Below are 57,183 nucleotides of genomic sequence, written 5' to 3'. Positions count from 1 at the left end.
AATCAGATGGCCAAGTCCATTGCTACCGCATCGATCAACCGCGAAACCGCAGTCGCACTCATTGCGGCGGCGCTCGCCGCGGCACGCTCAATAGGTATCCCAGCTGCCGTTGCCGTCGTCGACGCCACCGGCAACCTGCGCGCGTTCGAGCGCACCGACGACGCACCGTTCCTCACCGTTGATGTTGCCATCGACAAGGCCTGGAGTTCCGCCTCGTTCGGGTACCCGACTCATATCTGGAACGACTACGTGACCAAGGATCCAAAGGTGGCGCCGCTGGCCTATCGCCCCCGGATGGTCGCTGTCGGCGGCGGCTATCCGATTCTGGAAGACGGGAAATTGATCGGCGGGATCGGCATCTCCGGAGGAAACTATCAGCAGGATCAAGATGCTTGCGTCGAGGCACTCAAGAAAATCGGTTTCCAGATACCTGCCTAATGACTGTGAGGCCATCGCCGGTGGCGATGGCCGACAGATCCGACCTTCAAAGTACCGGGGTCATGGCTCGCCATGGCGCTACGACTGCCCTTGAAATTGCTATGTCTCGCTCTTCGCAATCGATCTTCAACGTGGATGATGGTTCGCTGGCGCCCGGGCAACGCCCGGGATCGTCTGTGGGAGCGTAGGTCGTTGCGAAGGCCTCCCGACCGCCCCGTCGACGCGACGCCGCGAGCAAGTCGCTTGCCGTTGGCGGACACGGTTCGTGTTCAAGAGGACGCCCTGCGTGCGGCTGCGTTCGTCGAGGTCTTCGTCAATCCGGTGAGGGGTCAGATTCTCATGTTCGCAGCCCAGCACCCTGGCCTGACGATCTCGGATTTGGCCTCGCTCACCGGGGTAAGTCTGTCGACTGCTTCGCTGTACGTGACCCAGCTTCGCGCAAGTCACTGGCTGACCGTGGATGTGCTTGGTCGCGAAAAGCGCGTTCGCGTTGCCCTGGAGCATCGGCAAAAGTCCATCACGGTCCTACGGCAGATGGCGACTCGGTTCGCGTCTGAGGGTTAGCACGGGTGTCCCGAAGCGCGGTCGTGCAAATGAAGGAGCTGCCTGAAGGCGACGCCACCTATGAGCTGCGCTGGCTAGGCGCGCTGCAACTGGCTGACTCCCGTCAACGGCCCCTTGAGATCCATGCGCTGCTGGCGGCGGAGTCAGGTCAGAGGGTGAGACTTTGGCTGCCGCTGGACCGCATGCCCCTTCTGATGCTCGGTTCGCGGTGGCATCGCAAGGCCGCTGTGGCCGCGGCCGACGCGCCTCGGGATATCGAGCCTCTCTTGTCGATTGGCGCCACCTGGGTCTGCCCTGACTCGGCTGGCGACGTCGTGCCGGAGGACTGGCTTGGCGGGCGATTTCCCCACCCGTCCGGTGGCTGGCAGTTCTGGGCTGCGGACGGAGCGCAATACGTTCTCCCCGTCAGCGAGCTCATTCGCACGCACTACGTCTTCGACCCTCGATTGCTGCCCAGCATTCTGGGTGGGGTGAGCGAGAGCATGGCCCTGACGGGTCGCTCGCGCCAAGCCTGGCATCCCGATCAGTGCCGGTGGATGGATGGGCCGGGCGGCACCGCCCAGTTCCGGATCTCGCGCTTCATGAGCAATGAAGGCGCCTTTCGGCTGGCCAGACTATGGTTCTCAGAGCCGGGACGGCGCGGGCTCTCCTTGCTGTTCCACGCCTTCCGCCGATTGCGCGTCACCGGTTCGTCGCCCGCACCTGGCTCCCAGCGTACCGGCCTACCCCGGGTGGAGATTCCGTACGCCGGGACGGCGAAGTGGAAGGTGATTACCCGCGAGCTGCCGGGTGCGCCGGGAGGGCCACGGCGCTACCTCATCGTCGCGTTGACCCAGCACAGCGCCCAGCCGCCCTGGCGGGAGCTGGTAATTGACGATGGCATTGTGCGCCGCAAGCCGGCAGGCACCGAGGACCCGGGCGCGGCCGTCTCCCCGCCTTCGTCCGGCGTCCCCTTTCGGCTCGAGCCGATTCCCAAGCCGAACGTGACGGTCGCGACCTCAGCCACCGATGGTCGCTACAACCCGCTGCGCGCCAGAGACGTCCAGACCCTCGATCTGGAGGCCGATGCCTTCAGGTCCACCCGCAAGACCGCCAGCGAAGTCGGCCCGGGCGCCGCCGACCCGCGACGGCCTGGGTTTCGGCCGGTCGACAGTGGTGGGACCGATGTTCCCGGCAGCCACGCGGCCAACATTCCCGTGGTCCTGCCCGGAAATCAGATGTCTCCCCTCCCTGGGGACTACGCCGTCCCGTTCGGCCGCGATCTGCGCCCCGTCTTCGAAAAGGTCCTGACACACCTGCAGGACACGGTCGATCCCCGCTGCGTGGGGCGCTTTCTCCCCTCCCGGGAGAAAGCCCATCGTTTTGAACTCAAGGCCACCAGCGCGAAGACACCCCAACGGCCCGCCACCACGCCGGATCGGCGCATCAAACCCAGGCAGCTGCTCATCTTCGAGCTGAGGTGCCGGGACAAATGGCTGTATCTGATCGAGCCTACGCGGCGAAGCCGCAGCGAACGATTCCCCATCGGAATCGTCTATCGCACCGACTGGGTGGGCTTCCTGACTGGGGACATCGTGGACGTCGCGAGCGCCTTCGAATTCGCGATCCGGACCCGGCGCGGCTGGATCAATCATCTCTGTGAATTCCACTCTGTGCTTCGTGCCATTGGCGTTGACCATCCCCCTGCCGACCTCGGATGGGATGCCCGAGAGCCTGGTCTCGTCGACAGGCTGGTGGGAGCCATCGCCGGAGCGATCCAAGAGGACGACTAAACCTGATGACGGGCAACGCCCGCTACGGGCCGGCAGCGGCGTCCTCACGGGCGTGATCTGCCCGCTTGCGGTGCCGCTCTACTCCCCAGGAAATAAACGAGGTCATGCGAAGCAGAAGCCACGAGAGCATCAACAGCCCATTGTTATGGACGGCGTCACCGGTGAGTAAGCGATGGCTATACAGATTACGAAGGCTCAAACCGGCCTCCTCGGTCAGCCGTTGGGATTGAAGGCAGCAACCTCTCGGCGCCGGGAGTAGGGAGCACGCCCCTTGAAACGCGAATTGGGCATCCCCAAGCGATTGGGTGTCACCCCAGGCCAACGCCCCACCCCTTGGGGACGGCTGTCTCAGGCGGTGCGACGTCCGTGGGTTACCGTCATTCTGCAATTCGCCGACTCGGCCCCGGGAGGGCCCCATGAGCAGCAAACATCAGGTCATCTTCTACCCCGTCGGCAACGGCGATACCACCCAGATCGTGCTCGCCCTCGGGCGGCGCATCCTTTTCGACTTCTGCCACCGCTACAAGGCGGAGGACGAGGCAACGCCGGAGATTGATCTCAACAAACGACTCAAGGCCGACCTTGCTGCGGTCGATCGCGACTACTTCGACGTCGTTGCGTTCACCCATGCCGACGCCGACCACATCAGCGGCAGCACCGAGTTCTTCGAGTTGCAGCATGCCGCGCGATACCAAGGCGACGGGCGCATCAAGATCCGGCAGCTCTGGGTGCCGGCGGCGATGCTGTTGGAGGAAGCTACCCGGGAGCAGCAATCCGAAGAGTTCGTGCTCCTGCGACAGGAAGCCCGCCATCGCCTGCTCGAGGGACGCGACATCCTGGTGTTCTCCAAGCCCCAGGCGCTGATGGACTGGCTGGAGCCGCTGCTCAGGGCCCGGGGCGAGTCGCCCTCGGCACGCGACCACCTGTTCGTCGATGCCGGCACGCTGGTCCCGGGTTTCTCGCTCGCCGTGGACGAGGTTGAATTCTTCTGCCACTCGCCCTTCATCAAGCATTGCGACGACGGCGACATCATCCGCAACTCTGCCGCGCTCGTGTTCAACGTGCGCTTTGAGGTGGACGGCGCGTACTACGACTATCTCGAGGTGGGCGACGCCGAGTACGGCGATATGGAAGAGATCATCGAAATCAGCCGATACCACGGCAATGAAGACCGGCTTGAATGGGACCTCTTCAACATCCCCCACCACTGCAGCTACCGGGCCCTGGCGGACGAGAAAGGCGATCAGGAAACCACGCCGACGCCGCTGGTAAAGGACTTGTTGCGCAAGGGACGGGCCGATTCTTACATTGTCAGCTGCAGCAAGCCGGTGCCTGACATCGCCGAGTCGTACCACCAGACGCAGCCCCCTCACATCCAGGCGCGCAAGGCGTACGAGCGCTACCTGCGCGAAGTTGGCGGGCGTTCCTTCCTGGTGACCATGGAAGAGCCGAACGCCTACAAGCCGCAGCCCATCGTTTTTGACATCGAACGCGGCGGCATCACTTGGCAACGCGCTACGACGCTTGGCGCCGCCGCAATCATCGCCTCGCGGCCGCCGCGCGCAGGTCGCGGCTGAAGTGGAGTTCTACACGCTGGACCTAGGTAAGGTACTCGCGGGTCCGGAAGCTCTGACCTTGGCACGCGCCATCGCCCTCCAGGAAGCGATGTTGCGCCACCGCGACTTCGTACCCGTAGGCTGGTTGCGGTTCCCGCCTAAGGACCGCGTGGCCCGCGAGGCCGTGCTTGTCGACGTCCAGACCCACGGCGTGCCAAAGCACAATGCGTACGGCCTGAAGTTCCAGGAGCGACTCGCGATCGTGGTCACCGACGAACCTGGCGCGCTTCCCATGGTGTACGCATTGCGCAAGGGGTTTCCGCGCCTTGCGCACCAGCACCAGGAGCCGCAGGGCTCCCCCGCGCAGCTGTGTCTGTACTTTGAACCCCCGGAGACCGTGCTGCGCACGTGGACGCCGCAGCAGTTCCTCCGCCGCATCCAGTGGTGGATGGAAAAGAACGCACGCGGCGAACTGCACTTGGCGGACCAGCCGCTTGACCGTCTGTTTTTCACCTCGAAGTACGAGCTGGTGTTGCCGTGGAACTTCGATGCACTTGTCAGCCAGGGCACGAAGTTCATGCTGGTTCGTGCCGCCAGCCGGCCCGACGGCGGCGACACCCTGCGCCTGACCCCCAAGACTTCCGAAGCGCGTGCGACCGGCCTGCTGGTGGATCTCACCTTGTCGCCGATCGTCGGCGGCGCCGTCGAGTTGAATCCGGCTACGCTCGGTCAACTTGAGGACTTGGTCGTGATGCGCGGGGCATCGCTGCTTTCGGCGTTGACACCTCAGCTCCAAGCCTTGGTCGATGCGCAGGGGGTCGTCACTCCCACCGAGAACGCATTCACCGTCATCTTGCTCCATGTTCCTTTGTGCCGCGAGGAAGGTGCCGCTCCAGAGCGCATCGATCATCGCGCATTCGTGCTGACGGAGGATGCGCTGGAAATCGGCCTAGCCACCGGAGCGTTGATGCGCCACGAGGGCAAGATCTTCAGCGCCATCGGTGTTCTCGGCCAACAGCCGCCAACGACCTGGCGTGACCTGCTCGTGCAGCCCCTGGAGGTCCTCAACGAGAACACGCCCCACCTTGCCCGCGCCCAGTCTGGCTTGGCCTCCAACGACGATCCCTCGGGCGTACTCGTCGGTGCGGGATCGCTGGGAAGCGCGCTCGCGATGCTGTGGGGCCGCGCGGGATACGGCCTGTGGACGGTCGTAGATAAGGATCACATTCGTCCTCACAACTTGTCGCGTCATACCGCGGAAGCAGATCAAATCGGCCAATCGAAGGCCGCGGCCGTCGCCCTGTTGCAGGCGTGGGCCGACCATGGAGCCGGTCCGATGACTTCGCTGGTGGCGAGCGCCAGCGATCCGCAGCGCAAGGACGTCCTTGGGGCCCTGCGGACGGCCGACTGGGTCGTCGATGCATCGGCGTCGCTGGATTACCCCCGGTACGCGAGCACCCTGGAAGGTGTGGCGCGACATGTGTCTGCCTTCTTCACGCCCAGCGCCGGCAGCGCGATTGCCTTGGTAGAAGATGTGGCGAGATCGATCCGCTTGCGAACCCTTGAGGCGCAGTACTACCGCGCCATCATTCAAAGCGACTGGGGTCGCGAGCATCTGGGAGGCCACCTCGGTGCATTCTGGAGCGGCGCGGGGTGTCGTGATATATCCATGGTGCTGCCCTATTCGCGGGTGATGCTCATGGCAAGCCTACTGGCCGACGATCTGCCCCGCTTCAGGGCGCAAGAGGGCGCGGCGATCCGGGTTTGGAACCGCCGGGCGGATGGCGGCGTGGACGTCCACGACGTCCCGACCTTCCAGGAGCGATCGTTTGAGGTCGGAGACCTGCAGGTTTATCTGGATGCCGGCCTGGAGCAGGAACTTCGCACTTTGCGCATTGGTGCCCTACCGAACGAGACTGGCGGGGTACTGCTGGGCTACTACGACTTCACCGTCCGGGCGCTGGTCCTGGTGGCCGCGCTTCCGGCGCCGGCCGACAGCACCAGTACGGCAGGATCGTTCGAACGTGGTGTCGACGGTCTGAAGGAGGCCGTCGGGGAGGCATCGCGCCGCACAGCCGGGGTCGTCGGGTATGTCGGTGAATGGCACAGCCACCCTCGGGGCCACTCGGCGGCGCCCAGCTCGGACGACGTGTACCAACTGATCCACCTGGCATTGGGCATGGATGCAGATGGCCTGCCCGGGGTGCAGCTGATCGTCGGCGAGAACGACATCCGGGTGCTCTCGGGAGCCGTCGGCTAATGCGGTGGCCTCCGACGAAAGACATCGCCCTCGTGCTCTCTGGCGGAGGGATCCGCGCCATGGCCTTTCACCTCGGCGTGCTGCGTCGCATGGCAGAGCAGGGCCTCCTCGAGCGCGTCTCGCATCTGTCGAGCGTGTCTGGCGGCAGCCTCATCGTCGGCCTGGTGCTGTTGGAGAACGACCTCAAATGGCCGAGCTCGCAGGCGTTTCTCGATGAGATTCTGCCTAGGTTGCGAGTCAGTCTCTCTCGACGAAGCTTGCAGTGGGGCGCCCTCCGGCAATTGGTCCGACCGCGGAACTGGCGCTTCATCGCCTCGCGCGCCAACCTGCTCGCGGCGGCGCTAAAGCACGAGTGGGGCGCCAAGATGCCCCTAGGGGACCTGCCCGCATGCCCGGAATGGTCCATCAACGGCACCAATGCCGAGAATGGTCGTCGATTCCGCTTTAAACGCCATGATCTCGGCGACTATCTCACCGGCTACGCGGATGCGCGGCGCTATCCGTTCGCGGACGCGATGGCGGTTTCCGCGGCGTTCCCGGGCGGCTTCGGCCCGCTGAGTATTGAGACGAGCAAGTTCACCTGGAACAAGCGCGAATGGGATGCCCCGAAGGGGAGCGAAGCCCCGGTGCCACCGCTCTTTCAAACGATCCATCTATACGACGGCGGGGTCTACGACAACCTCGGCCTTGAGCCGTACTTCGATGCCGGACGTAACGCCGCCAAGGTGGAAGACCTTTACATCCTGGTCTCCGATGCCGGGCTTCCCCTTGGTAGCAATGCCCTCGGCCGCGCAATCAATCCTTTCCGTCTCAAGCGCGTGGCCGACATCATGTCTGACCAAGCTCGCGCACTGCGGGTGCGAACGTTCGTAAATTACATACAGCAAGCCCCCGAGCGAGGGGGCTTCGTATTCATTGGCTGCCAAGTACAGGGGATGGACGCGGCCCTGGCGGATCGCGCCAAGGCCTTCCCCACGACGCTTCGTCGCCTCAACTTGACGGAGTTCGACGACTTGGTGCGCCACGGCGCAGAAGCCGCCGAAAACGGCCTGGGGGCTTAGTGGGCTGGGGCGGAATAACCACTGCGTGCCTGCACGGACGAACATCCGACACAGGTGCGCACAGGACTGGAAAGTCTAGTCCCGGGGTCGGACACGTGGGAACCGAGGATCGCAACCATTGCTGCGACCGGCCTACTGCCTAACCCGGGGTGACACTTGAGGGATTCCCCAACTGTTCGTTGGATTGGCCCCGATAGCCTGCTCTAAAGGACAAACCTGGGATTCAGGGAGGAACCGATTTGCTTCCGAATTAGCAGATAGGCGGCAAGTGGAACTCACATGGCCGGAATTGCCGCGGAAGCCGTAACTTGAAAGTGGGAGGTCACAGACCCGAAGCTCCGCAGCAGTTGTGCCTAAAGTCGATGCCTGAGCTGCGCACACAACTGACGCACGGACTGATTGAACCATCGAAGCAGGGGAAAGGGATGGACTTTGAGATTGACTTCTTGCCCGTAGGGGAAGGGTCTGGGGATGCCATCGTAATTAGGTACGGCGAGGCTGGTACCGGATATTGGCTACATGTTGTCGATGGCGGTAGCACAAAAACTGCTCAGACAATCATCAATCACATAGACACGTACTATCCAGGCTATCGCATCAACCACATGGTGCTTTCGCATGCGGACAACGATCACGCAGCTGGCCTGGTGGGGGTGATGGAGAGGTTTGAAGTCGAGCATTTGTGGATGAACCGACCATGGCTCTACGCTGACCAGATTCTTCACCATTTCCACGGAAACTTCACGCTCCAAGGGCTGATTGACGACATCAAAGAGCGGCATCCATACCTGGTTGAAATTGAGACGCTAGCAACTCGCAAGGGCACCGTCATTCACGAAGTGTTTCAGGGGCAAGTGATCGGAGCGTTCACAGTCCTTTCGCCGACCAAGGACCGCTATGTCAACTCGATACCAGATTTCGGGAAGACACCGGACAGATACACAACCGAAGCGACGGCTTCACTCTCCGTGCCACTGCTTAAGTCCTTGCTCGCCCAAGCCAAGAGAGTTCTTGAGACCTGGGACATTGAAACACTTGCGAACAACTCGGTGACAAGTGCATCCAACGAAAGTAGCGTTGTGCAGTACTCCGCGCTCGATGGAGATGCTGTCCTGCTAACGGCCGACGTCGGCCCCTTGGGGTTAACGGAAGCCGCCGATTACGGTCATCAGCTTGGCCTCGCTAGGCCAGTATTCGTGCAGGTCCCACACCATGGAAGCAGGCGCAACGTTACCCCTTCTGTCCTGGATCGGTGGCTCGGACCAAAGCGGACCAAGGGGACAATCATCGGGTCCGCAATTTGCTCAGTGGGGTCAAGCAAGACTGAATATCCCCGAGCTCAAGTCACAAACGCATTCATGCGGCGAGGATTCGCGGTTTTCTCGACTCGAGAAAAATGGCTGTCATGGTCAAAAGGCGGCGGCCATGCTGGTGCAGTTCCGGCAACTGCGGAACCCTTCGCTGATGAAGTGGAAGCGCCTTGATGGAGCCAACTAAGTTCTTTGACGCGTACTCCATCCGTGCACGGCTTTTCCCGGCCGTCATCGCGGCAGCTCCGGCGCTTGCAGCCATTGCATTGCTGGTTTCATGGAGCACACTTGGATTATCTAACGCCATCGCGTCTATTGGCATGCTTGCGCTCATGTTCGCGATCGCGGACCTTTCGCGCGCACGCGGCCGAAAGCTCGAGCGCCGACTATATGCTGACCATGGCGGCCTGCCATCGATCACCATGTTTCGGAGAAGTGACAAAACCATAGATTCTGGTTTGAAGGATCGGTACCGAACATTCTTGGCCGACCAGCTCGGGGTACAAGCGCCCGATGCAGAGGTTGAGCTGCTGGATAAGTCGGCCGCAGATGGCTTCTACGATCAGTGTGGGGCGTGGCTCCGCCAGAACACTCGCGATTCGAAGCGGTTCTCCATCCTATTCGCGGAAAACATTACGTATGGGTTTCGCAGGAATCTTCTTGGCGTCAAAACTATCGCGCTATGGCTAAACGCCATCGTCGTCGGCGTTTGCCTGCTGTTTCTCTGGCGATTGGGATTCGATACAGCTGGCCCTGTAGGTAGCAGGGTGGGCTTGGTTTTGATCGTTGCGGTCGCACACGCTGGCTATATGCTTCTTGCCGTCACACGAGGGGCTGTCTGGGATGCTTCTCAAGCTTATGGCCGGGAACTGATACTTAGCTGCGAGTCCTTTCTTGCTCAACCTAAGGATGCACGTTAGGCGAGTTGATAACGATCTCGTGCAGGCCAAATCATTCGTTACGTCAGCACGCGCACACGCTGTATTGATACTGCGTTTGTGGAGGTCCATTTCATGCCAAAGAACATCTTGATTTTTGCGGATGGTACCGGACAAGCCGGCGGAGTCCGTCCGGACCAGCAACTGAGCAACATCTACAAGCTGTATCGCGCTACTCGTGTGGGGCCGGACAGTCCAATTGACCCCGCCGAACAGGTGGCGTTCTACGACCCGGGGCTCGGTACAGCCATGGCGGGTGGCGATATTCGCCTGAGCCTGTGGCAGAGGCTGAAATCGATTGCAGGTTTGGCCGTAGGACTCGGCTTCAGCAGCAACGTTATCGAATGCTATGAGGCCATCCTGAAGCGATATGAGCCTGGAGACAGGATTTTTCTTTTCGGATTCAGCCGAGGCGGCTACACCGTGCGCTCTCTGGCAAATGTACTCAATCTGTGTGGCGTACCGACGACAGACGGGCAAGGGAGGCCGCTGCCTCGAGCAGGGCGGAAGCTTCGCGCAATAGCCAAGGAGGCCGTCGTACGCGTATATGAGCATGGCGCCGGAAGACCGCGGAATAAGTATGAGGCCCAGCGAGAGGCATTGGCGCATCGCTTCCGCCTGAAGTACCAGGCTGGAGAGAACTCCGCCCGAGGCGACGTGTATCCGGAGTTCATCGGCGTGTTTGATGCGGTTGCGGCACTCGGGTTGCCTTGGCCGGCACGGATTGCCTTGGGATCTGCAGGCATGATCGCGATGGCCGTTGTCACAGCCGCCCTCAGCTGGATCAGCTCTGCGTGGTTGGAGTGGAACTTCGAGGCTGTCTTTGGCGCTCTTCTGGGTGCCGGCTTGCTCGGCGTAGCGTTTACCTACATCCACTCCACAATCCGATGGCTGCCATCAGACGTCCATGGAATGGGCTCTCGTTGGCATTTTGCGTTGTGGAACTCGGATAACTACGATCGATTCCTCGATCCTCGAATACCGCAAGTCCGACACGCCTTGGCGATCGATGAGACGCGGTCGCAGTTCGGGCGCGTGACGTGGGGCGGAACGCTCAATAGGCAACAAGCTGAAGAGAAGAGGTTCAAGCAACGATGGTTTGCCGGCAATCACTCTGACGTCGGCGGAAGCTATCCGGAGGACGAGTCGCGGCTGTCGGATGTTGCGCTGATGTGGATGGCTAGCGAGGCAGTAGCACTGACTCATCCGCTACTGGTCGATTGGAGCAAGCTCCATCTGCACCCAGATCCGCACGGCACCCAGCACTCCGAGATATTTTCCCAGCAGCAAGGTCCTTGGTGGGCGCGAATAGTTCCCTGGCCCAACGAGCCTCGCCAGATCAACCCCGAGGCAGAACTGGATCCGTCGGTATATGAGCGTTTTAATGCCACCTGCATACTAGATTGCGATCGAAAGATCCCCTATCGCCCGGAAGCGTTGCGCCATCATCTCAGCGTGCAGCACTACTACCCATAGCCGGCAGCAGCACAGGCAGAACAGTGCTGGCCATGGACTTGTCTATACATTGCATCTTGACCAAAAAGTGACCCGATGAAGAAGTCGTTGGCGCCAAGGAGATTCGAGTGAGCGTAATAAAGAGCTTTGCCGTGGGTAATGGGGACATGTTCTACATCATCCATGGGTCAGACAACTTTACGGTCATCGACTGTGACCTTAGTGACCAGAACGCTGCGACGATTATTGATGAGATCAAGACTCAGTCTGCAAGCAAAGGTATCTATCGCTTCATCTGTACGCATCCGGATGAGGACCATTTCGGCGGCCTTCATTTACTTGATGACGCCTGGCCGATACGGAACTTCTACGTGGTAAAAAATCAAGCGGTCAAGGACACAGATACGAAATCCTTCAAGCGCTATTGCCAACTGCGCGACGACGCCAAGAAGGCCTTCTATATTTCGAAGGGATGCGTGCGCAAGTGGATGAATCAAGGTGACGATTCAAGGGGGTCGTCAGGGATCAGTGTGCTCTGGCCGGATCTTGACAATGCTTGGTTCAAAGAGGCGCTTGCGGCCTGTGACGCGGGCGAAAGCTACAACAACACCTCGGCAGTGCTTCGATACTCCATCGGCAATACCAGTGTGATGTGGCTGGGCGACCTGGAGACTGAGTTCATGGAGGACATTACCGAGGACATCGATCTAAAGAAGACAACTGTCGTCTTCGCTGCTCATCATGGGCGTGACTCGGGAAAGATTCCGCATTCGTGGCTTGAAAAGCTCGATCCGCAGATAATCATTCTCGGAGAAGCTCCGTCGCGCCACCTCAATTACTACACTGGCTATCAGACCATTACACAGAATTCGGCCGGTGATATCACTATGGAATGCGATGCCGATCAGATCCACTTCTTCGTGAGCAATCCCAACTATGAAGGACCCGAGCTCGACGATCGGAAGGTCGATGGTCCCGATAACTATTTGGGGAGCCTCACGGCTGAGACCAAGTACACGCTGTGAACCCGACGTCCCGCGGCCCGCGGGCAGGTGACGCGGATGCTGGACGTCCGGCCCCACCTAAGGGTGACCATGTGCTTCCCGTCCGAGAGCCGAATTCTAGCCGCTCTATCTCTACTCCCCAGCGCAAATATGTCTGGTCGAAAGGGGGGAGGTAGCGCCGTTCCAGCAGGCTGCGGCGTAACACTCCAGCCGCCGTCCGTGCCAACACCGCGCCCCCCGAGGAGCCACCATGGCCCGCCTTACGCTTCAAGAGAAAATTGACACGGTCACTCGGCTGCACACCGTCCATGAGTCCCTGGGCGAAGTGGATCCGGACGTGATCCAGCTCCAGCATGATGTCGATGAGCTGCTAGCGCGAGGACTCTGGCTGCTGTCTACGGAAGCTAATGGCCCGTGACGACGAACGAGGGCTCTCGTAAGGATCAGCGCCCGCCACACCGGGATTGGCATGGGTCACACCAGGAGTGGGGCTATCGACCCCAGGCATTCCGTTGGGAAGGCCATAAACTGGTCGGCATCAACTTCATTCCGCTGGCGCGGGAGATGCGGGCTTGGCTGAAGCAGGAAGGTCAACTGCCGCTGCTGTCGAATGCGGACGTCACGACCAAAGGCGGGTACACCAACCCCTTCACGTTTAGCGGCGGGTCGATAGCCCTGATCCTAGCCCGGGTTGTGAACGCCTACTATGATTACTGCACGGTGCCCTCGGCGCAGGACGACCCGATCGATGCCGAAATCGAGCGGCTCAGGCTGTACAACGAGGTGGTCCTCTACACCGCACGAATGTGCGAAACCACGATCAAGCAGCTGCTCTACTGCACCCAGTTTCCCGAATCTAGATACATGAAGAAGGCACTGGGACAACTGCTGGAGGCGCCTTGCACCACGTGCAAAAAAGAGAACGGTAAGAAGCCGCACTTGATCTCCCTGGTAGGCTCACTGGCGCACCCCTTCCATCTGTGCCTAGAGTTCGATCATTGCGCCATGGACCACATGGCGCTCGTCAACACGTTGAGGAACTCACAGGCCGCGCATTCGGGTATTCAAACCTTGAACATCCGATCCGCTGATGCGTCCAAGGCGGACCTTCGTGAGGGTTGCGACGAGGTTATGCAGGGATTCATCCACATGCTGTCGCACTTGGAAAAGGTCGAGGAGGCGATGTTGGACGACCTGGCAAAAAAGGGGGCGGCGATAGAACTCCTGCGGCGCAACGGTCTTCCCGCGGAGGAGGCCAACTTTCGCCTGATGCCTGGCGAACCCTTCCACCATGATGCCAGGGCAGAACCACCTCCGCCCTAGGACCGCGTGCTGGCAGCCGGCGATCTGCCGTGGTCAGCTCATTCGTCCCGCCCGGCTCGGCGATTGCTCAATGGGGCAAGGAACAACTGGATCGCTGCGAGTTCGTCTACTGTCTGATGTTTCTCCTTAACTATGCGTTCCAACTCTGCTCGGAGCCAGTTCGTATCGAAGAGGTCGAAGTTGTTGCCGACGTGCGCAACTCCTCATGTGAATGCCTTGCCACCCGGGCCGTTCCCAGATTGACTGGAAAAGTACAGGGTTGCGGCAGCGCCCACCCGTAGGGGCGCGAAGCCGGCAATGGGGTCCTCAAAACTGCTTGAGAACTCTTCAACTAATCTGATCCCGGGCACATGCATTCTGAGCGCTCAGTGAATACGACGGACACCCAGGAGCGCAGCATGGCGGCAACGCTAGTCACCCACGACCTCACCCCCCCCTGGCAGAGGCATGCGGATCTCCTGGAGTTCCTGAAGAAGAACTTTGGCTGGGCCTGACTTTCGGAATCGCCCTATGCCATCTCGACCAACAAGACGCAGGCGCAGGGGTGCGCGCAACTTTGGACTGCGCCACCACCGTCCCGTCGTGCGGTCGCTAATCTTCGAGCGTCCGGGCGGTGCTCGAACTGCCGTTGACCTGGAAAGGCCCTAACCAATTTGCGAGGACGTGGGATGGAAGTAGCAACATCGTCGGTGCGCTCAAGGCTTTCGGCATCCCTTCGCGCGTGGTGGGAAACCGCATCGCGACCGCTGCGCATCTTTACCGTCGGTGGGAGCACGGTGGGGGTCTCAGCACTCCTGATCCAGGTCTCGGGCCCGGACCGGCTGATCTTTGGGCTGATGGCCGCGGGCGGGATTATGTTGACGGCAGCGTTCCTGCTCGACCTCTACCACGCGGCGCTACGTGCCTGGGAGTGGCCGCTGGGCAAGATCGTCGGCACCTTGGGCGCGACCATGGTTGTTGCGGTCTCCATGGCGCTAGCTTCTGTGACGGTGAAAGAAGCGACAGGCATTGATCCCGAGCACCTGAGTTATGCCGTCACTTTCCTGGCGCCATTGATGGCTGGGTTCCTGCTTACCGCGGGAACCATGCTGGTGGTCGTGGGCGTGTTCGTTTGGTTTGTCATCGAGAGCGTTTGGGGCGTACTGCGCTGGCGGTTTGGCTCGGGAACCGACGCCAAACCGGTGAACACGGACAAGGTGCTCATCCGCCTGGTCGGTGTCTTTGCGTTGGCGCTGACCACCGCAGTTATTTTCGACATCGGCCAGCACTCCTACAACGGGGTGTTGACCACGACCGCCCGCCGCTTCACGTACCATTTTGAAATGTATCCCAACGATGCCTGCGCCTTCGGTGGCGAGCGCGTCCGTCGTCTCACGGACGACATGGTTGCGGTCGGCCGGAGCACGGATCAGGGGTTGGTGTTTGAGCAGCGACCCTGTGCGTTGGGAGAGACCGCCCAAGGCACCTTGGGCCGGGAGTCGGCTGGAACCGACCCTGCGCCCGAGGCGGCGACGAACCCGCCCGATGGCCGCGTCGACGGTGATGAGGCGTTGTAACTGAGAAGTGCCCCGGGCCGCCCTCGATGGGTGGGCGGGCCTAGGCTCATTTGGAGGAAGTCGACATGACGGGATCGAGCGGGAGTGGTTACGGGGGCGGATTTCGCGACACGGCCGTGGCCTGCGACGCCTTGGTGATCGAAACACAGATCAGCTCGCCCAAGGCCGACGTGATCAAGGATCTGGTCCGGGGCGCCATCCTCAACGTCGCATTGGCCCAAGTCGGTGGCGTCAGCACGGTGGTGCTCACACACCAGGGCCAGGTGGCCGGCGGCATCGCCGATCCGAGCGTCCAGCGGCTGCGCGAATGCCTGACACAGGGCACCCAGTACACCGCGACCGTGCGCACCGTGAACGGCGGCTTGGTGACGGTGCGCATCGCCCCGGTCCCGGGCACCTGAGCGCGCTTCCGGTGATCGAGGTCGTCGGCGGCGTCTACCGCGAGCTTTGCATGCACCCCCGCTGGGACCGCTACCTGGGTTCCGCGGGCCGAGGCGCCAGCGTCATCGCCGCACTGGGCGGGGAGACACGACTGCATTGCTGCCTGTGTGACCTGTCTGGTCCCATCATCGAAGGCGCCGCAGCCCTCGAGGGGTTCGAGTTGCGGGCCACGGCCGTAGCCGATGTCGCCGGATTCCACTACACCCATTGGCTCTCCAGGCCCGTTATCCACCGGCCTCCCACGCCGCCACCAACACTCCTGGTGGAGGCCGAGCGGGTCCTGCAGTTCGGTATGCTGGAGACGCAGGCCACGGTGCACGCCAAACAGGTTGTCTACGACCCGCAGAACGTCGAGCACCCGGAATCGTTCCGTGCCTCGGGCTCCACCGCCGAGCGTCTTGCCTTGGTGATCAATCGCCACGAGGCAACGGCGCTGCTGGGGCGTGCCGATACCCCGGAGCGAATGGCCGAGGCCTTGGCCCAGCAAGAGAATGCCGAGGTGGTGGTGATCAAGCGCGGCCCCTTGGGGGCCTTGGTGTGGGATCAGGGGCGGGTTCACCATGTTCCGGCCTACGACACGCTGGGCGTGTGGAAGATCGGCAGCGGCGACGTGTTCGCGGCGACGTTCGCTCACGCCTGGATGGCATTGGGGCTGGACCCCGTCGGCGCCGCGGACCAAGCCTCTCGTGCCACGGCCTACTACTGTGAGAACCGCATCTTTGCGACGGCCCCCACGCTGGCCAAGTTCAGCCCGATGGCGCTGACGGCATCCGAACGGTTCCGAGACGGGTGGCGACCGACCGTGTACCTTGCCGGCCCGTTCTTCACCCTCGCCCAGCTCTGGGTGGTGACCCAAGCGCGTGAGGCGCTGCAGCAGATGGGCCTGAAGGTGTTCTCGCCGTACCACGACGTCGGCCACGGCTCGGCGGAAGACGTGGTCGACAAGGATCTTCAGGCGATCAAGGACTGCGACCTGGTGTTGGCCATCGTGGATGGCCTGGATGCGGGCACGCTGTACGAGATCGGTTACGCCCGGGCCCTCGACCGGCCCGTCGTTGTGTACTGCGAGCAGGAGAAGCGCGAGGACCTGAAGATGATGGAAGGTTCGGCGTGTCACCTAGTCGCCGATTTCACGTCCGCCATCTATCGCACGGTCTGGGTGGGAGCGGCGTTGTGACGCAAGCGCTGCTTCTCTCGGGAGGTATGGACTCCATTTCTGTGGCGTGGTGGCTTCGGCCCGCTCTGGCGTTGACGATCGACTACGGCCAACTCGCCGCGGCCGCGGAGATCCAGGCCGCGCGGGCGGTCTGTCTCCAACTGGAGATACCCCACGAGGTCATCACCGTGGATTGCCGTGCCCTGGGTTCGGGCGATATGGCCGGACAGCCCGCCGATGAATTGGCCCCGGCCAGCGACTGGTGGCCCTACCGCAACCAGTTGCTGATCACCCTGGCCGGCATGCGCGCGGTATCGCGCGGCGCCGAAGCGTTGCTCGTGGGCGCCGTGGCCTCTGACGGTACACATCAAGACGGCACTCCCGCTTTTATGGCGGCCATGGATCAGGTCATGCGGGTGCAAGAGGGCGGACTGACCGTGCGCGCACCAGCCATCGGCCTGACCACTGTGGAGCTGGTGCGGCAATCGGGCATTCCACGCTCGCTGCTCGCTTGGGCGCACAGCTGTCATCGCTCGCACGTTGCCTGCGGCCAGTGCCGCGGTTGCAACAAGTACTTCGAGGTATGGCGGGAGCTCGGCGATGACGTGGACTCCACTGCCTGAGCCGCGGCCACGGCCGCAGGTCCAGCCTTACACGCCGTATGTGTGGCCCCATGGCACCTTCGTGGCCCTCCCGCAGCCTGCCGAAGGCGGCGGCCCCCCGATGTTTGAGGCGCTGGCGCAGCGGCGCAGTGTCCGGGAGCTCAAGGCCTTGCCGGTCGAATCACTCGGAGCGCTGCTCTGGCACAGCCAGCGCCGTCTCGCGTGGGCCCCGTCTCCCTTGGGGTTCGAGCTCGAGCGTCGGCCCGCACCGTCGGGAGGAGCAATCCATCCCATCCACGTGCTCGCATTTGATCCGCAGACCGGCGCGTGGGGGCGGTACGACGGTGTCCGTCATGGTCTGCACGATCTCGCGGACCAGATGCCGATGCTAGAAGGCCTCGTCGAGCAGGCGCGATCGATCGTGGCTGACCCGGAGGCGACGCTGCTCTGGTTGGTGGCAGAGCCGGGCAAGACGGAAGCCAAGTACGAGAATGCGCAGAGCGTCGTGTGGCGAGACGCTGGGGTGCTCCAGGGCTATCTGGTGGCGGTCGCCGCCGGCTTGGGCCTGGGCACGTGCCTGCTCGGCATGACCGGCCAGGCCTGGGCAGCGCGCTTAGCGGATCAGGGCCAGCTGGCGGGCGTGGGGGTGCTCTGGGTTGGCCGGCGGCCGTGACGGCGCGTGCCGAGCCTTGAAGGCGCTCTCCGGCATCGCAGAGAGGATCTGCGCAACTGAGTTCCGCGACGCCATCATCTCGTACCACATCAACGCATCGAGCTCAGAGGCGCGGACGCCCAGCCCCGCGCTGAACGCCAGGAACTGATCCTCCAGTTCGCGGTAGTGACGCTCGACCGTCAGCTCGGCATCGAAAAACCCGGCAAGCACGCCGGCGCGCAGGATATGGATGTCCAGGATCGCCACATCATCAGCGTCCAGCCAATTGCGGGCGACCCACGATGCGGTCTTGAAACCGATGCCGGGAATCTTGGTGAGCCAGTCGCGCAGGATGCGCCCAGACTGCTGAGGCGCGGCCTCCGCGGCCAAGGTCTCCAGGGCGGCCGACAGGTACCGGGCCTTCTGGCCGGCGAAGCGGTAGCGGATGGAGCGGTCTTCCATCGGCATGGGCTCGGAGAGCCACGCGAGGAGTGTCTCCGCCGGCGGCGGCTGGTCAGCGAAGGCGCCGCGGCGGCGCAGGTGCTCGAAGGCCACAACACCGACTTTGGCAGGTATGCCGTGCCCGCCTAGCAGGCAGGCGCCGACTTCTTCCTTGAGGCTGGTCCCCAGGCGATAGCGGATGGCATTGCGCTCAATGCGGCGAGCCATGACCTGGTAGGCCCAGTAGGCCGGAGTGGGGAAGGCGGCGACGTCGCCCCAACGGACGCCCGGCATCACTTCAGCCTCCGGCTCCGGAAGCTCGATGTTGACGTTCACCGATCCCAGCATCACGCAAGCGCGCTGCATGGCTTCTCCCCACACCTTCCGGCAATTCCGTTGCCTCTCACCGCCCGGCCATCACAACGCGCGGGCGGCGCCAGGACCATCCTCGCATGCCGAATCGAGTCCGGCAGCGGAGGGCTCTTTCGCTCTTGCACAGTCTATTGCAAGTTTGCACAATGTCAACATGAATCGAGACCGTTACCTGCAGCTCATTGCGCGACTTTTGTCAGCCCGAGTCATCACGCAAACCGCCATTGGCGAGGCTTTGGACATCCATCCGTCCCAGGTCAGCCGCATCTGCGCAGGCGACTTCAAGCGGCTGGACGGCAATGCACTGCGGGTATGCAAATATGCACAGCAAGTTGCAGCCAGGACCCAGGCGGGGCGCGGACCCGGCAGGGTGGCCGGGGAGCTGGAGGGAAAGCTCACCCAACTGCTCGTGGCCAGTCCCGATGCCGCATTGGCGGTCGGCGCCCTCATTGATGCTCTGCTGGCGACCTCCCCTGCGGATACCGCCGCGGCTGGCGCCTGAGGCGCGTCGCGCCCTGCATCGGCGCCGCCAGCGCTAGCTCTCGCTTGGGGTCCGCCGATAGAAGGGCGCAGGGTTCAGCGCCAGCTTCCAGTCGGGAACCGGGTTCTCGGGAAGCAAGGCCATTAGGCTCAACGGGACGGTGGTCAACTGGGGCTGGGACTGCAGTTCAGCCAGGATCGCCCGACAGGCGCGGTCTGCCTGGGCCTTGGACGTTGTGACGGCGACCACCCAGTTGGGGTGATCCAGATGGGGCTCAAGCCGCATGTCGACCAGGTAGGCCTCTTCCACGTAGGGAAGCTTGGCCAGGATCTGCCGAAAGGTAGCGAGCAGCGCGTCGGGAACATCCACGGGATGATCCACGGCAATCTTCGGCCCACCCGCGTAGTCGTCAGTCTCCACGACGGCCATTGTCCCGTTCGCGAGGAGCACGCGAACCTCTTCGGGGTAGAGCTTGCACCAGTGGTTGTTGGGATTGAGGATGAGGGTGGCGCCGAGCGAGAGCTCGAAGAGCTGTCGACCACTCAACTCCACGATCCGGACGCGACCACGGCCTGCGGCCTTGGCCTTTCCCATGTCGGAAAAGAAGGGAAGTAACAGCTCTCCGTCCGGGGCATTGAACTGGATGAGCCGAAGACGACCGGTCGTGTCAGCCAACGGCGCGTGGGCAAACACGCGCGCGTCGAGCAGTGCTCGGAAGAACTCCGGCTCCAATCGCTTGTCTGCGATCGATGCCTCGAGCAAACGATTGAGTTGCGACGAAGGAGTGCGCATACGCCGAGCACGAGCAAGCAACTAGGGGCCCATATTTTCGCGCAACCTGTCCAGCTGCGGGAGTGGTCCGCTGCATTACCCAGTCGCACGCACTTGTGACTTCGCGCCTTGATCTTTTCTTTGTGTTCAGTTTCATTCACGACTACGCCAACGGATTGCTGCGGCAGTACCTGCCGCACGGAACGGACCTGTCGGTCCATTCCCAAGCCGCGCTAAACAAGATTGCATTAAGCTCGTATCAGCGTCCCAGGGAAACCTTGGGCTTCAGAACGCCGGCCTATCGGCTGAGCGAGTGTGTTGCGTCGACCGATTGAGACTGCCGTCTGTTGAAAACAACAAAGTCCGTTGGTGTCTATGAAGCCCGGGGCGATTCAGGGATGGCACGGCTTTGCGTCTTCTTGCTGCTTATGCTGGCCGGCTGCAGCCAGACGACGAGGCCCGATTTTGCGCGGCTCTACGCTGATACAGGCAGCCAACAGCCCCCCGTGGTCGTCATACATGGCGTGCTTGGCGCGCGCCTGGCCGATTCCGAAGGCCGCGAGCGCTGGCCGGGTGGCGTGGGTCGGCTAGCCCTGTCGGACTACGACGATCTCGCCCTGCCGATCGACCCGGTAAGCCTGCGGCCGCGCGACGATGGCCTGCGGCCCACCGACATCTTCGAGGGTGCCGCCGGGCTCGATTTCTACGGAGCCCTGCTGCGCACCCTTGAACAGGGTGGCGGTTACCGCCGCGCCAAGGTTGGCGCGCCGCCGCCGGCCGGCCGGCACTACTACGTCTTCACCTACGATTGGCGGCAGGACAACATCGACAGCGTCCGTGCGCTGGATGCGCTGCTTGCGCGGATTCGCGCCGACCACGGCGATCCTGGCCTGCAGGTCGACCTGATCGCACATTCCAACGGCGGATTGATCGCCCGCTACTACGCCCGCTATGGCGCCGTCGACCTGCTGGACGGCAATCAGTTCGTCGTCACGCAGGCCGGAGCCCTGCGGATTCGCAGGATGGTCCTGCTCGGCACGCCGAACTTCGGTTCGGTCGGTGCGCTGCACGGCATGATCGTAGGCCGGAAAGTGGTCTTCGGGAGCATGATGCCCGAAGTCCTCATGACCATGCCGTCGCTCTACCAGCTGTTCCCGCATGCGCTCAACACTTGGCTGATTGGCCACGACGGCCGGCCACTGGACAGGGATCTTTTCGATGTCACGATCTGGCGCCGGTTCGAATGGGCGGTGTTCGACCCCGAGGTGCGCGCGCGCATCCGCAAGCATCATTCCGGGGACGATCCCGAACGGTACCTTGCCACGCTGGAGCGATATCTGGGCCACCACCTCGAGCGCGCGCGCCGCTTTACCTGGGCGCTTTCGGTTCCCGAGCCGACGCCAGGTATTGAACCCATCGTGTTCGGTGGAGACTGCGAACTGACGCCGGCGCGAATGCTGGCCGAAGAAGTGGCGGGAGAAACCGTGCTGCGGCTCGATCCAGGCGAAATAAGGAGGCCGCTGCCTGGCGTTGATTACGACCGGCTGATGCTGGAGCCCGGTGACGGTACGGTCACCAAGGCCTCGCTGCTGGCGCGCGATGTGCTTGACCCGTCCCGTCAGCGCCATGCGTACAGCCACTTCCCCCATGACTACGCGTTTTTCCTCTGCGTCGCCCACGACCAGCTGACCGGCAACACCAGCTTCCAGGACAACCTGCTGCACGCCCTGCTCAGCATCGACCGGTGATCAAGACCCGTGGGGGTCCGGCTACTTCCTGGCGAGCGCCCGGCCAGCAGGATCGCCACGACGACATGCGGCGCGGCCGCAGGCCACCACAGAATCCCGACGGATCCATGCGTGATGCCGACGAAATCCATGTAAACCGCGGCGAGCGCGCTGTAGAGCGTCATTCCCTGCAGCCCTCGCCCGGTGCTGCCGGGCCGGCACGCCGACACGCCCGACCAGGTCGTGCCCAGCGAGACCTCGGCCAGAGGGGACTGCCGGCGGGAAACCACGGGCATCCCTTGCAAGGCGGGAAGCGACGGGGTGCCGCTGTGCCTTTGGCCTGGCCGGCAGGGTTCCTGGATCGGTTCTGGGGCCGGGGCGTGTACCCGAGCGTCCGCTGGCCGCGGTCAGCCTCGAACCGCTGGGTGGGCGGGCATTCGCAGGGACTTCTGGTTGGTCGCACTCACTTCTGAATCTGTCAGCTGCTTCCAAGTCGCGGAAGTCCGGCTCTACGCCGGTGAAGCTCACATTGAAGGTGTCGTATCCGTTGAACATGGTCTTCAGGTCTTGGAACAGCTGGTCCACCCAAAGCTGCATGCGCAGCCTAGTGCAGCGGTGTAGGCGCGCACCGTCTGTCAGCTCCACCCCATCAATCAGGAAGGTGGTTTCAACAGTGAAAGGATTGTGGATGATGTCTACTTGGGTCATGGCACTCACGGGTGGGCAAGGCAGTGGTGAATGATGTCTTCCATCGCGCTGATACCGCTGGCAATGACCGAAGCGGCAAGCAGGGAACGGGGAAGTTGCCGAAGTGGCGGGCTTTCATGAAAGGCGTTCCAGTGCGGAGCCTGCACCTGCTGCAGCAGACGCGAACGCGCGCGCTCCGGCACGTGGGCAGCGGCCGCCAGGGCCTGTGCACTCGCCGGGAGTAGCGGCACCATAGTCTGGTAGTGCATGGACTGGCGCGCAGACACGGCAGCGCCAGCCATCTTCATCCGTGCCACTAGCCCAACCCGCGCCATGGTGGGTACCACCCAGGGGGCATCAAACCCCAACCGTGACAGCCGCTGTCGGGCATTGTGAACTACGGTTTCCAGCGGCCCATCACTGTTGGGGTCCACTTCATCAACCTTGTTAAGGAGGAACAACAACCTGCCCTGGGGGCGTGAAGCGGAAATGGCGTGGACGTGCTGTAGAAGCGCATGCTCGTCGGTAGTCCCCGGTGCGGTGGCGTCCAGCACGAAGCAGAGCAGTCGCCATGGCACGGTGGCTAGGGCTCCAGTCGCAAGGTGCCAGTGCTCGCTGTCCAGGCTGTTATTGGCCCCGGGAAGGTCGTGCAGATCCAGCTTGCCGCGAGCACCGGCTACATACCCAAGATTGCCGGATACATGGATGCGTGCCACCTGGGCGTGCGCATTCCATCGCCGGTAAAGCGCGGCATTCATGCCACGATGGAAGTCGACCAGTGCGCCATTGCGGCTGTAACTACCGCAGACCACGCGAGGTGCGTGGGGCCGGTGACGAAGAACGGTGTGGCTGGCCGTAGCCGGCTCATTGCTTGAGTGCAGTAGCTCACGCCCAAGTAGTGCATTGAGCACCGTTGTCTTGCCTGCACTGACCGTACCGGCTACCGCTAGCGTGAACACATCACCCGCTGGTACCCCAGCGTTTGCAGCTGTTTTGTTACGCATGCGCACAACACATCCTTGTTGATTGTCCGACCCAGCGGCACAACACGGGCCTTAGCTCGGTTCCCGCTGGTTGTATTATCGGCCAAAAAAGTGGAAACCTTTAGAAGGTCGCCCGGGCATTTGCTACATCCTTGCAACCCTCTGTCTCTCTGGAAGAGATTGCGGAGCGGCTCTGCCTTAGAAGTCGAAGCCGTCAAATGCCTCCAGTCACGTCAATTCGGCCCGGTGCTTCAGCTCTATCAGTCGCAACAACCACCAGCGTGATAACAGTTCTTACGAGTTCGAGGTAGTGCACAACTGTCGCCGAAGGTTGATCAAGGAAGCGCGGGTTTGATCTTCGTGGGCTTTCCGGAGGCATTGCTCCGGATCAGGTCTTGACGTGAAGATGGCGCTGGACCGCTTCACAGCAGAACAGGGGTGCCCTGCGCTGATTGGCGGTCTCAATAGTTCTCTTTGGCAAGGCCTTCGCATAGCGAACCTCTATGCGAAGGGTTGGACGAGCCCCCTTTTGCTGGAGCCCGCCCATAAACCCATTTGATCAGGTTGATTCGCAGCGCTCTTCGATTACCGCGAAAAGTTGAGCAGCCTCTTCTTCTGCGCGCCTATTTTCCGTTCCTGAGATGGGTGCCAATCTGATTCCGTCAAAACCCCCGACATACATTGGCCCGCCGACATCATCGTCATAAGGTGTTCCGTCATCGTTGATTGCTTCATGTCTGTCTTGGCTCAGGTCCTGATCTAGCATCCGTGATAGGTGCATCCAGACCCAAGCACGGAAGGGGGACTCTTCCCGGTGTTCGATAAGCGTGCGCATGGCAGATACATTGCCGTCGCGTGCGAGAACAGTTAACCATTGATAGGCCAGTTCGGGTCGACCGTGCGTATCGGCCAAGTCAACCATGGCGTACGGATCCATTTCATCCGATGGCTCAAGTTCGAGCGCACCAGGATCGCCGTAACGTTCTGCGGTGAGCAGCAACGCATGTCTAACCCCGCCCCTTGCCGCGGCCAGAAGGTGGTACCGATGTTTGGCCACAACCTGAACAAATCTGTCTGTGCCTGCGGCGATTTCGGCGAAGCGCACTGGCTCGACCGACCACTGGCCATGCCTACGCAGTTCGCGACCGAAGCGGCGGTCATCCTCCTCTGGCAGCCGTCCATATGCCTCAAGTATGTAGGCGGTCGCTAGATGTGCAGCACCTATGCCGCGTGAGGTGGCCGCCTCCAATCCCCTTAGCAGCAAGGGAAGCTCGCTTAGCAATGCATCAAAGCCTTGCGACATGCGATGGACCAAGTCGGTCGACACCCATCTGGCGACGACCGCCGAACCTGGCTTGTCAGTATCCAGCCAGTCGTCTTCTTCGCTCGCAAGCGCATCAATCAGCTCCTCGAAGCGAATCGGCGCATAGCCGGATGTATCGAGGAAGCTAGTCAAGCCCTGGGCTGTGCGCTCCGCCTCATCGGGTGACATGCCAAAGTCCAGACATCGCTGGATGATCCGGTCCTTATGCGGCGTGAGACCGGTGTCGCGCCAGTCCACATCGCACCAGACGGCTTGGTGAAGGAAGGCTGCATGGGTAGCAAATCCGGCGGCTGCCGCCAACAGCTCATGGACCTGGCTGCGGGTGAGTGAGGCAAAAGCCTGCGCCCGAAGGTGTCCATGGAGGTGAAACGCATATTGCTTTATGGTCATGACTCGTCCTCGATGGCCAAGCCGATCCGGGTCAGGCGCACACGTTTAAGTCCCCGGCAGCTGGCCAGAAGAAGAATCGATCAGGGGATACGGCCGGTTTTTGCTCGTGTGCAAGCAAGGCGGGCGCCGTGGGTAGTGTATGCCCTCTGCTACCAGGATTCCAAGTGCGCTGAAACTGCGTGCAATCGTTCACAGCGTCATCGTTCCTGTTATGGCGGACCGCGGGACAGTACCGGTCATAAAGACCCGATTCTGAACGAAAGCGAGATTTGCATGAGGCTGCGTCCAGTTGTGACCGATCAACCTCTCTCCGCCGACTAGCCGACAACGCTTTCGGGCGGTTTGGAGTCCCCTCAGAGCTGAGACTCCGCAAGGGCAGGCGGCAAACGAGGGAGTCTTCATCCATCGCGTACCGGAGTGTCTGCAGATATCCGAGGGCGTCGGCAGCGGCGCGGTTGAGGTAGTTGAGTTCTAGCAATTCATTCAAGCCGAAGCCGCTTCGCCGGTCGGCTTAGGACGTCCGTTATTGGCCGTCAACGACTGGGAGCGAACGATCCGAGGCGGACCTCGGATCGTTCGATACGCAGGCGGTGACCAAGAGCCTGACTGGGGTCAACGCGGTCTACTAGGCGCTATTGCCGACTCTCCAACTTCCTGCTTTCTATCGCCGCGCTCCAGTCGACTTGTTTCGGAACCCCTGAAGGACAATAGAGACCCTGCACTGAACTGCCAAAATAGTAGTGACAGAGCTCATTCATTAGTTCGATGAATTCATCCACCTGATAAGTGGCTGAAATTCTGTGCTCTTTTACAGCCTCTTTTGGCCATTTCTTCTTCTGAATTTGAAGGCAGAAGTCCAAAAATTCGGCTGCACTATTGAGCCTGCTGAGCCGGATGAAGTAAGGCGAAAATTCTCCTTCAAAGCACACGACTTGGGAGTCGGGATAGAAAAACCAGTCGCCTTTCATCGCCGTTGGACTGCCAAACTCTTTGGGCAATGGAGTTCCGCCGTCTTGCCGACGTGAAATAACCTTCTCTGACGCCCGTACCGCCTCCTCATAACTGGAGACTCCCAAGAACGCGTGAGAACAGAGGTTCAGAAGTTCCGTGTGTGTGAGGTTGCCGCCGGGCAGGCTTTTTCCTAGACGGCGCGCGGCGATCTTGATCTGTTCGATTGCTCGCGGAGTGACTTCAGTTGCCATTTCCATTTCCTCGAAAAATTGATGAAGCCGTCGCCCGCAAACAGCAACTTTCCGAAGGTATGGAATGCAAACCTCTAACGAAATTCCGTAGTGCACTAGGCTTCGCCGATGCGGGCGGCACGTCTCTACCAACGTTGTAGAGATCGTGCATCAAGTTCGACAGTGGCGTCAAGCCAGTGCTCGTTTTACCTCTTGAGTCGGCGCGCACTCCCTCAGCACCGACGGCACATTAGCCATGCTCATTGGCTTCTCCCGCGACTCCGCCCCCAATGACTGAGTGGACTCCCGCGAGGGGCGCAGTTGCATTGCGACCGCTTCTGGCCGCAGGGCGTCATGCGACTCAAAGCGGACCTCCCTTCGGGGAGGTTAGAGCTATATGGGCTTGGAACCTTTGCACTGGTAGAGAGATTGGAAGCGACCGGGCAGGTAGCACCTAGATAAGCTGAGCTTAGCCATACAGACTACCGGCGCCACCGTGGTCCCTGGTTGAGCTTAGTGGCCGAGCGTAGGTGCAGCCGTTCATCCTGGCGCTCACAGATGGCGAACCGTATGTCGGTACATGTACTGCATCTATTGCAGATGAGTCGCCCGCAAGCGCAGGTCTCCTTCGCGCCAAATACCAGCGGGCGGTTTCCACACTCGATGCCATTCTCGAGGCGGCCGCAGCAGTGCGCCAGCAGCGTCTTACGCTGACCATCCGGGAATGTACCGACCAAGACGCCGTTGTTGGAGAGCGTGATGTCCGACAGCGTCAAGAACTGGCCCTGGGACAAATGCATTTCGAGTACAGCCAGCGACTCTATGAGGTCTGAAAGCGTGTTTGCCGGATCGACAAGTCCACTTCCGGCAATTGCCGATGGAGTGTTCACTGACCCCGCCGAGGTCCGGAAAATTTGTGGGATATCATCGGTGTCGAACTCACGGAAGTAGTATGAGCGGGCTCTGATATCCGCAGCTGCCTGCGCAGCATCACTGATTGAGTGTGCATGCCATTGGAACAGCCGCAGTAGACTCCGACTGTCCGCCAAAGCGCTCCTAGTGCGCCAGCTCGCCCAAAGGTGCAGGATGAAGAGGTGAAGCCACGGGAGGCGTGGAACGCAGGCTTCCGGCCGGGCCGACTGCTCCTCGGATAGGGAGGTGCGCAGTTGTTCCAGAAAGTCGCGCTGTTGTGGATTGAACTGTTCCACGTTGGGCGCCGCAAGGTCCCAGAAGCTAAAGAACACCGGCGGCAGCGCAGCGAGACAGCGCCGGCCGAGCACTGTGGCATTAAGCGAACCAACAGCCTCCTTAAGCACTGTCATGGACTGATTGCGCGTCTGGTATTGAGCGTGTGGGTAGTCCCACGCCCATGCTGGTAGCTCTATCAGCTTCGACACGGGGTTCATCCGTAGCGCAAATATCGAGTTAAATCTTCGTGCCAATGACTTGATCTCGGTGGCCGTGGTTACGCCTAGTACCCGCATGTCCTCGCCCCCCTTGCAGGTCAGACTGCCGAGGTTAAAACGTGTGTGTGGGCTGCTAACGCCGCAAAGCGTGACCTTGTTTCCAGCAGCGTCCGCCTTGAAAGCCTTGACCTTCCAGCGACTTGATTGCATACCACCATGGATGGTCCGCCGGAGGTTCTTGACGTCAATGCCGTGGTGCCCATTGATCCGAAGATCCATTTGCTGCCAATCGCCGCTGTCTGCACTCAATTGCTCACTAGCAATGTCTTCAACCGACAATCCGAGCTGCATAAGGTACGCGCCGGCGCATTTTTCAGCCGCCCGTGCAGTCCACATCTGGGCACGGACCGCATCTATCCTCTCCCTGCTGTTCTCACCTTCCAGTCGCGGAGCCCATAGCTCCGCGAGCCGGCGGTCACGCTCGTTCAATGCCGCCAGCTGTTCACCTGCGCTCATGCGCCCGACGTACACAGAACGAGCTGTTGCTTCCTCAAGCGCTGCTATCGCGTTCAGCACATCGGTCGCACCTTTCGAATCCCAGCGCTTGAGCGCGAGCTTGGCCAGCATCCAGTTGGCCTGTCCCCATCCGCTCCACTCCCGCCAGCTGGTGTCGAGGGTAAGACTGTCATCCATGGCCTTTCCCAAGACGCGCCACCAGCCGGCGACTGTTGCGGAACTAGTGGATTTACCGATCAGAGCGTTGTGGTCTATCGCCATTCGAGCCCATGTTGCTGCCTGCAGGGCGGTGAGCTTGCTGCTCGCGGCGTACGCAACCTCGAGCACATCGCTGCGCTGCGTGGGCAATGCATCCCACAGCTGCTCCAACCATGTCGAGGGACAGTGCCTTTCGGTGGTGCGGTAGACCTCTCGTTGCAATGCACTCAGGGCCCGCGCCGGCTCTGCCGAAATGTGATGCGGGAACGCTCTCAGCCAGGCGGCAGGTGGGCACAGCTCTATGGCGTCGAGTAGGGACGACGAGCACCACGCATCATCCGGCAGCGCTAGGGCAATCGGGACAAGCTGGCGATCGATTGCCGGATCAATTCCCCATAGTAACTGCAGTAAGGGTGCCGACACTGCAGCCGCTTCCGCCGCTCCAAGCTGGCGAGCCAAGTGGCTACGCGCGAGATCTCTGGTTCTGGGGGCGGCAAGATCGAGCCGCATAGCATGGGTCGCATGCCACCTGCCGTCGGCTTGTTGTACTGTGCGCATTTGGATGAGCAGCCCACTAGATTGGGATGATGAGATGCCAAGGTGCGCGATCCGAGTTTCGTTCAGGAACACATCGCGTGTCCTGTCACCTGTGAGGCTCGAGGCAAAGCCAAAGCCTCTGGGGGTAATCACTCGCAGAATACCTATATCGTCCAACTTGGCGTTGCTGCTTCCTTTCGTAGTATCCGCTGAGCTGGTGTGCATGCTTGATTACGCCCTGAGTGCCTAAGCGTAATTCTACGGTGCGTCCGACGGGAATCACGATCTGGAGTTTCCGGTATTTCCTAGACGAGCATGTGCAGATTTTCGTGCAGTCGGATTTTTGAATTGCACTCGTTCTTGTCGGCGGCCAGTGGTCGGGAGCATGGCAGCTCTTGGCCGCTGGGCGTTATGCTGCCCATATTGGCCGTTCGTGTTTCGGTGGGCAATGCCTTCTGCACCGTGATTGCCGTCGTCCGGACTCGAGTATCGAACGCGTGTTATCGGCCAAGAGCGGTTGCTGGCATGTGACCGCTTTGGCATGTGCCAAAGCGCTAACCGGGAGTTTGTGTATCCTGACGTTGTGGACAAATGCACCGGTCAGCAGCTCGCATGGGACTGACAGCGAGGTCGTTCTCTTTCATCTTTCCTGCCCCCAGATTTCAGACTCATCGCTACGCTGGGCACAGCCGCCGGAGCTGGTAAGTGTTTGCGAAGACAACTAGGAATTCGCGCCATGGCTCCAGATTCAGCTGCTGAGGTATGCTAAGCGTCGGAACAAATTCCTATTCGACAAGTTCGGTCTGCATAAGCACTAACAGCACAACACGATGGCTCATCTTACAGATCAAGAGGAATTGCTCGCGACGATTCCTGGTAGCGAAATTCGAGACTACATGCGCGAAGCCATGAATTGCTATATGGCAGGTGCCTACAGAGGTACCGTGGTGCTGAGCTACATTGCCTTGTTCGACGACCTCCTTTTCAAGCTGGGCGAACTGGCAAACGTGAACTCGGCAGCAAAGGCTATCTATACCGAGGCGTTGAAGAAGAAGGGCGACCAAGACGTCTATGAGAGCTATCTAATTGATCAGCTGACGTCAAAGAGCCTTATCACAGGGCTCGACGGATCGTTTCTGAACACATTGCGAACGCTACGCAATAAGTCGGCACATCCGTCCGGACATAAGCCATCGGCGGAGGAGGCGCGTTTCATCTTTTACGAGACCGTCAGTCGCTTTCTTGCTAAATCGCTGCTTTCTACGACGCACCTTGTCGATCAGCTGATCGATAGGCTGAAGAACAGCAACTTTTTCCCAAGCAAGGCGGTCACAGAAATTGCTTCTGTGGTCTCTGATGAGACGACTAGCCTTCACGATGAAGCGATTCCGCAGCTTATAGCGAAGCTTTGCGTAGCGGTCAAATCTGCTGACACGACAATAAAGACCAATGCAAGCTACTTTCTGATCGGTCTTGCCAAACTAGACAAACCGCACATCACAACGGCGCTCCAGTCGAAGCTGATTGCGACGAAGGCTGATGACAATGCTTTTGCTGGTCTGATCACCCAGACGATATCGGCCAATGGAAAGCTTGCGGCGGGATTGAATTCAACCACCTTGATTCGAGTCCGAGCTGTCATCGCGCAGAAAATCGAAGAGACTACTGGCGCGGTTTCAGAGTCAAAGCTTATTCATCCGACTTCAGCATTGAGTTCCATCGCTGCCGCCCTTCCAATTGCTGACTTGTTGCCCACGTATCAGCCAGAGTTCGAGGCCCTATTCGAAAAACGGGCGCATTCAACGTTTGTAGTCAAGCTGGTCAAAGACAATCCGGAATTGCTGCAACTCTACTTTCCACATGCAATAGCCAGGGCGGGCTCTTCAACGTTCGACATCTCCAGGTCATTTGCGAGCGCGATTGAATCCTTGGACGTCCCGCTCGGTGAGCTTCTGACCGACATGCAGGCGTTCCAGATCATAGTGGCCGTGGTCCGTGCTGCCGACAACGGCACTTGGGCAGCCACTGGCGTCGCGAACTCCAAGTTCTCCGACGCGCCCATGCTGCGCTCGAAGGCCCTGAAATACGTCTGCGCATCGAAGAGTGAAGCTGAGACCTATGCAAAAAATGAGCTCTACAAGTCGATTGGCGCTGAGCAGTTTGTCGCCGACTACTTGAGTCCAGATGATTCTGGGTCGTCGTCCTAGGAGACTGGAGTCGGTCGATAACCGCCAGCCGCCCAGTCGCCACCTAAGTCTGCATTCAGTCTGGAACTGCCGGTCGCGGCCACACCTTGGACGACAGCTCGTGGCCGGTAAGCGCCAGTCCGATGGAGCCGGGACAGGCGCACTTGGCTTCTTTGATGGAGGGCGACAAATCTTTGTGAAGAAAGGATTCGAGTGACACAAAGGTCTGCGCGCGCTCCCGTCCCAGTTCGGGGGGAGAAGGGAGCCGAAAGCCTGAGCCTTTCTCACCTTTTTAAAAATGCGTTCCCAAGCGGATCAGCCGTACCTCCGTCCGACTGAGTCCAAGAACATCCGATTAAAGAGGGGGTATAAGCGGGGGTATTTTTTTACTCAATTTCAATATTTAATCAGTAAAAACATATGGTTGTATCGACTATTTGGATCAGATAAGCATCGCCTGATCCCATGGGGTCCAGGCACGTCCGGAATTCATGAAAAAGCCCGCAGAGATGCGGGCTTTTGTGCGTACGGGCCCAGGCATTTCGTCAGCGCCGTTCAGCGCCGAACTGCGGATTTGCAGCGCAGGCGTCCCTGACTACCTCCTGTGCTTTTCAAACCGGACATCACCTTCCGGCAAGTCCGCTACGTGCTGCCAGCCCAGGGCTCTATAGAAACCGCTGGCGCGACTGGCTTCAGCTGTTTCCAGCCAGATCGTCTGGTGGTGCTGGAACAGGAACTCCTCCGCCTTGTTCATCAGGCTACGGCCCAGGCCCAGCCCCTCGAACTCCGGCAGGACGAAGGCGGCAAACACGCAAGCGTCTACGACATCCGCCATCGAGAAGCCAACCGGTACGCCATCTACCTCGGCGACCCAGGCGCATGGAGCCTCCAGAATCGCCTGTTGAATCGCCTGATGGGTAATTCCCACCTCGGCAAGTTGGTCAAGCGACAGATGATTCTTTTGAACGCTGGTACGGATGTGGAAAATGGCGTCGATGTCGGCCGGGGTGGCCAGCCTTATTGCTCTTCCCTTCACGAACTGCTCCTTCAACTTCGGCGGACATGATGCAACGCTTCTTGCATGCCCGGCCAATGATCCGTGTCCCAACCTCCAACGCAGGAACTGATCGATCCAGCGCACGCCGAATTGTGGCTGGTCGGCAGGCGGTCGCGTCATACCTTTGCCTGGCTTGGGGCGGTACGTGGCAAACTTGGCACTGGTGGTCAAGAGCGCACTTGTTGCGCGCCTGCCTCGGGAGGAGTGGCGTTGAGAGACTTGTCCGTCGAGGAACAGATAGCCAGGTTTCGGCGTGGACTGGCGAATGGAATCATTGCTCGTTTCCACTATTGGTTGTTGGCCATCGCCGTGCTGTGTGCGATTGCCGCGCTGCTGCTCTGGCATCCACTGCCACTGCTGTTCACAGTCTTCTTCTGCGTCGTCGCGCTGTCTGATCGCGGCGCGGGTCGTAACATTGCCGCCGCGGTCACTGCCTACGATATGGGCACGCCGACGCCCTGCGAGGTGGTCATTGAGCTGCGGGAATGGAGCGACGTGGTGACCTGCCACGCCAAGATCATGCAGGGCGAAGCGGTTGCCTGGATCTTTAAGTTCGTTCCGCAGGGCTGGCGTCCGCTTGCAGGCCGATATGCCGGTAGGGTTTGGAGCATGGACAGCAGTGGTGCGCCGCTGCTCGCGACCATTGACGGCGGTGTGCTTATCCCGCGACGCGATCCCGTACGTCCTTGAGTGCTCTCCAACTCACGAGATGACGGCGACGTATTGGAACGTATCCGTCGTCAGCAGGAGATGATTGCTACCAGCCCATCTGCTTCGATGCTTGTCCTTGTGCCTCAACGCGCTGACTGCGGTACCCGCCGCAACTTGCTTACGTCATAACCCATTGCCTTGATGCGCTCCACCGCGCGTTGATAGTCCGCTTCCGAAACCTGCGGGGTGCGCGCCATGTACCAGACGTAATCGCGCTTGCTGCGGGCGACGATGGTCTGGCTGTAACCTTCGTCCACCCAGGCGATGATGTATTCGGCCTGGATCGGCCAGATGAACTGCATGCCCCAGACTGCGCCATTGCCTTCGGCTTCGACCTTGCCGATGGGGTGCATTGATTTCAGCGGCGCCTGGAAGCTGCCCTTGCGATAGGTGAAGGTGGTCTGGATACGTCCGTCGGGCCGCGGTGCATAACTTTCCACCGCATCGAAGGCATCGCGTTCCGGACGCGACGGAATATGCGCGATCACATACCAGTCGCCCATGAAGCGCGGAACATCCACCGATGCCGGGCGCGGGATCGGGCGCGTATCCAGGTTGCTGCAGCCAGCGCCGAACAAGGCGATGGACAGCATCGACAGCAGTGGCAAGGTTCGCATGCGCGTGTCCATTTTCAGCGGGGACGGAACAGGTAGTGCGCCACCAGCCATTGCTGGCCGTCGTCGTAACCGAACAGCTCCGCGCAGGCCATCCAGAACATGCGCCAGCGCTGCCACCAGATACGTGCCGCGGCATCACTGCCGTAGGTCTGCACCAGCAGCGGCATGAGCTGTTCGCGGGCCGCGTCCTGGCGCTGCAGCCAATGGTTGGCGGTGCGTTGATAGTGGCGGCCATCCAGCAGCCAGCGCTGCTGCAGCTGCATGTCACGCTGGAAATGCAGCAGGGTATCGGCAGCCGGCATCAACCCGCCGGTGAAGAAATGACGCCCCATCCAGTTGTCCTCGCCCATCGTGTCGAACGGATACATATGCGTGCGATGGGCAAAGATATGCACGAACAAGGCGCCGTCCGGCTTCAGCCAGCGCGAGATGCGGCCAAGCAGGCGTTCGTAGTTGCGGATGTGCTCGAACATCTCCACCGATACACAGCGGTCGAACGTGGCTGCAGGCAGCTGCAGTTGGTTGACGTCGATGGTCAGCACCTCGACGTTGTCCAGGCCGCGTGCCTTGCACTGGGCGAGGATGTGCTTGCGCTGGCTGTGTGAGTTGGAGACTGCAGTGATGCGCGCGCCAGGATAGCGCTCGGCCATCCACAAGGTCAGTGAGCCCCAGCCGCAGCCCAGCTCAAGGATGTGCTGGCCATTGGCGAGCCCGGCGCGTTGCCCGTACAGCTCCAGCATGGCGTCCTCGGCCTGATCCAGGGTCTCGGTGCCGGTGTGGTAGTAGCAGCTGCTGTACTTCAAGCGGTGGCCAAGGCAGGCCTGGAAGAACGCCGCAGGTACTTCGTAGTGCTGGCGGTTGGCAGCATCCACATGCAGGGCGAGCGGACTGCTGGACAACTCGGCGATGCGCCGGCTGAACCGCTCCGATTGCGCTTGCAGGCCTTCCTCCGATTCCTCCTCCAGGCGCTGTGCGCACAGGCGGCGGATGCCCCAGCGCAGTGCGGCATCCGGCAGCCAACCGCGCTCGGCCCAGCCGGTCAGGCCGGGCTCGGCATGGATGGCGGAATCCAGTTGCGTGGCTGCATTCATGGCGATTGCTCCTTGGCGGTGCGAGGAAACCAGGGGAAGAACATCGGGGTACTGCGCTGGTAAGCGCGGTAGTCTTCACCGCGGCTGCGTAGCGCCTGCTTCTCGGTGAATGGCACGCCGCTCAGGTAGCGCAGGAACAGGTACATCAGTACCGGGCCGGTCCATGCCAGCCACCAGAGTGGCGAGCCAACGGCCAGCAGCACGTAGGTGAACCAGTGCAGCCATTCGAAGAAATAGTTCGGATGCCGCGAGTAGCGCCACAGCCCCTGCCGACAGGTGCGGCCTTTGTTGGCTGGCACAGCACGGAAGCGCGCAAGCTGGCAGTCGGCAATAGACTCGCCTAGCACGCTCAGCAGCCAAACCAGACCTGCTGCTATCACCCAGATGTAACCATCGGTGTGCGGATTGCCGGCCACCGCGACAAACGGCAGCGCGAACAGAACTATCAGCAATGCCTGGGCAATGAAGAAGCCGAAGATCTTGCCCTGATGGCTGTGCCAATGTTCGCGCAGATACGTGTAGCGACCATCTTCGGACTCGTGTCGCACGCGCTGCCATAGATGCAGGGCAAGCCGGCTTCCCCACAATCCGCCGAGCACGGCCAAGCTGATGCGCGGCAATGCTGCGCCGTCGCCCAACCACGCGAGCAGCAGCGCAGCGGCAGCCAGGCCCTTGGCCCAGAGCACATCGACGATGCCGATATTGCGATGGCGGCGCTGCCAAGCCCAGCCCCAAAGCATGATCGCCACGGCGTACAACAGCACCCAGCCCAGATTGTTCATGTGCAAGCACCTGTTGGTTGCCCTTGTGTTGGGCTGCGGGTCCACCTGCGCGCATTCGTGACCAGCAGCGTCAGCGCCACGCTCCAGCCGATGCCAAGCAGCAGCAATCCATGCCAGGCGGGCGCGGCAAAACGCACGGCGTCAAAGCCGCGTGCAGCGGATAGATAGGCCAGCGGCGCCAACAGCAGTCCGAAGGTTGCCGGCAGCAAGCGGTGCCGTTGCAGGAAGGCCATCGAGCAGGTCAGCGTCATCGCGAACGCGGCCCATAGCGCCATGATCCATGGCGGTGGTGCCCAGCCGAACGGCGCAGCGGCGTAGGCGACACGACCGCTTGCTGCCGCAAGCCCATCGACCAGCCAGGCGCACGCGAGTGCGAGCAGCAGCAGGCGCAGCTCGGTCCGCGGCTGCGCGGCGTTGTAAAGCTGGCTGACGATGTAGAGGGCGGAGGCCAGCAGCGCCGGCCATTGCCAACCCCGTCCGGCACCGGCCACGGCGCACAGCCAGACCAGTTGGTTGCCGAGCAGGTTGAGCAGGGTCCGACGCATGTCAGCTGATCAGCCCGGCGTTGGCGGCGGGTTGATGGCCGGGCCGCGCCAGCAACAGGTGGGAGACGCCGATCGAACGTTCCAGAAAGCCGCCCTCGCAGTAGGCGAGATAGAACTCCCACAGCCGGCAGAAGCGCGCGTCGAAGCCTTGTGCGTGCACCGCAGGCAGCTGCGCCATGAAGCGCTGGCGCCAGGCGCGCAGGGTCAAGGCATAGGAGTAGCCGAAGTCGTGCTGGGCCACCAGCTGCAGGTCGCTGGCGCGGGTCTTCGCCGCCAGGATCGCCGCAATCGAGGGGATGAAACTACCGGGGAACACGAAGCGCTTGATGTAGTCCACACTGCGCCGGGCCTGTTCGTAGCGATGGTCTTCGATGGTGATCGCCTGCAGCAGCGCGACGCCATCGGGCCTGAGCAGGCGCTGCAGCGTGGCCATGTAGGTGTCCAGGTACTCGGCGCCAATGGCCTCGATCATCTCGATCGAGACCAGCTTGTCGAACTGGCCCTCAAGATCACGGTAATCCTGCATCAGCAGGGTGACCCGGTGCTGCAGCCCCGCCTCGTGCACGCGTTGCACGGCCAGTGCGTGCTGTTCGGCCGAGATCGTGGTGGTGGTGACATGGCAGCCGTAGTGCCGTGCGGCGTGCAGGGCGAAACCACCCCAGCCGGTACCGATTTCGATCACGCGGTCGCCGGCTTGCAACTGCAACTGCTGGCAGATGCGATCGAGCTTGCGCTGCGAGGCCTGCTCCAGCGAGGTGCTCTCGTCGGCGAACAATGCCGACGAATACATCAGGTCTGGCGACAGGAACAACGCGAAGAAATCGTTGCCAAGGTCATAGTGCGCGGCGATGTTGCGGCGGCTGCCTTCGCGGCTGTTGCGCCGCAGCCGGTTCCAGCCACGCAGCAGCCAGCCACCAATACGCGCGGGGCCGCGTTCCATGCCGTCCAGCAGGTCGCGGTTGCGCACCAGGATGCGCACCAGCGTGACCAGGTCATCGCAACGCCAGTCGCCGTTGATATAGCTCTCGCCAGCGCCGACGCTGCCTTGTGCGGCAACCTTGCGATAGAACGCGGGATCATCAATGGTCACCGTGGCCTGCAGCTGGGCGGAAGCATCGCCGAGCACTACCTCGCCGAGCACGTCGCGCACACGCAGGCAACCCTCACGCAGTGGTGCGAGCTCGGCCAGCAGCCGGCGTCGCAGCAGTGCATCCAGCGCACCGGGCCGGGGCAGGGCCACCGAGGAAGTCATCTGGTTCATCGCGTTTTCTCGGCGAGGGAAGGATGGTCATGGACCGGATTGCGCTTGAGCCACAGCCGCAATGCCTGCCAGTGGATGGCGGCGACCACCTGCAGCGTCATCAGCGGGTAGCAGGCCAGCACCCGCGCCAAACCGGCGCCATTGAGCGGGTGGCGCTGCATGGACTGGGTGGCGTCGAACTGGCGCAGGCCTTCGCGCCATACCTGCATATGCACCTGCAGGTCGTCGCCGGGCGCGGTGAGGCGCCAGTCGTAGCGGCAATCCATCGCCATGAACGGCGAAACATGGAAGCACTTGTCGAACTGCCAGCGCAGTGCCCGGCCGTTGCTGAGCGCGGTTGCCGCAGGCAGTACATAGGCGTGGCGTTCTTTCCATGGCGTGTTGGTGATGTCGGCCACGATGCAGTCCAGGCTGACACCATCGGCCCGGTAGCAGTAGTAGAAGCTGACCGGATTGAACACGTGGCCGGCAACGCGCAGATGGGTAAGCAGGCGCACCGGTCCGGCCGGCCGGTGGCCAAGCACGGTTGCAGCGTGGTCTCTCACCGCATCTGCCAGCGGCCGCGCCGGATCGCCGAAATAGTCGCTGCGGCGGAATTCGGCCAGGTTGCGACGGTTCACTGACCACAGCCAGCGCCCGGCAAATACCTGCTCCAGTTCGTCCAGGTCCAGCAGCAGCTGGGCGATGGGATAGCGGAACGCATGTGGATGCGGCAGATGGCGGCGATGCAGCACATGGCCGAGGTAGATCGCACTGTTGGTCATGCGGCTGCCTCCGGCTGCGGCAGCCAGAATGCGTTTGGCCTGCGCGCGGTCAATGCATCCACCACGCGGCGGGCACTGCGTATGCCATCTTCGTGGAAGCCCCAGCCCCAGTACGCGCCGGCGAACCAGGTGTGGCGTTGGCCCTGGATATCGGCCCAGCGCTGTTGTGCCGCCACCGCGGCGTGGTCGTGCACCGGGTGCGCGTAGCGCATGCGGCGCAGCACCTTGGCCGGATCGATCCGTGCGCTGTCGTTGAGCGTCACCACCAGCGGCGTATCGCCTGGAAGTCCCTGCAGCAGGTTCATGCAGTAGCTGACCGTGCAGGGTGCGTCGGTTGCGTCCGGTACGTGCGCATTCCAGGCCGCCCACGCCTTGCGCCTGCGTGGCAGCAGGGAGGCATCGGTATGCAACACCACGTCGTTGTGCTGGTAGTTGATGGCGCCCAGTATCTGCTGCTCAAGCGGGTCCGCGTCATCGAGCAGGCGCAGGGCCTGGTCGCTATGGCAGGCCATGATCACTTCATCGAAGCCTTCAACGCCTGCGGCGCTGTGGACCCACGCCCCGTCCGCTTCGCGCTCAACCTTCCAGACCGCGCATTCAAGCCGTTCGCGCACCTGCCAGCGTGCCCGCAGGGCGTCGATGTAGCGTGCCGAGCCGCCTTTCACCACGCGCCATTGCGGGCGTCCGCTGACCTGCAGCATCTGGTGGTTGGCCATGAACTGGACCAGGTAGCGTGCCGGGAAATCGCGCACGGTGGCGGTCGGCGAGGACCATAACGCCGATGCCATCGGCAGCAGGTGTTCCTCGACGAAGGCCTCGCCGTAACGCTGGCTGCGCAGGTACTCGCCCAGCGTGGGGCCGGCGCCGCCATCCAGCAGCGCCGGCGCATCACGGTAGAAGCGGCGCAGGTCGCGCAGCATGCCCCAGAAGCGTGGCGACAGCAGGTTGCGACGCTGGCAGAACAGGCCGTCGAGCGAGGTCGCGTTGTACTCCACGCCGCTGCGCTCGCTGTGCATGGAAAAGCTCATCGTGGTCGGCTGCGATTCCACCCCAAGCTCATCGAACAGCGCGCTCAGCAGCGGGTAGTGCTGCGGGTTGAAGACGATGAAGCCGGTATCCACGGCCATCGGTATCCCGTCCACCTGCAGTGCATGGGTATGGGTGTGGCCGCCGAGGTAGTCATTGGCCTCGAACAAGGTGACTTCATGCGCGCCATCCAGCCACCAGGCGCTGGCCAGCCCGGCAATTCCCGAACCAATGACGGCGATACGCATGTCAGTTCCTCGCCTTGGCCAGCACCCAGGCCGGGATTGGCTTGAGCTCCTTGACCAGGCCCAGCATCGCCATCAACCGCAGGCCATACCAGGTCAGGTCGATCTCCCACCAGCGGAATCCCTGGCGCACCGTGCCGGGGAAGAAATGGTGGTTGTTGTGCCAGCCCTCACCGAAGGTGAGCAGCGCCAGCCAGAAATTGTTGCGGCTGTCGTCGCGGGTATCGAAGCGACGGTGACCGAATCGGTGGGCCAGTGAATTGATGGTGACGGTGGCGTGGAACAAGACCACGGTGGAGATGAAGAATCCCCAGACCAGCAATTGCATGCCGGAGGTCTGCAGGCCCGGTGCCCAGCGTTCAAGCGCCGCGCCCAGTGCATAAAGGGAAGCGGCGAGCAGCAGCGGTACCACGGTGTCGAAGCGGTCCAGCCAGCGCAGTTCCGGGAAGCGGGCCAGATCCGGCACGCGCTGCAGGTCGGTGGCGAAGGCGTCGCGGGTCAGGAACCAGCCAACATGGCTGCGCCAGAAGCCTTTCTGCTGCGGAGAATGTGGGTCCAGCGGCTGGTCGGCGTGCCGGTGGTGGTGCCGGTGATGCGCCGCCCACCACAGCGGCCCGCGCTGCACGCTGGAGGCGCCGACAAGGGCGAACAGGAACTGCACCGCGCGCGATGTCTGGAAGGTGCGGTGGGAAAAGTAGCGGTGATAGAACGCGGTGATCGCGAACATCCGCACCGCATACAAGGCCAGCGCGACAGCAACTGCCGTCCACGACGACCCGGTCCAGATCACCCCCAGGCAGCCGATGTGCAGTAGCGCGAAGGGCAGGGCGCGCACCCAATCGATGCGGTCGGCCAGCTGCGCATCGCCAGTGACGTCAGCGCTACCGGCGGTGTCGAACCAGCGCTGGATCGTAAGCAGCAGGGCCACACGTCGGCGGGGAAGGGGCGCAGCGGGTGCCATGGCGCGTATCTCGAGAGGTTTCCTGCCTTTCTCTACGGCGCGCGGCGCTGATTGGATGCAGCGTAATGAAGATTCCATTCGAATCAGCCCCGCATGGCGGCACAGCGCGGCACCAGTGCCTGCTGAAGCTCGGCCTGCCATTGCGCAAGTGGACGTTCCACTGCCTTCTGCGCAAAGCGCACGGTCACCACCGGGTAGTCGCCGCGGGCATCGCGCAGGTTGCTGGTACCGTGGAACTCCAGCAGGCGCCGATCGGCATCGGCATAGACCAGCGCCAGACGCGGCGCGACCACCCCGTACCAGGCATCCAGCTGCACCTGGATGGCCTGGGCATCCAGCCCCTGCCAGCGGACTGCGCCGACACGCTGCACCTGTACCGGGTAGTAGCGCTGGCGGCTGGGGACCAGGAACCGCAGGCTGAGCCGCTCGCCCAGCATCAATTGCTGCCAGTGCGCGCGCACGGCGGCGTCGAACCCGGCGTCGATCACCGCATCGGCCGGAAGCGGAAGCCGCTGCGCCCGTGTTTTCGCCGCCGCATCCTCTTTCCAGTTCAGCTGTACGACGCCTCCCGTCGTTGCCACGCTGGCGGCCTGGCCACTACGGCGATCCTCCCAGCGGTAGCTGGGTGCCTGGGCGGAACCGTTGACCTGCATGTGCTTGCGCGCAAAGGGCTGGCCGTCGGGGCAGAGGTAGTGCACCCAGCGCTCGGCTGCGTCGCCGGCGCCGCGTTGCCAATGTACCTCGCGGTAGGCCACGGCCCCGTCGCGGGTCGTGGCAACGCCTTCACCGCGCAGCAACGGCGCTGCCGACGCCATGCAGGGCAGGAACAGCAACAGGTAGGCCATGCGCATGGGGCATCCCGGAATGAGTTCTCCCTGCCTACGGGCGAGGCCAGCCGCTGGATGCAGGCACGGCGGTGCATCCAAACGCCGCCACCACGCGTAGGAAGGACAACACATTCACTGCAGCCCTGCCTACGCAGATGTACCCTGATCCCCGCAACCTCCCTTCCCCCTTAGACACCGCCCGGATCGTGTCCAGTTCACAGCAGCTGAGCAAAGAGCCAATGAACTGGGCCGGTGACATGGACGGTGTGGCGCGGCTGCGCGATCGCGACTGCTTCATGCGCATCTACGACCACTTCATGCCACGCCTGTGCGTGTACCTGCGCGGCCTGGGCGCCCCGGAGGCGGTAGCCGAGGAGCTGGCGCAGGAGTGTCTGCTGCGCTTGTGGCTGCGGGCCGCGGAATTCGATCCGGCACAGGGTGCGCTGAGTACCTGGCTGTACCGCATCGCGCGCAACCTGCACATCGATCGTGTCCGCCACGAGCGCAGCTGGACGCTGGTGCAGGCGGCGGTGGAGAACGCGGCCGCGGCCGATGTGCTTGATCGCAGCAGCGCCGAGCAGTTCGCCGATCATGCGAGATTGCGCCAGCGCATCAACGAGTTGTCGGCGGTGCAGGCGCGGCTGGTGCGGATGTCCTACTTCGAAGCAAAGAGCCACGGCGAGATCGCGCAGGCGTTGGGAATGCCATTGGGTACGGTCAAATCACATCTGCGGCGGGCCTTCCTGTTGCTGCAGTCCAAGGTCGGAGGTGCGTCATGAATCCGCACCACCACCTGCACGAATCCACCTTGATGAGTTATGCCGCCGGCGCGCTGCAGGCGCCGTTGAGCATTGTTGCCGGTGCGCACCTTGAGCAGTGCCCACACTGTCGCCAGCGCCTGCGTGATGCCGAGGCGGTCGGCTCGGCGTTGCTGGAGCAGACCCAGCCGGTGCTCGAGGAGGCGCGGCGCGAAACACTGCGCGCCGCCATGCTGGCGCAGCTGATGGACGCGGGCACGGTAGCGATGCCGCCACCGGCGCGGTCGGCACCACCGGAGCGGCCGCAGGCCGACCCGGAGTACTTGCCGGCGTCACTGCATCCTTACTTCGGTGACTCACTGGCCAGCTTGCGTTGGCGTTGGATGGCGCCGGGTGTGCATTGCATCCGTGCACGGCAGATGCCGTCGCTGATCATGTTGAAGATCGCGCCGGGCAAATGCCTGCCCATGCACAGCCATGGCCGCAGTGAACTCACCCAGGTCCTGCGTGGTTCGTACAACGACGCGCTGGGGCTGTTTGCTCCCGGCGATGTGGCGGACCTGGATGCCGAGGTGGAACACCAGCCGGTGACCGCGCCCGGTGTGCCGTGCATCTGTGTTTCGGCACTGGATGCACCGCTGGTATTCAGTGGCTGGTTGGCACGCAAGGTGCAGCGCTTCGTCAAACTCTAGTTCGCATGGAGAGGGCAATGGTGAACGATGGCGGGCGGCTGAAGATCGTGTTGACCGGAGCCAGTGGGCTGGTTGGTCAAGGCGTCGCGTTGGCCTGCGCTGGCTCCGTGCATGTAAGACGCACGGTCGCGCTGGTGCGACACGCCGGCGGCCTGGTCACGGCAACCGAGGAGTTGGTGCTGGATGACTTCCTCCAGGCCCATCGTCGCCAGGCCGACCTGGTGGGCTTCGATGCCTGCTTCTATTGCGCCGGCGCCCCGCCCTTGGGCACAGCGGAAGACGCGTACCGGCGGGTCACGCTGGACACCACACTGGCAGTTGCGCAGACCTGGTTTGCAGCCAATCCACAGGGAATGTTCCTGTATGTGTCGGGTGCGCACGCCAATCCTGAAAGCCACCTCATGCCATTGCGCATCAAGGGCGAAACGGAGCGGGCACTGGCCCGGCTGCCGGGACGTACGGTGATGCTGCGGCCAGGCGGGGTGCGACCGGTTGCCGGCACCGGCAGCCGGCATGCGCTGCTGAAGCCGCTGTATGTGGTTGGCGGGCCAATGATGCAGCTGACAGCGGCTGTCCTACCGTCGATGTTCACCAGCAACCTGGTTCTGGGCCGCGCGATGATCGCGTTGGCAGGCATGCCTGATCCACCTGCCGTTGTGGAATGTAGGCAGATCAATCAGCTTGGGAATGCCGACGCGGGGTAAGCCGGCTGCCGCGGTACCGCGGCAGCAAGGGTTTGGGCTGCCTACAGCAGCCCGGGATTTGCCTGCCAGACCGCGTAGTTGAGCACGCTGGCAAAGCCCACCCAGGCAAGATAGGGCAGCAACATGCAAGCCGCGACCTTGTGGATACGCCAGAACGCAACCAGCGTGGCGACGATCAACACCAGGAGCAACAAGATATCGGCGAAGGCCAACCCGCCCTGTTTCCAGGCGAAGAACAGCCAGCTCCACAAGGTGTTGAGGCCCAACTGCAGCAGGTAAAGGGTCAACGCAGAGGCAGCTGCACGCCAGCCGCGCTCTCGCCAGACAAGGAATGCCGCCAGCGCCATCAGCGCATACAAGGCGGTCCACACCGGTCCGAACAGGCTCGCCGGTGGCGCCCATGTGGGTAGTACAAGGTCGGCGTAGAAACTGGAGGCGGAGATGGAGGCCCGCGCACCAAGCGCTGCGGCGAGAAAGGTGACCAGGACCCAGCCAGAGAAGCCGAGGAGCTGTCTACGTATCTGCATGGCGCTTGCTGGTCCTTTTCGGCTTGGTCATGTGTCGCTTATACGCGGTGCTGCAGGGTTTGGATGCAGCGCCGGCAGCCAATGGTACTGATTGGTGTCTGGTTCAACCCGACAGGCCGATGCGCCTGCTTTGCATCCGACCTGAACCTGGGAGGCGGTGAGCAGGCGTCACCGCAGGCCAGTGGAATGGGCGCTGATGCGCTCCAAGTCGTCGACCGACATTCATGCATCCGCGATCCAGCTGCCGTCCCTCTGTTCAGCACCGAACTCGGCGTCACTGGTATTGGCAAGATCGCCAGCGATACGGCTCGCAATCGCCGCCAGCAGATCGTTGGCGGTGAGCAGATACTGTTTGCTGCCGTATTGGTTGAACCCCACCGCCAATGGAATCGGGTGCTGGTGGATCCGCTCCAGCGCACGCAGCGTCGTCGCAGCTTCGGGTAGTGGCAGCGAATCGGGCGGATAGTCCGCTCATGCGCGGGTTAAGCATTGAAGGGGCGAAAAGTGTCTGGGATAGCGTCGGCGGCTCAGCAGGCGCGCTACCTACCGCCAACGCCCAGAAGGAGCCATTCGACCAGAGGGAATGAATGGGTGTTCTGTTTGGTAATTGAACCCCGGACAGTCAAGGCAAATGCTTGTGCGGCTAGAGGGAGCAGATAAGCACACCGCTGCTGCTTCTGGACATCCCCCTATCTGTCCCGGTGGCATTGTCACTCCGGCGGGTCGGCGTGCGGCCCGCGCACCGCCTCAGCTCAATGTGCTGGCGGGTCAGTAGCCGCGGCCGGTCCGGCTTCCTGCTGATCCCAGTAACGCTTTACTTCCAGGATGCCCGGCAAGCAGTTTCCGAAGGCATCCACCATCTGCGGATCGAAGTGGCTGCCGCGGCCTTCCCTTATCTTTTCGACGACGGCATCCACCGGCCACGGCTCCTTGTAGGGACGCCGGCTTGCCAGGGCATCGAACACATCAGCGATCGCCACGATGCGCGCCGATTCCGGGATGCGGCTGCCAGCCAGACGGTGCGGATAGCCTGTTCCATCCCAGCGTTCGTGATGACTGAGGGCGATCTCGGCTGCCAGTTCGAACAAGGGCGCCTTGCTGCGGCTGAGAATCTCGAAGCCGATCAGCGTGTGACGCTGCATGATTTCCCACTCGCCTGCGTCCAGCTTGCCCGGCTTCTTGAGGATGGCGTCGGGAATCCCGATCTTGCCGGTGTCATGCATCGGCGCGGCCTGCTCCAGCAGTTTCGCCCTGGGGAGCTCCCAGCCCACTGCTTCGGCCAGAACGCGGGCATAGGCGGCCATGCGCCAGATATGCGCGCCGGTATCCGAATCGTTGTAATGCCCCGCCACGCTGAGCATCTGGATGGCATCCTGGTAGCTGCTGTTCAACGCAGAGGCGCGAACAAGCGACAGATGCGTGTTCACCCGCGCGCGCAGGATGAAGGGCGAAACGGGTTTGGTGATGTAGTCCACCCCGCCACATGCGAAGCCGGCACGTTCGTCCACTTCCCGGTTCAGCGCGGTGACAAAGATGACCGGAATGTGCTCGGTGGCAGCATTGGCCTTGAGCGTGGCCGCCACCTGGTAACCATCCATGCCAGGCATCTCTACATCCAGCAGGATCAGGCTTGGCGTGTGTTTTCCGGCGACGCGCAGCGCCTGTTCGCCGTCGCGTGCGAAGGCCAGCGTGTAGTCATTTCCAAGAATCTGGCGAAGAAGCGCCAAGTTGTTGGGCTCGTCGTCCACGCAGAGGATCGGGCCGCTGGGCATGTCCGTCAATCCTGGGTTGATGATTGGACAGGGGGGGAATGGGTGTTGAGGCTCTCCAACAAGGCGCGGGCCTCATGTTCGGCCGTGCGGTAATCAAACTCCTCGATACACAGCACGATGCGGTGCCGGACGTGGTCGGGTAGCCCGGCCGGCAGGCGGTGGAGGGCATGCTCAATTGCCCCCGGGCTGGCGCTGTCCAGGGCGGCGAGCAATTCTTCAAGTGCGTTGGCCGGATCGGCATGTGGAGGGGCACTGGCAGGGCGCTGATCGCCTTCATCGGCCTGCGAGTAGTGGTGCAGGCTTGCCAGTGTTTCCTCAAGCACGGATGCCATTCGCCGGAGCGTTTCGGCGGCGTCCAATTCCTGTGCCAGGCATTCCTCGACGTCGGCGCAGGCGGCAACCAGGCGCGACAACGCAAGCGATGCAGCTGCGCCGCGCATGCGGTGCAGGTCGGCGCGTGCCTGTGGCGTGTCATGCCGGGCGAGGCTGGCTTGGACTCCCTCCACCGCACGTTCGTAGCGCCTCGCGAACAGCGCGAGGTTCCGCTTGTAAGGGCCGTCCTCCCGCCAGTAGGCCAGCCCTTTGTCGACGTCGAGCAGCGGCATGCTGCTCAACTCAAGCGCTGATGTCGCCGCATGCTCTGGATGTGTTTGCAGCAGATCCGGTTGTGGCGGGCGTGGCTCCGACGCAGCACGCGTGCACCGGAGGATGGCCGCAACCAGGTCGGGCACTTCGAATGGCTTTGCGACGAAGGCATTCATGCCTGCCGTCAACGCCGCATCCTGCTGCGTTCTGAACGCCCCTGCGGTAAGTGCGATGACTGGCAATGCCCGGAGCTCGGGTGATGCCCGGATATGGCGGGTAGCTTCGTAGCCGTCCATCACCGGCATCTGCACATCCATCAACACGGCATCGCAACGATCGGGTTTGTCGCGCAGCAGGTCCAGGGCTGCGCGACCGTCGCAGGCCTGCTCCACGACGGCGCCTTCGTCTTCCAGGATGCGTTGTGCAACCTCCCGGTTGATCTCGCTATCGTCGACCACGAGGAGACGACAGCCCTCCAGTCGGCGGCTCGAGGGCAAAGCGCTGCTTCGCGTGCGCAACGCGGGGTTTCGCAGGGCCAGCGTTTCGTTGATGGCGTTGTAGAGCACGGATGCGGTGACCGGCTTGGTCAGCACGGCATCAACCGCGGCCCGGTTGGCCTCGTCGTCAACCAGCTTCCGCTCGAAAGCCGTGACCATGATGATGATGGGTTGCTGTGCGGTCTGTACCCGGCGGCGGATGTCCGCGGCGGCGGCAAGCCCGTCCATTCCCAGCATCTGCCAGTCCATCAGGACGACATCACAATGCCTGGCGGTGGACGTGGTGACACGCTCGACGGCCTGCAGGCCGGATTCGACTTCCTCGGTTGTCCAGCCGAAGCCGCGGATGAGTGTATTCAGGTGCTCGCGCGCCAGATCATGGTCATCCGCGACCAGTACATGCCACGGGCCCTGTATGGGCAGTTTTTCGCCAGGCGCGCTGGCCAGCGGAAAGTCGAGGGTGAAGAAGAACGTGCTGCCTTGGCCAGGGCTGCTCTCTACCTCCAGCGTGCCTCCCATCAATGCCACCAGCTTCCGGCAGATACTCAAGCCCAGGCCGGTGCCGCCGAAACGTCGTGTGGTCGATGAGTCGACCTGCGAGAACGGGGAGAAGACCATGGATTGCTTCTCCTGCGGGATACCCATGCCGGTATCGAAGACGGAGAAGCGCAGGCGGATCTTGCGCTCATCCGCGCAGGGCTGGCGAGCGACGTGCAACCCTACCTCACCGCGCTCGGTGAATTTGATGGCATTGCTGACCAGGTTCACCAGTACCTGGCCCAGGCGCAGGGCATCGCCGCGCAGGTAGCGAGCACCTTCTGGCGTCGGCGAAACCAGCATTTCCACCGCATGCGTATCCACTGCGGAGGCCATGAGGGTGGCGACGTTGTCGAGCACCTCGGCCAGATCAAAGGGAGCGTGCTCCACTTCGATCCGCCCGGCCTCTATCTTCGAGAAATCCAGCACATCGTTGATGATGCTCAGCAACGACCGTGCCGCCACATTGATCTTGCGGGTCATGTCCTGCGCGGAAGCAGGCAGGTCAGCGCGGTCCAACAGGTAGAGCATGCCCAGGATGGCGTTCATTGGCGTGCGGATTTCATGGCTCATGTTTGCCAGGAAGTCGCTCTTGGAGCGATTGGCCTGTTCGGCGGCGGTGATGGCATGGTGCAGTGCTGAATCACGCTGCTTCTGCTCGGTGAGGTCCGAGGCCATTACCAGGTAGCCGGATGCCTCTCCCTGGTCGTCCTGCAGGGTGCTTACATTCAGCGCGACGGGAAGGCGCTCTCCGTCGGCGCATACATACGTCCATTCGGCGATGTCGCTGCCTTTGCAGGTAGTGAGGGCGGCAATCTGCGCAAAGGATGCACCGACGTTGCTGTGGTGCTGCGTCGACAACGCGGACGCGCGCGAGCGCAGCTCTTCTCCGTCGTGCAGTCGATCGGCATTGGTGTCGCTGGCGGTGATCTCATTGGCGTCATAGCCCAGCATGCGCTCCGCCGCGGGATTGAAAAGCGTGATCCGGCCCCGCAGGTCGGTGACGATGATGGCGTAGCCGGCATGTTGCAGGATGGCGCCCAGGCGGGAGGAATAGGTGCGTATCTGCGCGGTCCGATCCAGTACCTGCTGCTCGAGGGTGGCATTGAGGCGCATGATGCCTTCCTCATGCCGTTTGCGTTCAGTGATGTCGATGATGAAGGCGAGCGCGAAACGTCCTTCCGCGGTGTTTATCGGGTTCAGGCCTATTCCCACCGGTACGCGCGCACCATCGCGCCGCAGCCCGTAGAGATCGCGGCCGGCGCCCATCGGGCGCGCCTGGGGCTGTTGGAAGTAGCGTTCGATGTAGCCGGCGTGGTGGCCACGCGTCTCCAATGGCAGGAGGCGATCCATGGTCTTGCCCAGCAGTTCTTCCCGCGGGTAGCCGAAGAGTTCCTCGGCCTTCGCATTGGCCAGTTGGATGCTGCCGGCTTCATTGACCATCAGGATCGCGCTGGGCGAAGCCTCCACCACGCGCCTGAACTGCTCCTCGGCACGCAGATGGTGGGAGATGTCATGCAGGAAGAATGATGCGCCCTGCATATGACCGGCGGGGTCGCGGATCACCGAGAGGCTGGCGAGCACATCGACCAGTCCGTGATCCTTGCGGCGCAGCTGGTGCGGTTCGCCGATGATGTCGGTGGACAGATCATCGAAAGCGGGGGTGCCGGCCTCGTCAACGAGCATGCTGTCGATGCGGCGGCCGAGCGCTTCGCTCGCTGCGTAACCCAGGGTTTTCTCCGCAGCCGCATTCCACAAGGTGATACGGCCAACAGGGTTGCAGGCGATGATGGTCTCGCTTGAGCCTGACACCAGTGCCAGCAGCTGCGCGTGATCCAGGAACGCCGCACGCCGTCGCACGCGTGCGGTAGTCACCAGATACCAGACCGCGACGCTCAGCAAGCCCAGCCCGGCGACCACCAGCGAGACCAGCCACGGCGTAGGCAACCCCAGACCTGGGACGAAGGTCGGGCGCGCCTTGAGTTGCACGCGCCAGTTGCGGCCATAGATGCTCATGTGGCGTTCCGACTGCGGCGCGGCGGGATCCAGGGAGTCGAAATCGGGGCTGGTGTAGAAGGGGCCACTGCTGGCGTCTTCGCCTACATCGGTGAGTGCAATCGCGTAGGGACGTTCCTCATGCTCCAGCCGATCAAGCACGGCATCGATCGTCAGCGGCGCGACCACCCAACCACGCGTTTCCATCCATCGTTCTTCAGCGGTGGGCGGAGGTGTGTGGGAGGCGTAGATTGGCAGCAGCAACAAGAAGCCGTGCCGCTTCAGGCCAGCTTCCTGCACCAAGGTAATGGGTGGGGTGAACGAGGCCTGGCTACTGCGCGCGGCGTATTCCGCCGCCGCACGCCGCACCGGTTCGGAAGCAATGTCCAGTCCAAGGGCGGCCTCGTTGTTGGTCATCGGCTCCATGTAGCGAATGACGAAGCGCTCGCCATCGTTGGGCGCCAGCGTATGCACCTGGAAATCCGGCATGCCGTCGCTGCGCGCGGCCTCGATGAATTCGTCGTGGTCCTCCGCGGCGACGCGCTGGATGTATCCGTAGCCGCGAATGCCCGGGAACTCACGTGCATAGTCACGCGATGCGCTATAGGCGCGGAAACGGTCGCGGTCCAGCTGTGGGCCGGCGGCAATGATCGCTCCCCTGGCGCCACGCAGCCCTTGGTCGAACATCGTCAGCTGTGTCTGCAGCGTAGTGGTAGCTGCATTGGCAACCTGGTCGAAGCGGATGCGCTGATGTTGTTGGTTGTCGCGATGCTGCGTGATGCCAACAAGTACGGCCAGTGCAATGCCCAACAGGCCCAGGCCGAACGCAAGCCACCGGCGGTCCAGCGATCGCCGGGTGGAAGCTTCGTAGGCATCTCCCTCTTCCATGTACTCCCCCACATGTCTCCAAGACAGTGGCCCTTCTGACGCCAAGGGCACGGCAAGCACGCTGCGCGCACTCTATGACAGTCCGGAACGGGCCTCAAGAGACGCGGTCGGGAACCTCCAACGCCGCGGCCGATGCGATGCGAGGGCCTTCCAGCGACGGGAAGCCGGCTGTCATGGCTGGCCGGCCGGGCGAGCCCGGTCGGTTGGACAGGAGGTGCTTCGGGTGAAGGGTGTCAAGGAGCCCGGTGCAGGCATTCCATGGTGGGCTCTTACGTTCCGTGGGCAGCGAGACCAAGCCTGTCCAGGTCGGGTCTGGATGCAGACCCGCAGCCTTCATCGTGCAAACAGCAAGCTCCGGGCCGGAACGTTGCTGACGTGTACAAAGCTGAGCCGTCCTGGGCGCTGGCACATTGTGACGGCGTGCGCTGGCAATGCGGATCAGCGCGGCGTTGGGGCGCGATTGCCCGGGAGCCGCGACCGGCCGGGACGCTGTCCGAGCACCAGCCTGCAAGTGCGCAGTAGGGTGAACCGCCGATTGTGCCGGTTATCATCGCGTCGGATCGTTGCCACAGGAGTGATGCATGAGCGTTCTACGTACGGCGATTTTCAGCGGCATGTTGCTGGCAGGTGTCATGGGACCGCAGGCACAGGTGCAAGCGGCGCAGCTCGATGCACAGCTGCGGTCTGCGGCCATGGCGCAACAACCGGCGGTGATCGAGACACTACGCGATCTGGTGACGGTGGAATCGGGTTCGACCGACCACGAGGGCGTTGGCAAGCTGATGGCCTATCTGGACAAACGGCTGAGCGCGCTGGATGCGAAGGTGGAGCGGGTTGCGTCGGCTACCGGAGGACCGGATCTGGTCCGCGGTACCTTCAGCGGCAACGGCAAGCTGAAGGTCATGCTGATCGCGCATGCCGATACGGTCTATGACCGCGGCATCCTGGAAAAGGAGCCCTTCCAGCAGAAGGGCAATCTGCTGTACGGGCCAGGTATTGCCGACGACAAGGGCGGGATCGCGGTCATCCTGCACTCACTGGCCCTGCTCAAGGCGCGCGGCTGGAATGATTACGCGACGGTCACGGTGTTGTTCAATCCAGACGAAGAGATCGGCTCGCCGGGCTCAGGCGAAACCATTGACAAGCTGGCCGACGAACATGACGTGGTGTTGTCCTTCGAGCCATCGCCGGCCAAGGCGGTGATCGAGAGCGAAGGCGTGCTGCTCAGTGCCGCCGGCACTTCGCAGGTGCGGATGACGGTGCAGGGCCTGTCCGCACACGCGGGCGCGGCTCCGGAGCAGGGCCGCAACGCACTCGTCGAGTTGGCCCATCAGATCATCCAGACCAAGGACGTGGCCACCGGGGTGCCGGGTGCGCAGTTCAACTGGACCACGGCCAATGCCGGCACGGCGCGGAACCAGATTCCGGAACGCGCCGAAGTGGGGGGGGATGCACGTGTCACGCAGACCCACAGCAATGCCAATCTGCTGGCGGCACTGCAGGCCAAGGTCAAGGAAAGCCACGCGGTGCCGGATACCACCACCACGGTGACGCTGGAGCCCCTGCGGCCGATCTACGTGGCGGGTGAACGTGGTCGTGAGTTGGCGGACCTGGCACAGGAGATCTATGCCGAACTCGACGGCCGCACGTTGTTGATGCATCCCACCACCAACGGCGGCACCGATGCCGGTTTCGCAGGGCGGTCGGGCCATGCCGCGGTATTGGAAGGCCTGGGCCTGGCGGGCTGGGGTTACCACGCACGCGATGAGTACATCGAGATTGATTCCATCCCGCCACGCCTGTATCTGGCGTCGCGGATGCTCATCGAGTTGGCCAAGCGCGCGCAGCGTCGATAATGGCGGTACCCCCTGATTGGGGGGGATGTGTGTTGCCTCGCCGGCAACGATCGACAGCGCTGGAGAACAGCGGTTCTCTCCAGCGCGTGGCCGTTGCAGATGGCGACGCAGGATTGCGTTGAATGCGGGTTTGAACCGCGATGCAGCCAGCAGCTCGCGCTGCGTCTCGAAGGTGGCGGTGCAATCGCCGGCATGCCGCTGCTGTCGATCCGGCCGAAGTGAAGGGTGGAGCCTGCGCGTCTCAGGCACGCAGGCCCCGATTTGAGCGTATGCGCGGTTCAGTGCGCGGCAGTGTAGATGTCCTGCAGCACGGCCTTCTCAAGTTCGAGTTCGCTGAGCAGGTTCTTGACGATATCGCCCAGGCTGAGGATGCCGATCAGTCTTGAATCTTCGGTCACCATCAGGTGACGGTGGCGCGAGTACGTCATCAAAGCCATCGCCTGCTTGAGGCTGGCCTCGGGGGCGATGCCTTCCAGGCCCGTCGACGGCAGGCTGGAAATGATCCGGCGTCCCGCCTGGGGGCCATCGTCGGCCACGCTGCGTACGATGTCCTTTTCGGAAATGATGCTTACCGGTACGTCGTCCTTCATCACCACGAGTGCGGCGATCCTGTGCGCGCTCATCTTGTGCGCGGCGGCACCGATGGTGTCTTCCGCATCGATGGTGACAACGGTTTGCTTCTTGGACTGCAGGAGTTCGCGGACGTTCATTGATGTTTCCTGTTGCAGGTTACTCAAACGGAATGGTTCGCCTGGCTGACCCGGAGACGGCAGCCATGCCGCGATGATCTCGGCACTTTGATTCTAGGAGTCGGGAGCTTGGTTGCTACCTGCGTGGATGGGATGGATCGTCATGCATGCAACGCTGATCTGCAGCATCTCAGTTGCGCTAAAACCGGCGCTGAACACGGCCGCCCTCAGGCAGGTGGCGGACGCTTGCGGTAAAGAAAAGCCGGGAGGCGGGGCTCTACCGCCTCCCGGCGCGGATGTCATCGCGACATTCGCGCAGTCCGTGGACTGCAGCACTCCGCGGCCGGGGGAGAGACCGGGAGGCATCCCTGCTGAAGGAGAGTCAGCAGGAGATTCGGTGGCCGGGCATACAGACTTGCATGCATGTGGCAGACGCTACTTGGTGTGGGGAAGCAAACGTGGGGCTATTGGGAGACGAACAACGGTACAGGCACTTCGCTCAACAGGGTTCGGGTCACGCCGCCAAACAGCGCCTCGCTCAACTTGGGCCGGCTATAGGCGCCGAGCACCACCATGTCGCAGTGCGCAGCCTTTGCCTGTGCGACGATCACATCTGCCACCTGCGTGCCCGACGAGGAAAGCCGTTGCAGGTTGACCTTGACCTGGTGGCGAGCGAGATACGCGGCCATGTCCGCGCCGGGTTCGTCGCCGTGCAGGTCGGCCTTGCGTTCCGGGTCGATGATCAACAGGGTGACTTCGGCCGCATTGACCAGCATCGGCATGGCATCGGCGATGGCGCGGCGTGACTGCCTGCTGCCATTCCATGTGACCAGCAGGTTCTTGCCAATTGGTTTGTCACCCCAGTCGCGCGGCACGATCAGGATCGGGATGCCGGATTGCTGCAGTATCTGTGGAGCGGACCAGGTCAGCGGCGAGGCCGGTATGTTCGGATGGCTCACGACCAGCAGGTCGCAGTACAGGGCATGCAGCGAAGACTCGCTGCTGGATTCGGCGTGTGAGATCACCCGCAGTTCGCCACTGACAGCATGGCGCCCCAGCGTGTCGTTCAAGCGCTGCCCCAGCTGCAACGCCCGCGCGGCCATCACCGACTGGTGGCGGACGATCACCTCATGCAATGCCTCGCCCTTGGCAAAGCCTGCCTGCAGGGAGGCCGGTTGCTGGGCCAGGGCGGTAATGCCGATCAGATGTGCGGCATGGCCGCCGGCCAACCGCGCTGCCGTATCCAGGATCTGTTGCCCGGCTTCGCTGGCGTCGAACAGTACCGCGATGTCTTTCAGCAAGGTGGTCATGGACAGGCTCCGTTGTGCTTGCCTCGACGACCGGTGTGGGTCCGGATGCCGAGCTGAATTAGAATGATTGTTCTAATTAGAATGATCGTACTACACAACCTGGCTGCGGTCATGCACAAATCTGGTCACGTCATCCCAAGGTGCACTTCATGAATGCGAGCAGCAGCGCTGCGTCAGGTCAGGAAAAAGGCGAGGCGCGCCGTCAGCAGGTGCTGGATGCCGCCAGTGCCTGCTTCCGCCGAAATGGCTTCCACGGCACCAGCATCGCCAAGATCTCGAAAGCGGCCGGGATGAGCCCGGGGCACATCTACCACTACTTCGAGAACAAGGAAGCCATCGTCGAGGCCATTGCCAAGCGCGAGGAGCAGAACATTTCCGAGCTTGCGCGCAAGCTGCAGGAAGACGAGAGCGGCGGCAGCCTGGCAACCCGGGTAACGCGGCAGGTCGCCGATTCGGTCGACCGCTGCCTGGACCCCGCCTATCTGGAACTGCAACTGGAGTTGGCCGCCGAAGCCGCCCGCAACCCGGCCATCCAGCGCATCCTGCGACAGTCCGACAAGGTGGTAACCGGTGAGTTCATGGCGCTATCCAACCGGGTCGGGTTGCCGGCGGGCATGCATGCGGCCGAGGTCGAGCTGCGGATGAACATGATTTCGGCCATCTTCAACGGTGTGATGGTGCGCAGTGCGGTGGGGGCCGAGATCGATCGCAAGCAGGTGAGCCGGCTGGTCGAGAAGCTGGTGCGCTGTCTTCTGGATGATGCGGATTGAGTCATCCGCACTGCGCGGTTGAGTGCGCCAGCGGACATTGGCGGTTACCAGATGCGGCATGCCTCAGAACCCCGCAGACCTCCTGAATCCGGCGATGGCTGCGGCAATGCTGCGGTCCACCCCGGCCAACGCGGCACGGCCGAGCATCGCGCCACTGGCGAAGCCGTCGGCAACACCGTGTTCGCCGGCGCCGTTGGCGACCGCGCGGTAATGGGTGAAGGTGTCGAAGCCAGCGCGGCCGTGGTAGGCCCCCGAGCCGGAGTTGCCTATGCCACCGAACGGCACTCCAGGCAGCAGGCCATGGAGGAAGCCATCGTTGCGGCTTACCCCGCCGCTGGTCGTATGGTCCAGGAAGTGGCGGAAATCGACGCCGTCGCCGCCAAACCAATAGGCGGCGAGGGGGGCGGGATGACGTGCGATGTAATCGATGGCCTGCTGCACATCGAGATAACGCTTCACTACCAGTACCGGGCCGAATATTTCATGGTGGTTGACCTCGGCGGCCTCGGGCACGTCGACCAACAGGGTAGGCGCGATCCGGCGTGAAGCAGGGTCGGGCAGATAACGAAGCTGGGTGTCTGCCAGAGGCTCCAGTTTCTGTGCCCCCAGCGCGACGGCGTTGTCGATCAGGGCCAGCACGCGTGCATAGTTGCGCGCATCGACGCTGGGCACGATCGCCGGGTTGTGCAGGTAGTCACCTGCAATACTGCGGATCTGCGCCTTGAGGTGGCCAACGAATTCCTCGAATTTCTCGTCGGGGATGAACACATAGTCGGGGCAGAGGCAGACCTGGCCTCCATTCAGCAGGCGGCTCGAGACGATACGGGTCGCCGCCAGCAGCAGGTCGGCGTCACGCGCCACCACGACGGGGTTCTTGCCGCCCAGCTCCAGCGTCACCGGCACCAGGTTCTTTGCCGCCGCCTGTGACACCAAGGCACCTACCCGCGGGGAACCGGTAAAGAACAGGTGATCCAGGCGCAGCGCGGAGAACTGCCGCGCGGTGTCGATATCGCCATTGAAGACCGCTACCTCACTCTCATCGAAGCGCGCGCAGACTATCTCGCGCAGCAGGGCACCGGTACGCGGGTGTTGTTCGGGGAAATTCAACATGACCCGATTACCTGCGGCCAACGCCGCCATGGCGGGCTGAAGGGTCAAGGCCAAGGGGAAGTTCCAGGCACCCATGACTCCGACAACACCCTTTGGCTTGGCCTGCACAAAGCCCCCGGGTACCGCGCGCGGCGCCATCCATTGCGCAAGCTCGTGCAATGACTGTTCGATGTCCTGCACCCAGCTGAGTCCTTCGAAGGCCTTGGAAACCACTGCCGCGCGCCAGCCATAGTCCGCGCAAAGGGCGTCGCTGAGGGCATCGATGTTCTCCAGCAGCGCCAGCGCCAGCCGGCTGGTACGCGCGCTACGTTCCTGCAGGCGGGGATCGCCCTGCAGCAGAAAGCTTTCCCGTTGCAGGGCCAATACCCGTTCCAGCTCGTGCTGGTCATACATGGGTTCATCTCCATCATCAGTTGGTGCGGAAGCTCGTCTTTCGCGGCTGCACGCGCAGGCCGGCGGCCTTCCGCGCCTGCTATTGCCAGGGTGGGCGGCGCACCTGCCGGGCGGCGAGTGTCTGTGCATCCTTGCGTGCAACCTGCACAGCGGGACACACGGCTGTCCTGTGGCGGCGTTTCATTCCTGCGCCGCCTGCGCTTGGCTGCAGCGGTCTGCGGCCAGCACCCCCATCGGTGCTTATGAGTAGCGAGGGTAAGGCGAACCAGTCCGCGCGATCTGTCCCGACTGTTCGGACTAGATGGCGTAGATGGCGCTGATGCGGGGTTATCGACGTCGCGACAGATGCAGCGCTGGCCTGGTCAGCCGGCGTAACCGGCATCCGTGTGCCGGGCACCTGGGAAGATAGGTCCGCTGTCGGAGCGCAGCGGAGCGGACGTCGGCGGCGACATCGCCTTGGAGAGGCGCCTGACAGTGCGCTTGACAGCTGTGGAACGTCAGCGGATTTGACCCGCCCGCTCCACAGGCGCAAGCTCGGGTACAGTGCTGCGCAACTCAGGAGTCCCGATCATGACTGCTGTAGGTTCGATGACTGCCCCGGGCGACAAACTGCCGCCCTCACGTCTGTGGCGGGTGTTCTGGCTGCAGGGGGTGATTCCCAGCAACCTGTTATGGGGCGCTGCGCTATGGGCGCTGGCGCAGGGCAGGACGCCCTTGCTGCTTGGTCTGTTCGCGGTGCTGCTGCTCTATACCGGTTGGATCATCCCGACGGTATGGCGGGCGGCCCCCAGTGCACGCAATCCCAATTACGGCATGAATCGCCCCGGCTTCTCCGGAGGCCATTTCGTTTGAGTCACGCCGCGATGGCGTGACCCGTGTTGCCGGCGTAGTACGCCGCCTCCGCTTCCGCCGGGGGTATGTTGCC

49 protein-coding genes and 1 pseudogene are annotated in these 57,183 nt (G+C 62.3%); 28 read left to right on the top strand and 22 right to left on the bottom strand.

From position 1 onward, the window contains the following. Nucleotides 1-6: 6 nt before the first annotated feature. The 16 genes from ACVOLQ_RS11585 to ACVOLQ_RS11510 all read left to right on the top strand — a co-directional run bounded on the left by ACVOLQ_RS11585 (nt 7) and on the right by ACVOLQ_RS11510 (nt 18,109). A complete protein-coding gene (locus tag ACVOLQ_RS11585; protein ID WP_481528101.1) occupies nt 7-438 on the top strand; it encodes a GlcG/HbpS family heme-binding protein in 432 nt (143 codons plus the stop codon). A gap of 593 nt (nt 439-1,031) precedes the next feature. Next, the gene (locus ACVOLQ_RS11580; RefSeq protein ID WP_481528100.1) at nt 1,032-2,774 is read left to right on the top strand and encodes a hypothetical protein; all 1,743 of its coding nucleotides are present in this window, start codon (nt 1,032-1,034) and stop codon (nt 2,772-2,774) included. Between the two features lie 416 nt (nt 2,775-3,190). Next, nucleotides 3,191-4,351: a ComEC/Rec2 family competence protein gene (locus ACVOLQ_RS11575; protein WP_481528099.1), complete on the top strand. Its 1,161-nt coding sequence runs from the start codon at nt 3,191-3,193 to the stop codon at nt 4,349-4,351. 58 nt (nt 4,352-4,409) lie between these two features. Continuing rightward, nucleotides 4,410-6,590: a ThiF family adenylyltransferase gene (locus tag ACVOLQ_RS11570; RefSeq protein ID WP_481528098.1), complete on the top strand. Its 2,181-nt coding sequence runs from the start codon at nt 4,410-4,412 to the stop codon at nt 6,588-6,590. Further along, entirely contained in the window at nt 6,590-7,651 is a 1,062-nt protein-coding gene (locus ACVOLQ_RS11565) for a patatin-like phospholipase family protein (RefSeq protein WP_481528097.1), read from the top strand. Before ACVOLQ_RS11570 ends, ACVOLQ_RS11565 begins: the two co-directional genes overlap by 1 nt. Before the next feature lie 425 nt (nt 7,652-8,076). Next, nucleotides 8,077-9,135 carry a ComEC/Rec2 family competence protein gene (locus tag ACVOLQ_RS11560; protein WP_481528096.1) on the top strand — a complete coding sequence of 353 codons (1,059 nt, stop codon included), beginning with the start codon at nt 8,077-8,079 and terminating at the stop codon, nt 9,133-9,135. Further along, complete coding sequence (locus ACVOLQ_RS11555) at nt 9,132-9,881, top strand: hypothetical protein (RefSeq protein WP_454259260.1); 750 nt, start codon at nt 9,132-9,134, stop codon at nt 9,879-9,881. The genes ACVOLQ_RS11560 and ACVOLQ_RS11555 overlap by 4 nt, the downstream gene beginning before the upstream one ends. 93 nt (nt 9,882-9,974) lie before the next feature. Next, entirely contained in the window at nt 9,975-11,375 is a 1,401-nt protein-coding gene (locus tag ACVOLQ_RS11550; protein WP_481528095.1) for a phospholipase effector Tle1 domain-containing protein, read from the top strand. A gap of 107 nt (nt 11,376-11,482) precedes the next feature. After that, on the top strand, nt 11,483-12,379 hold the full coding sequence (locus ACVOLQ_RS11545) for a ComEC/Rec2 family competence protein (protein ID WP_481528094.1): 897 nt from the start codon (nt 11,483-11,485) through the stop codon (nt 12,377-12,379). Nucleotides 12,380-12,608: 229 nt separating this feature from the next. Continuing rightward, nucleotides 12,609-12,776, top strand: a complete 168-nt coding sequence (locus ACVOLQ_RS11540) for a hypothetical protein (RefSeq protein WP_481528093.1) — start codon at nt 12,609-12,611, stop codon at nt 12,774-12,776. Continuing rightward, entirely contained in the window at nt 12,773-13,681 is a 909-nt protein-coding gene (locus ACVOLQ_RS11535) for a hypothetical protein (protein WP_481528092.1), read from the top strand. Before ACVOLQ_RS11540 ends, ACVOLQ_RS11535 begins: the two co-directional genes overlap by 4 nt. 668 nt (nt 13,682-14,349) lie before the next feature. Next, nucleotides 14,350-15,237, top strand: a complete 888-nt coding sequence (locus tag ACVOLQ_RS11530; protein WP_481528091.1) for a hypothetical protein — start codon at nt 14,350-14,352, stop codon at nt 15,235-15,237. Between the two features lie 65 nt (nt 15,238-15,302). After that, nucleotides 15,303-15,638, top strand: coding sequence for a hypothetical protein (locus tag ACVOLQ_RS11525; protein ID WP_290889879.1), 336 nt, complete (start codon nt 15,303-15,305; stop codon nt 15,636-15,638). Nucleotides 15,639-15,649: 11 nt separating this feature from the next. Then, complete coding sequence (locus ACVOLQ_RS11520) at nt 15,650-16,855, top strand: PfkB family carbohydrate kinase (protein WP_481528090.1); 1,206 nt, start codon at nt 15,650-15,652, stop codon at nt 16,853-16,855. Next, nucleotides 16,852-17,457 carry a 7-cyano-7-deazaguanine synthase gene (locus tag ACVOLQ_RS11515; RefSeq protein ID WP_481528089.1) on the top strand — a complete coding sequence of 202 codons (606 nt, stop codon included), beginning with the start codon at nt 16,852-16,854 and terminating at the stop codon, nt 17,455-17,457. Before ACVOLQ_RS11520 ends, ACVOLQ_RS11515 begins: the two co-directional genes overlap by 4 nt. 100 nt (nt 17,458-17,557) lie before the next feature. Then, nucleotides 17,558-18,109: a nitroreductase family protein gene (locus ACVOLQ_RS11510; RefSeq protein ID WP_481528088.1), complete on the top strand. Its 552-nt coding sequence runs from the start codon at nt 17,558-17,560 to the stop codon at nt 18,107-18,109. Here ACVOLQ_RS11510 and ACVOLQ_RS11505 read toward each other — a convergent pair. Further along, a complete protein-coding gene (locus ACVOLQ_RS11505) occupies nt 18,050-18,895 on the bottom strand; it encodes an 8-oxoguanine DNA glycosylase (protein WP_481528087.1) in 846 nt (281 codons plus the stop codon). The two genes, ACVOLQ_RS11510 and ACVOLQ_RS11505, sit on opposite strands and share 60 nt — an antisense overlap. 160 nt (nt 18,896-19,055) lie before the next feature. Between ACVOLQ_RS11505 and ACVOLQ_RS11500 the strand changes: the two genes are divergently transcribed. After that, nucleotides 19,056-19,403, top strand: coding sequence for a hypothetical protein (locus ACVOLQ_RS11500; protein WP_481528086.1), 348 nt, complete (start codon nt 19,056-19,058; stop codon nt 19,401-19,403). A 33-nt stretch (nt 19,404-19,436) separates the two neighbouring features. Here ACVOLQ_RS11500 and ACVOLQ_RS11495 read toward each other — a convergent pair whose 3' ends face one another. After that, nucleotides 19,437-20,174, bottom strand: a complete 738-nt coding sequence (locus ACVOLQ_RS11495) for an enhanced serine sensitivity protein SseB C-terminal domain-containing protein (RefSeq protein ID WP_481528085.1) — start codon at nt 20,172-20,174, stop codon at nt 19,437-19,439. Between the two features lie 137 nt (nt 20,175-20,311). Here ACVOLQ_RS11495 and ACVOLQ_RS11490 point away from each other — a divergent pair. Together ACVOLQ_RS11490 and ACVOLQ_RS11485 are read left to right on the top strand one after the other, a co-directional pair. Further along, nucleotides 20,312-20,488, top strand: a pseudogene (locus ACVOLQ_RS11490) (IS30 family transposase); the annotation flags it as partial. Nucleotides 20,489-20,500: 12 nt separating this feature from the next. Beyond that, nucleotides 20,501-21,901: an esterase/lipase family protein gene (locus tag ACVOLQ_RS11485; protein ID WP_481528084.1), complete on the top strand. Its 1,401-nt coding sequence runs from the start codon at nt 20,501-20,503 to the stop codon at nt 21,899-21,901. Between the two features lie 692 nt (nt 21,902-22,593). Here ACVOLQ_RS11485 and ACVOLQ_RS11480 read toward each other — a convergent pair. The 4 genes from ACVOLQ_RS11480 to ACVOLQ_RS11465 form a co-directional block, all read right to left on the bottom strand. Next, a complete protein-coding gene (locus ACVOLQ_RS11480; protein WP_481528083.1) occupies nt 22,594-23,571 on the bottom strand; it encodes a dynamin family protein in 978 nt (325 codons plus the stop codon). Nucleotides 23,572-24,109: 538 nt separating this feature from the next. After that, nucleotides 24,110-25,264, bottom strand: a complete 1,155-nt coding sequence (locus ACVOLQ_RS11475; RefSeq protein ID WP_481528082.1) for a hypothetical protein — start codon at nt 25,262-25,264, stop codon at nt 24,110-24,112. A 632-nt stretch (nt 25,265-25,896) separates the two neighbouring features. Then, on the bottom strand, nt 25,897-26,466 hold the full coding sequence (locus ACVOLQ_RS11470) for a hypothetical protein (RefSeq protein ID WP_481528081.1): 570 nt from the start codon (nt 26,464-26,466) through the stop codon (nt 25,897-25,899). 461 nt (nt 26,467-26,927) lie between these two features. Next, nucleotides 26,928-29,279, bottom strand: coding sequence for a hypothetical protein (locus ACVOLQ_RS11465; RefSeq protein WP_481528080.1), 2,352 nt, complete (start codon nt 29,277-29,279; stop codon nt 26,928-26,930). Nucleotides 29,280-29,932: 653 nt separating this feature from the next. Here ACVOLQ_RS11465 and ACVOLQ_RS11460 point away from each other — a divergent pair. Continuing rightward, nucleotides 29,933-31,309, top strand: a complete 1,377-nt coding sequence (locus tag ACVOLQ_RS11460; RefSeq protein WP_481528079.1) for a hypothetical protein — start codon at nt 29,933-29,935, stop codon at nt 31,307-31,309. A gap of 574 nt (nt 31,310-31,883) precedes the next feature. Here the strand turns inward: ACVOLQ_RS11460 and ACVOLQ_RS11455 are convergent. After that, nucleotides 31,884-32,516: an N-acetyltransferase family protein gene (locus ACVOLQ_RS11455; RefSeq protein WP_481528078.1), complete on the bottom strand. Its 633-nt coding sequence runs from the start codon at nt 32,514-32,516 to the stop codon at nt 31,884-31,886. A 48-nt stretch (nt 32,517-32,564) separates the two neighbouring features. Between ACVOLQ_RS11455 and ACVOLQ_RS11450 the strand changes: the two genes are divergently transcribed. Beyond that, nucleotides 32,565-33,035 (top strand): hypothetical protein, encoded by a 471-nt coding sequence (locus ACVOLQ_RS11450; RefSeq protein WP_481528077.1) that lies wholly within the window; start codon nt 32,565-32,567, stop codon nt 33,033-33,035. A gap of 104 nt (nt 33,036-33,139) precedes the next feature. Here ACVOLQ_RS11450 and ACVOLQ_RS11445 read toward each other — a convergent pair whose 3' ends face one another. From ACVOLQ_RS11445 to ACVOLQ_RS11405, 9 genes are all read right to left on the bottom strand, one after another. Next, nucleotides 33,140-33,649 (bottom strand): lipocalin family protein, encoded by a 510-nt coding sequence (locus ACVOLQ_RS11445; RefSeq protein ID WP_481528112.1) that lies wholly within the window; start codon nt 33,647-33,649, stop codon nt 33,140-33,142. Between the two features lie 38 nt (nt 33,650-33,687). Continuing rightward, the gene (locus ACVOLQ_RS11440; protein WP_481528076.1) at nt 33,688-34,764 is read right to left on the bottom strand and encodes an SAM-dependent methyltransferase; all 1,077 of its coding nucleotides are present in this window, start codon (nt 34,762-34,764) and stop codon (nt 33,688-33,690) included. Beyond that, complete coding sequence (locus ACVOLQ_RS11435) at nt 34,761-35,546, bottom strand: DUF1295 domain-containing protein (protein WP_481528075.1); 786 nt, start codon at nt 35,544-35,546, stop codon at nt 34,761-34,763. Before ACVOLQ_RS11435 ends, ACVOLQ_RS11440 begins: the two co-directional genes overlap by 4 nt. Continuing rightward, on the bottom strand, nt 35,543-36,091 hold the full coding sequence (locus ACVOLQ_RS11430; RefSeq protein WP_481528074.1) for a DUF2878 domain-containing protein: 549 nt from the start codon (nt 36,089-36,091) through the stop codon (nt 35,543-35,545). Before ACVOLQ_RS11430 ends, ACVOLQ_RS11435 begins: the two co-directional genes overlap by 4 nt. Before the next feature lies 1 nt (nt 36,092). After that, entirely contained in the window at nt 36,093-37,352 is a 1,260-nt protein-coding gene (locus tag ACVOLQ_RS11425; RefSeq protein ID WP_313171194.1) for a class I SAM-dependent methyltransferase, read from the bottom strand. Then, nucleotides 37,349-38,116, bottom strand: a complete 768-nt coding sequence (locus ACVOLQ_RS11420; protein ID WP_313171192.1) for a DUF1365 domain-containing protein — start codon at nt 38,114-38,116, stop codon at nt 37,349-37,351. The genes ACVOLQ_RS11425 and ACVOLQ_RS11420 overlap by 4 nt, the downstream gene beginning before the upstream one ends. Then, complete coding sequence (locus tag ACVOLQ_RS11415; protein ID WP_481528073.1) at nt 38,113-39,390, bottom strand: NAD(P)/FAD-dependent oxidoreductase; 1,278 nt, start codon at nt 39,388-39,390, stop codon at nt 38,113-38,115. The genes ACVOLQ_RS11420 and ACVOLQ_RS11415 overlap by 4 nt, the downstream gene beginning before the upstream one ends. 1 nt (nt 39,391) lies before the next feature. Next, nucleotides 39,392-40,348, bottom strand: a complete 957-nt coding sequence (locus tag ACVOLQ_RS11410) for an acyl-CoA desaturase (RefSeq protein WP_481528072.1) — start codon at nt 40,346-40,348, stop codon at nt 39,392-39,394. Between the two features lie 83 nt (nt 40,349-40,431). Beyond that, nucleotides 40,432-41,199 carry a hypothetical protein gene (locus tag ACVOLQ_RS11405; RefSeq protein ID WP_481528071.1) on the bottom strand — a complete coding sequence of 256 codons (768 nt, stop codon included), beginning with the start codon at nt 41,197-41,199 and terminating at the stop codon, nt 40,432-40,434. A 131-nt stretch (nt 41,200-41,330) separates the two neighbouring features. Between ACVOLQ_RS11405 and ACVOLQ_RS11400 the strand changes: the two genes are divergently transcribed. From ACVOLQ_RS11400 to ACVOLQ_RS11390, 3 genes are read left to right on the top strand one after another with little or no spacing between them, the layout of a single operon-like run. Continuing rightward, nucleotides 41,331-41,954 (top strand): sigma-70 family RNA polymerase sigma factor, encoded by a 624-nt coding sequence (locus ACVOLQ_RS11400; RefSeq protein WP_282266405.1) that lies wholly within the window; start codon nt 41,331-41,333, stop codon nt 41,952-41,954. Then, complete coding sequence (locus ACVOLQ_RS11395; RefSeq protein ID WP_481528070.1) at nt 41,951-42,625, top strand: ChrR family anti-sigma-E factor; 675 nt, start codon at nt 41,951-41,953, stop codon at nt 42,623-42,625. The genes ACVOLQ_RS11400 and ACVOLQ_RS11395 overlap by 4 nt, the downstream gene beginning before the upstream one ends. Before the next feature lie 17 nt (nt 42,626-42,642). After that, a complete protein-coding gene (locus ACVOLQ_RS11390; RefSeq protein ID WP_313171181.1) occupies nt 42,643-43,329 on the top strand; it encodes a Rossmann-fold NAD(P)-binding domain-containing protein in 687 nt (228 codons plus the stop codon). A 41-nt stretch (nt 43,330-43,370) separates the two neighbouring features. Here the strand turns inward: ACVOLQ_RS11390 and ACVOLQ_RS11385 are convergent, their stop codons facing one another. Beyond that, a complete protein-coding gene (locus ACVOLQ_RS11385) occupies nt 43,371-43,856 on the bottom strand; it encodes a TspO/MBR family protein (protein ID WP_481528069.1) in 486 nt (161 codons plus the stop codon). A 63-nt stretch (nt 43,857-43,919) separates the two neighbouring features. Here ACVOLQ_RS11385 and ACVOLQ_RS11380 point away from each other — a divergent pair, with 63 nt between their 5' ends. After that, nucleotides 43,920-44,300 carry a hypothetical protein gene (locus tag ACVOLQ_RS11380; RefSeq protein WP_481528068.1) on the top strand — a complete coding sequence of 127 codons (381 nt, stop codon included), beginning with the start codon at nt 43,920-43,922 and terminating at the stop codon, nt 44,298-44,300. Between the two features lie 308 nt (nt 44,301-44,608). Here the strand turns inward: ACVOLQ_RS11380 and ACVOLQ_RS11375 are convergent, their stop codons facing one another. Further along, on the bottom strand, nt 44,609-45,628 hold the full coding sequence (locus ACVOLQ_RS11375) for a response regulator (RefSeq protein WP_481528067.1): 1,020 nt from the start codon (nt 45,626-45,628) through the stop codon (nt 44,609-44,611). Between the two features lie 5 nt (nt 45,629-45,633). Further along, nucleotides 45,634-50,130 carry a CHASE domain-containing hybrid sensor histidine kinase/response regulator gene (locus tag ACVOLQ_RS11370; protein WP_481528066.1) on the bottom strand — a complete coding sequence of 1,499 codons (4,497 nt, stop codon included), beginning with the start codon at nt 50,128-50,130 and terminating at the stop codon, nt 45,634-45,636. Between the two features lie 581 nt (nt 50,131-50,711). On the opposite strand from ACVOLQ_RS11370, the gene ACVOLQ_RS11365 reads away from it, so the two are divergent. Then, nucleotides 50,712-51,986 (top strand): glutamate carboxypeptidase, encoded by a 1,275-nt coding sequence (locus ACVOLQ_RS11365; RefSeq protein ID WP_481528065.1) that lies wholly within the window; start codon nt 50,712-50,714, stop codon nt 51,984-51,986. 278 nt (nt 51,987-52,264) lie between these two features. Here ACVOLQ_RS11365 and ACVOLQ_RS11360 read toward each other — a convergent pair whose 3' ends face one another. Both ACVOLQ_RS11360 and ACVOLQ_RS11355 read right to left on the bottom strand, forming a co-directional pair. Next, complete coding sequence (locus ACVOLQ_RS11360; protein WP_481528064.1) at nt 52,265-52,696, bottom strand: CBS domain-containing protein; 432 nt, start codon at nt 52,694-52,696, stop codon at nt 52,265-52,267. Nucleotides 52,697-53,139: 443 nt separating this feature from the next. Next, on the bottom strand, nt 53,140-53,985 hold the full coding sequence (locus tag ACVOLQ_RS11355) for a universal stress protein (protein ID WP_481528063.1): 846 nt from the start codon (nt 53,983-53,985) through the stop codon (nt 53,140-53,142). Between the two features lie 149 nt (nt 53,986-54,134). On the opposite strand from ACVOLQ_RS11355, the gene ACVOLQ_RS11350 reads away from it, so the two are divergent. Next, nucleotides 54,135-54,755: a TetR/AcrR family transcriptional regulator gene (locus ACVOLQ_RS11350; protein ID WP_313171165.1), complete on the top strand. Its 621-nt coding sequence runs from the start codon at nt 54,135-54,137 to the stop codon at nt 54,753-54,755. Between the two features lie 63 nt (nt 54,756-54,818). On the opposite strand, the gene ACVOLQ_RS11345 is transcribed toward ACVOLQ_RS11350, so the two are convergent. Further along, nucleotides 54,819-56,258: an aldehyde dehydrogenase family protein gene (locus tag ACVOLQ_RS11345; RefSeq protein WP_481528062.1), complete on the bottom strand. Its 1,440-nt coding sequence runs from the start codon at nt 56,256-56,258 to the stop codon at nt 54,819-54,821. Nucleotides 56,259-56,828: 570 nt separating this feature from the next. On the opposite strand from ACVOLQ_RS11345, the gene ACVOLQ_RS11340 reads away from it, so the two are divergent. After that, on the top strand, nt 56,829-57,110 hold the full coding sequence (locus tag ACVOLQ_RS11340) for a hypothetical protein (protein WP_481528061.1): 282 nt from the start codon (nt 56,829-56,831) through the stop codon (nt 57,108-57,110). Nucleotides 57,111-57,183: the final 73 nt, after the last annotated feature.

It is taken from the genome of Stenotrophomonas sp. STEN031 (assembly GCF_056759975.1).
Note: the sequence above shows the minus strand (reverse complement) of the source record. Positions and strands in the feature narration are given on the sequence as shown.

What these genes read in the sequence shown, in the direction of transcription:
- ACVOLQ_RS11530 (WP_481528091.1), top strand. Translation starts at nt 14,350, where the DNA reads ATGGAAGTAGCAACATCGTCGGTGCGCTCAAGGCTTTCGGCATCCCTT.
- ACVOLQ_RS11550 (WP_481528095.1), top strand. Translation starts at nt 9,975, where the DNA reads ATGCCAAAGAACATCTTGATTTTTGCGGATGGTACCGGACAAGCCGGC.
- ACVOLQ_RS11360 (WP_481528064.1), bottom strand. Translation starts at nt 52,696, where the DNA reads ATGAACGTCCGCGAACTCCTGCAGTCCAAGAAGCAAACCGTTGTCACC.
- ACVOLQ_RS11400 (WP_282266405.1), top strand. Translation starts at nt 41,331, where the DNA reads ATGTACCCTGATCCCCGCAACCTCCCTTCCCCCTTAGACACCGCCCGG.
- ACVOLQ_RS11510 (WP_481528088.1), top strand. Translation starts at nt 17,558, where the DNA reads ATGTTTGAGGCGCTGGCGCAGCGGCGCAGTGTCCGGGAGCTCAAGGCC.
- ACVOLQ_RS11560 (WP_481528096.1), top strand. Translation starts at nt 8,077, where the DNA reads ATGGACTTTGAGATTGACTTCTTGCCCGTAGGGGAAGGGTCTGGGGAT.
- ACVOLQ_RS11410 (WP_481528072.1), bottom strand. Translation starts at nt 40,348, where the DNA reads ATGGCACCCGCTGCGCCCCTTCCCCGCCGACGTGTGGCCCTGCTGCTT.
- ACVOLQ_RS11350 (WP_313171165.1), top strand. Translation starts at nt 54,135, where the DNA reads ATGAATGCGAGCAGCAGCGCTGCGTCAGGTCAGGAAAAAGGCGAGGCG.
- ACVOLQ_RS11340 (WP_481528061.1), top strand. Translation starts at nt 56,829, where the DNA reads ATGACTGCTGTAGGTTCGATGACTGCCCCGGGCGACAAACTGCCGCCC.
- ACVOLQ_RS11585 (WP_481528101.1), top strand. Translation starts at nt 7, where the DNA reads ATGGCCAAGTCCATTGCTACCGCATCGATCAACCGCGAAACCGCAGTC.
- ACVOLQ_RS11445 (WP_481528112.1), bottom strand. Translation starts at nt 33,649, where the DNA reads ATGCTGTCCATCGCCTTGTTCGGCGCTGGCTGCAGCAACCTGGATACG.
- ACVOLQ_RS11505 (WP_481528087.1), bottom strand. Translation starts at nt 18,895, where the DNA reads ATGCAGCGCGCTTGCGTGATGCTGGGATCGGTGAACGTCAACATCGAG.
- ACVOLQ_RS11375 (WP_481528067.1), bottom strand. Translation starts at nt 45,628, where the DNA reads ATGCCCAGCGGCCCGATCCTCTGCGTGGACGACGAGCCCAACAACTTG.
- ACVOLQ_RS11540 (WP_481528093.1), top strand. Translation starts at nt 12,609, where the DNA reads ATGGCCCGCCTTACGCTTCAAGAGAAAATTGACACGGTCACTCGGCTG.
- ACVOLQ_RS11460 (WP_481528079.1), top strand. Translation starts at nt 29,933, where the DNA reads ATGGCTCATCTTACAGATCAAGAGGAATTGCTCGCGACGATTCCTGGT.
- ACVOLQ_RS11355 (WP_481528063.1), bottom strand. Translation starts at nt 53,985, where the DNA reads ATGACCACCTTGCTGAAAGACATCGCGGTACTGTTCGACGCCAGCGAA.
- ACVOLQ_RS11575 (WP_481528099.1), top strand. Translation starts at nt 3,191, where the DNA reads ATGAGCAGCAAACATCAGGTCATCTTCTACCCCGTCGGCAACGGCGAT.
- ACVOLQ_RS11480 (WP_481528083.1), bottom strand. Translation starts at nt 23,571, where the DNA reads ATGCGTAACAAAACAGCTGCAAACGCTGGGGTACCAGCGGGTGATGTG.
- ACVOLQ_RS11580 (WP_481528100.1), top strand. Translation starts at nt 1,032, where the DNA reads ATGAAGGAGCTGCCTGAAGGCGACGCCACCTATGAGCTGCGCTGGCTA.
- ACVOLQ_RS11420 (WP_313171192.1), bottom strand. Translation starts at nt 38,116, where the DNA reads ATGACCAACAGTGCGATCTACCTCGGCCATGTGCTGCATCGCCGCCAT.
- ACVOLQ_RS11365 (WP_481528065.1), top strand. Translation starts at nt 50,712, where the DNA reads ATGAGCGTTCTACGTACGGCGATTTTCAGCGGCATGTTGCTGGCAGGT.
- ACVOLQ_RS11415 (WP_481528073.1), bottom strand. Translation starts at nt 39,390, where the DNA reads ATGCGTATCGCCGTCATTGGTTCGGGAATTGCCGGGCTGGCCAGCGCC.
- ACVOLQ_RS11430 (WP_481528074.1), bottom strand. Translation starts at nt 36,091, where the DNA reads ATGCGTCGGACCCTGCTCAACCTGCTCGGCAACCAACTGGTCTGGCTG.
- ACVOLQ_RS11345 (WP_481528062.1), bottom strand. Translation starts at nt 56,258, where the DNA reads ATGTATGACCAGCACGAGCTGGAACGGGTATTGGCCCTGCAACGGGAA.
- ACVOLQ_RS11390 (WP_313171181.1), top strand. Translation starts at nt 42,643, where the DNA reads ATGGTGAACGATGGCGGGCGGCTGAAGATCGTGTTGACCGGAGCCAGT.
- ACVOLQ_RS11385 (WP_481528069.1), bottom strand. Translation starts at nt 43,856, where the DNA reads ATGCAGATACGTAGACAGCTCCTCGGCTTCTCTGGCTGGGTCCTGGTC.
- ACVOLQ_RS11525 (WP_290889879.1), top strand. Translation starts at nt 15,303, where the DNA reads ATGACGGGATCGAGCGGGAGTGGTTACGGGGGCGGATTTCGCGACACG.
- ACVOLQ_RS11370 (WP_481528066.1), bottom strand. Translation starts at nt 50,130, where the DNA reads ATGGAAGAGGGAGATGCCTACGAAGCTTCCACCCGGCGATCGCTGGAC.
- ACVOLQ_RS11405 (WP_481528071.1), bottom strand. Translation starts at nt 41,199, where the DNA reads ATGCGCATGGCCTACCTGTTGCTGTTCCTGCCCTGCATGGCGTCGGCA.
- ACVOLQ_RS11380 (WP_481528068.1), top strand. Translation starts at nt 43,920, where the DNA reads ATGCAGCGCCGGCAGCCAATGGTACTGATTGGTGTCTGGTTCAACCCG.
- ACVOLQ_RS11440 (WP_481528076.1), bottom strand. Translation starts at nt 34,764, where the DNA reads ATGAATGCAGCCACGCAACTGGATTCCGCCATCCATGCCGAGCCCGGC.
- ACVOLQ_RS11435 (WP_481528075.1), bottom strand. Translation starts at nt 35,546, where the DNA reads ATGAACAATCTGGGCTGGGTGCTGTTGTACGCCGTGGCGATCATGCTT.
- ACVOLQ_RS11475 (WP_481528082.1), bottom strand. Translation starts at nt 25,264, where the DNA reads ATGACCATAAAGCAATATGCGTTTCACCTCCATGGACACCTTCGGGCG.
- ACVOLQ_RS11395 (WP_481528070.1), top strand. Translation starts at nt 41,951, where the DNA reads ATGAATCCGCACCACCACCTGCACGAATCCACCTTGATGAGTTATGCC.
- ACVOLQ_RS11565 (WP_481528097.1), top strand. Translation starts at nt 6,590, where the DNA reads ATGCGGTGGCCTCCGACGAAAGACATCGCCCTCGTGCTCTCTGGCGGA.
- ACVOLQ_RS11500 (WP_481528086.1), top strand. Translation starts at nt 19,056, where the DNA reads ATGAATCGAGACCGTTACCTGCAGCTCATTGCGCGACTTTTGTCAGCC.
- ACVOLQ_RS11425 (WP_313171194.1), bottom strand. Translation starts at nt 37,352, where the DNA reads ATGAACCAGATGACTTCCTCGGTGGCCCTGCCCCGGCCCGGTGCGCTG.
- ACVOLQ_RS11470 (WP_481528081.1), bottom strand. Translation starts at nt 26,466, where the DNA reads ATGGCAACTGAAGTCACTCCGCGAGCAATCGAACAGATCAAGATCGCC.
- ACVOLQ_RS11495 (WP_481528085.1), bottom strand. Translation starts at nt 20,174, where the DNA reads ATGCGCACTCCTTCGTCGCAACTCAATCGTTTGCTCGAGGCATCGATC.